Source organism: Guptibacillus hwajinpoensis (genome assembly GCF_020171785.1).
Classification (GTDB): domain Bacteria; phylum Bacillota; class Bacilli; order Bacillales; family Guptibacillaceae; genus Guptibacillus; species Guptibacillus sedimenti.
This window is the reverse complement of record NZ_JAIVAE010000008.1, coordinates 170,820-228,490: the sequence shown is the minus strand read 5'-3', so window position 1 is coordinate 228,490 and position 57,671 is coordinate 170,820. Positions and strand designations below refer to the sequence as shown.

Sequence of the window (57,671 nt, the reverse complement as noted above, 5' to 3'; positions counted from 1 at the left end):
CTGGAGGGCTCGTAGAATGAAACAAAAGTGGTTGTTCGTAGGAGATAGCATCACCGATTCAGGTAGAAACCAGGACTCAGAAGGACTTGGGTATGGATATGTGAGAATGATTCGAGATGGGATGATAAAAAAATACGATGTTGAAATGATAAATAAAGGGGTGAGCGGTGATCGCATTACAGATCTTGAAGAAAGATGGAATCAAGATGTTCTCGCGCTTCAACCTAATGTTGTGTCGATTTCAATTGGCATCAATGATGTATGGAGACAGCTTGATCACCCTGAAATGGATCAGGTGACGCCAGAGGATTTTAAAAAGATCTATGATGAGTTAGTAGAGAAAGTTAACTCATTAGGAGCAAAATGTATTCTAATGGAGCCAACAATTATAGAAGAAAGAATTGATTCGATCGGCAATCAGAAACTTCTCCCATATGTAAAGATCGTTCGTCAGTTAGCTGAAAAATATGATGCGGTATTGGTGCCAACTCATACTGCTTTTTTAGAAGCACTCCAAAAAGGGAAGAAGACATTCACAACGGATGGTGTGCATATGACTGAGGCGGGCAATCAGCTAATGGCGAAAACCTGGCTAGATACGTGTGTAGATAGGTTGCTTTAACAGCTAAATTAAAATTCCAGGAATTTCAAAAGGCTCTGTTTAAAATGAACAGAGCCTTTTTGAGAAAAATCATAAAGTTAATCAAAAACAGGACCGTGCGCTGGATCGTTATGTAACGCAAAAAGCATTTCGATTTGTGATTCTGTGATTCTCCCTGTTGATAAAGGAGGAAGTTCATGTTGAGCAAAAAAACCACAATCACTTGTTTCGTTGCTTTCAGCTGCGCTTCCACCGATCAGGTCACACGCAATCATCACCTTATAAATATGATAAGGCGATGGGGGATGAGGGTGTTGCTTATGGTCAAGGACAGCTAGAAGCCTTCTAGCTTCTACTTCATAACCTGACTCTTCCTGAACTTCTTTCACCGCTACTTCGCCAGGTGTGAAGCCGACGTCACCCCACCCGCCTGGAAGAGACCACTTACCATCAGCTTTCTCCTTTACAAACAGCAGTTTTCCTTCATGAAAAACGACCGCTCGCACGTCTACTTTAGGCGTTTGATAGCCCGTCTCATTTGTGAAAAGCTGCTGAATGGTTTTCATATCGTATTCTGTATATGTTTCCATCATTTCAGCACTTAGCTGCCGAAGCTCAAGGTAGCGTTCATAATCATAGTGATCCTGCGTATAAGTTAATCCAGCTTGAGCGATGGATTGTATTTGCTTCGCCCAAGTAAGCCATTTCTCTTCCATATACTTTACATCCTTTCAACCATAACCTCAGTTCATTCTATCAAATGGTAGAACGGACTGTCAGAAAAATTATTCAAAACGTGGCTCTGGATAGCGGCCGAACCATTCATAGCGGTTTTTTGAAAACCAAATGTAGAAAGGTGAGCCAAGCTTATCAATAAAAGGTAAATAAAGTAGTAGGGCAAGCGGTGCTGTAACAGGAAGCGCCATTAACAGGCGTCTTACGCTATAAAATCCGGCATGAAGGTTTCCAGATGATGTTAACATATGAATCTCATCATACATCCGTTTATGACGAAATTGCATATACGGATAGTCTCCTGGATGTTTTTCAATTTCCTGAACCGGTATCCAATCAATCTTATTAAACCAGTCTAATTTACGAAGTGATTTTTTGACGTAAAAACAAAATGGACATTCAGCATCATAAAAAACGAGATGTTTCATCGCGATAGCCTCCAATATAAAAATTCATTCTTCTATTCTTTTCACTTATTATCACTGTTTTAAACAGGATGGAAACAGTTGACAGAAAATTTTAATATTATTATAGTCTAATTAGATTAAAAAGAAAACGCTTACGGGAGTGGTGATTGGTGAAAAGACTTGAAGGAAGAGTGGCATACATAACAGGTGGAAGTAAGGGGATTGGTGCAAGTATCGCAGAAACATTCGCAAGTGAAGGGGCAAAGGTTTACCTTGCCGATGTAAATGAAGAAGCGTTATCCATAACGGGTAAGGATTTAGAAGAGAAAGGTTATTCAGTCATGACAGGCATTGTTGACGTTACGGACCGGGACCAGGTAGAAACTAGCATGAAAGAAGCGGCGGAAGCTTATGGCTCAATTGATATTCTTGTAAATAACGCCGGAGTTATTCGCGATAATTTATTATTTAAGATGACCGATGAAGACTGGATGACGGTCATGCAGGTACACCTTACTGGAAGTTTCTATGCATCTAGGGCTGCCCAAAAATATATGGTCGATCAAGGATATGGGCGGATTATTAGTCTTTCCTCAACGTCGGCGCTCGGAAATCGGGGTCAAACAAATTATGCAGCCGCTAAGGCAGGTATTCAGGGGTTAACCAAAACGCTCTCACTTGAGCTCGGTAAATATGGCATTACGGCTAATGCCATTGCACCAGGGTTCATTGAAACTGATATGACAAAAGCAACGGCCGAGCGTCTCGGGGTTGAGTTTGACCAGTTTATTGAATACAACAAAAAGCAGATTCCGGTAGCTAGAACGGGAAGGCCTGAAGATATTGCGAATGCTGCCCTCTTTTTTGCAGATGAGAACTCGTCCTTTGTTAGTGGACAGGTTCTTTACGTAGCGGGTGGACCAAGAGCATAGCACAACCTAATCTACCGCTTTATTTTTTCCTGCTGACGTTTCACCGATTCTATAGAGGGGTACTTTCCCATTATGGATAAGGAAACAGAGGAGGAGTCATGATGTTTGATAAAAATGCTGGTGAGATACTATTAAATACACTATCTGAATGGGGAGTAGACCATGTGTATGGTTTGCCGGGAGATTCCATTAACCATTTTGTAGAGAATTTACGTAATGCTCAAGATCGTATGAAGTTCATTCAGGTGCGTCATGAAGAGGTAGGTGCACTTGCAGCAGCGTCGTATGCGAAAATAACTGGTAAAATTGGTGTCTGTCTTTCCATTGCAGGACCAGGAGCTGTTCATTTGATGAATGGTCTTTATGATGCAAAAGCTGACGGTGCTCCTGTGCTTGTGATTGCTGGACAGGTTGCAAGCGATCAGCTTGGAATGGATCAATTCCAGGAAATTAACCTTGAACGCATGTTTGATGATGTATCGGTGTTTAATAGACGGGTAGAAACAGCAGCATCACTACCTGACCTTACGCATCAAGCGATACGAACAGCAGTTGAGAAAAAAGGTGTAGCCATCCTTACAATCCCAGATGATCTTGCTGCTGAAAAGGTGAAACAAAAAGTAGAGAATACGTCTCTCATTCGTTCAAAAGCTGTCGTTCATCCTCATGACTCCAATTTAAATGAAGCTGTTGCTCTTTTAAACGAAGCAAAGAGACCGGTCATTCTAGCCGGAAAAGGTTCGAAGCATGCAAGGGAAGAACTGCTAGGTTTTGCCGAAAAAGCAGGCGCTCCGGTTATTTTAAGTTTGCCTGGTAAAGGTGCTATTCCGGATGTTCATCCGTATAACCTGGGGCAGCTTGGCCAGATTGGTACGAAGCCTGCATATGAAGCAATGGAAGAAACCGATTTGCTTATTATGGTGGGAACGTCATTCCCATATCGTGATTATCTACCAGATAAAGCGAAAGCCATTCAAATTGATATTGATCCGACGCAAATCGGGAAACGCTACCCTGTTACAGTCGGGTTAATTGGTGATGCGAAATGGACGCTATCCTATTTAACGCAGCATACAAGCTACCAGGATGACCGTGATTTTATTGAGAAATGCCAGGAAAATATGAAAAACTGGTGGTCTCATCTTGAAAAAATTGAAGGTGAGCAGTCCACACCGATTAAGCCACAACAAGTGATGCCTCAGCTACAAAAAGTATTGGATGATGATGCCGTTCTTTCTATTGACGTAGGGAACGTGACGGTATGGTCAGCAAGGCATTTACGCGTGACGAATCAGAAGTTTATCATTTCCTCATGGATGGCAACGATGGGGTGCGGACTCCCAGGAGCGATTGCTGGTAAACTTGCTCATCCAGATCGTCAAGCCGTTGCGATTTGTGGGGACGGCGGATTTACAATGGTGATGCAAGATTTCTTAACCGCTGTAAAGTATAAGCTACCGATGATTGTTGTCGTTTTAAACAATGAGCGTCTAGGTATGATTAAGTATGAACAGCAGGAAATTGGAAACATTGATTATGAAACGGAATTGAAAGACTTTAACTTTGCCGCATTTGCTGAAACGGCTGGTGGTGAAGGTTATCGTGTTGAGAAGTATGAAGAATTATTGCCTGCCTTTGAACGAGCGGCAAAATCGACAAAGCCAGTTATTGTGGATGTGGTGATTGAAGAGCAGCCGCCACTTCCTGGTAAAATTACTTACGAACAAGCAGCAAGTTATTCAAAATACATGTTGAAAAAAGCATTTGAAGAACAGGAAATTGATATGCCACCGTTGAAAAAAGCATTAAAGCGAATTTTTTAATGAGAAAATACTAGAAAGCCCGCTGATTGGCGGGCTTTTTGTGATAGATAAAAGGAGTGAGAATGATGTATCTCGTCTTTTGCTATGGAACCTTACGATCAGGCGAAAGCAATCATGCGGTTATAAAAGAGGCGACTTTAATAGAAAGTTTCAGCTGGACAAATGGACAACTGTATGACACAAGGGATGGTTATCCTGCTTTGATACAGAACGAGGATGGTACTGTATATGGAGAAGTCTATGAAGTGGATGATCAGTTACTAGAGAAAATCAATCTACTTGAAGGTTATCAGGAAGGGCGAGATTACAATTTGTATGAGCAGGTGATGCAGATAATTGAAAGTAATCAGGGAAGTTATGAGGCGATTACGTATATGATGAGGAAGCCTGAGAGGCGATTTATGGAAATCCCAGGTGGGGACTGGGTAACGTATCGCAATAGGAAAGGGTGATCTCTTGCAACCAAAAAAAGCACACCTCCAAAACTGGAGCGTATGCTTTCGAAAGAGTTAATCGGTCAATATCATATATTCTTCTGGAATGTGAAGCGTTGTTTCATAATAGAACTGATCAGAATAACGTTCTGAAATCGGTTTTTCGATCATTTTGTAGGTAAGGTAGGCTTGTTGAATTGGTTCTTTCACAATCGTTGATTCGACGATTTTTTGCTGTTTTTCGCCTGTATCTGTAATCGTATCTAGCTTTATCCAAATAGAATGATGATCATCGCTTACATAGTGAGATTCAATGCCTTCTTTTTCCTCAGGTGTTTGCAAAAGCTGTGAAAAGTCTTCTACCTTTTCGTTATGCTCTTCGAGGGAATTCAGATAAGGGGATAGGGTGTTTTCTTTCCAATGAGCTTTATCCGCTGAAAAATCATAGCTGTTGATGGTAAAAGATAAGTAGCCTATGATGATCAAAATAAGGGCAAGTGAGGCTCCTTGATAGATAGCATTTAAACGCGATAGTGATTTTTGATTTTGTATAAGATGAACCATGAATATTAACCCCACAATGATCCACAATACATCAGATATGATCGTGAGGGGTGCATCTGATAATTTTTCGACTTCGTTGTATTTTTCAATGACTTGGTTGATCGTAGGCATATTCATTTTCCTCCATGATATCAAATAGCTAATCGATGAGAACACTTTGTCGCTTCAATGACGACTTGCTCATTGTAACAATAAATGGGAGGGTTCATCCATATAAATTGAGAAATATCGTATAGTAGGAGGAGGCTTACTATCTTGAACACAAATTCGTATATAAGCATCATCAGCTCCAATCTTATACGAGTTTCCCACTAGTAGATCGTGCGTCTATTTGTTAATAGGTGAAGAATTGCAAAAAGAGCGCTAAACACATGGAGACGTTTAGCGCTCTTTTTAATGACTTCATTAATGAGATGTTTGCAGGTCTCTCTTTTTAAGCTTTTTTGCCTCATGGTTGTTACGTAGAAACATATAAAATGAGGCTGAGAAAATAATGATATAGCCAATAATACTCCATGCATCAGGAATTTGTCCGAATAGAACGATACTGATTAAAGCAGAGTAAACGACTGTTGAGTAGAAGAAAATCGAAATCTCACGAGCTGGCGCAAACTTATAGGCAACGGTAAGGCCGAATTGGCCAAGCGTAGCGAACACACCTGCTAGTAGAAGATAGATCAGCTGCTTCGTTTCCATTGGTTCATAGAACATAATCACGAAAGGTAACAAAACAACGGTTGAGAAGAATGAGAAATAGAAGACAACCGTATAGAATTTCTCACGTTGTCCAAGCACCCTTAGAACGGTATAGGCGCCGGCAGCGAAAATAGCAGAAAGTAGTCCAGAAATATACGGGATCGTTTCCACCGAGAATTGAGGCTTGATAATCAATAGCGTACCGATGAAAGCAATGATGATGGCAACGATCTGGAAACGTCTCGCTTTTTCTTTTAAGAAAAGAGCAGAGAAGATAATTAATAAGAAAGGACTTAGCTTATTGAGCATGTCGGCATCAGATAGAACGAGATGATCGATCGCGTAAAAATAGAAGATGATTCCTAGCGTTCCAAGAGCGGAGCGCAGTAAAAGAAACTTCTGGTTTTCTTTTTTACCGAATAGCCTTTCTTTGTAGTACATCACAAAACCAAATGAAATGATGGCAGAGACACCATTTCGAAACATCGTTTTTTGAATCGTTGGTACGTCACCTGATAGCTTTACAAACGCAGCCATCATGGCAAAACCAAAAGATGATATTAGTAATAGGATAATTCCTTTATTTCGATCACTCATCTAATTCCTCCAGTGTGTGTAAATCACTTCTATCACTTTACTGCAAACCAATCGTCTATTTCAACTGCCAGGCTTTAATTAAGAAATGTCACAAAATTGATTCATCCTTTTCGGAAGGAGATGTGGCATAGTAAATGATAGCGAACATTTTTCTGCGAAATAGAAGAACGTTCGGTTAACAAAAGGTGAGATTTGGGTAAAGTAGGAACGAGACAGATAGCAAAAGGAGAAACGTGAACATGTTTGTTTGGCGAAATATTTATCGAGGTTTATTAATGGGTGTTAGTGATCTGATCCCTGGTGTTAGTGGTGGAACGATCGCGATGGTGCTTGGCATTTATCGTAGGTTAATTAGTGGGATCAATGGGTTAATGAGTAAGAATTGGAAAAAAGAACTCGGCTTTTTTATTCCCCTTCTATTAGGAGTAGGACTCGCGTTACTGCTCGTAAGCCAGCTTATGGAAAAGCTTCTTGAACATTATCCTCAGCCAACGTTCTTTTTCTTTATCGGCCTAATTATTGGGGTAGTGCCTTTTCTATTAAGAAAAGTGGATTATAAGAAAAATTTCGAGTCTTTCCATTATGGATTGTTACTTGTGGCGGCAATTCTAATTGCTTCCACGCTCTTTCTAAAGGGCGATGGATCAGGAGAGATAATGAAATCATTAGACATGGTCGATTATATCATTCTGTTCTTCTCAGGATGGTTAGCTAGTACAGCGATGATTCTCCCTGGAGTAAGCGGCTCTTTTGTTCTTTTATTATTAGGATCGTATCAAACCGTTATACATGGTCTTTCTTCGTTCAATATTCCTCTTCTATTAACAGTGGGTGCTGGAATCATTATTGGATTGAGCTTAACGGGGAAAGTAATTGCTCATTTACTCTCCAAATATACCGTCTCCACTTATGCGGTTATGATTGGATTAGTCATCGGATCGGTTGTCGTCTTATACCCAGGTTTTCAGTCTGATGTAGGACTTGCCATGGTAAGTATAGCAACGTTACTCCTAGGATTAGGGGCAGCTATGGCTCTTGGAAAAATTGAGCATAAGGAAGCATAATAAAAACCGCAGGAGTTTCCTGCGGTTTTTTGTGAAGCTCATTGTTTCTCTTGCTTTGGCTTTGTACGTGGAAACACGAGATGTTTCATCATAAAGAAGCTTGAAGCAGAAGAGAGCAGCATAGCGAGTCCCTTTGAAATGTTGCGTTCAATGTAGCGGGGAAGTGAAATCCATTCAAAAATGAGAAGCGCTCCATAAAAGACCAGGTTACTAATCCCAAGAGCGATCACGGCCTGGGCGAGAAACAGAAGCACTTGTTTCCGATCATGAATTGCTTTGGAGGGAAACGTTAGCTTCGCATTCCAAAAATAGCTGTTGATGATCGCAAGGACATATGAAATTGTGTTATACATAATCAGTTGGATTCGATCATCTGTAGGAAAGAACAGCATGAGCAGATTTAAAGCCCCAATGTCAACAAGTGCATTCATAACACCAATTGCACTAAAGCTCATTACCTGTTTTGAACCCCTTCCAATTCGCCTCTGCTTCATAGACTCAACCTTCTATCATTTCTATTGGATCGCTTGTTGCTGCTTTTCTTGTTTCAGTTCAATAGCAGACTCATAGAAATCAAGTAGCTGCTGGGCAGGCCCACGCCATCCGTAATCTCTAGAATGCTCGTACGCTTCTTTCGACATTTTTTCTAATAACCCTGACTCTTGAAGGCGATTAATGACTTCAGTCAGGTTACCGTTAGCACCGGAACGATAGAGCAGACCAGTTGAACCATCTTCAACTTGTTCGTTCGTAGGACCTGATTCTGCGGCTATGACGGGAAGACCGCTTGCCATCGCTTCAAGAATAACAAGTCCTAATGTTTCCGTTGTTGAAGGAAACATAAAGGCGTCTGCAGAAGCATAAGCCTTTGCAAGCTCTTCTCCGTGTAGAAAACCAGTGAAGGTCACGTTATCTAGATGACCAAAATTCTTTTCAAGTTCACTTCGATAAGGTCCATCCCCAACAATCGCGAGATGAGCATCTGGCTTTTGCTCAAGCATCGGTACAAGTGAATCGATTTCTTTTTCGAACGCTAATCTTCCGACAAAAAGAAGAAGGGTTTTATCTGGATGATCATTTGATAAACGGCGTCGCATGTCGCTGTCACGCAGTTCAGGATTAAATCGCTCGGTATCTACGCCACGCTTCCATAAATGCATATTATAGAAATTTTGATCATTTAACTCTTCTAAGATAGCTTGTGATGTACAAAGGTTAATATCCGCTTTATTGTGCATTCTTCTGAAGTGCCACCAGAGGAGAGGTTCCGACCATGACATATTGTAGTAATCGGCGTATTTTGGCACGTGAGTATGGTAAGAGGCGATAAGGGGGACGCCAAGTTTCTTACCATACTTAATACCTGAATATCCCATAAAAGCGGGGTTAACGACGTGAACGAGATCAGGATCAAACTCTTCTAGATACGTTTTAATCGTACGAGTAGGCATGCCAAATTTCCGATGTTTATAGAGAAAGAATGTACGAGGCTGAACTCCATCAAAGCGAATATTCCGATAGCTACGCACTCCTAAATCTGGCGCAATGACTTGGATTTCGTGTCCTTGATCAATTAAATAATCAATCGATGCACGAAGTCTCGTCACGACACCATCTGTTGAAGGTAGGAATGTCTCGGTTACGATGGATATTTTCATAAGAACACCTCAATTAGTAATTTGCATCCCCTTACTTCCACGTAATATTCGGAAGAACGTTTTCTTTCAGGACGCGATCTTTGTATTTAAGTGCTGTATCAAGTGTTCTCGAAATGTGTTCATCTGTTAGAAGAGATGGCTCAAGCCCAAGGTCAATTAAGCTCGTGTTCACTGCATGATAGTAGTGCTCTTCTTTCTCCACGCGCGGATTTTCAAGGTGATCAATGCTCACTTTAAGCCCTTTTGCTTCCGCAACACGCTGAACTTTCTCTGCAAGCTCGAGAACAGAAAATTCTTCTGTAAACTGATTGAAAACGCGGAATTCCCCTTTGTCAGCTGGGTTTTCTGCTGCGATTTCCACACAGCGGATCGTATCTTTAATGTTTAAGAACGCACGTGTTTGCTTACCAGATCCATACACGGTTAAGTTATGACCGATCGCAGCCTGGATAATGAAGCGATTGAGCGCTGTACCGAATACACCGTCATAATCAAGGCGGTTGATGAGGTCTTCGTCGTGCTCATCTTCGTCCGTATGAAGTCCATAAACAATTCCTTGATTTAAGTCTGTAGCGCGAATGCCCCAAATTTTGCAGGCAAACTGAATGTTATGGCTATCATGAACTTTTGATAAATGGTAGAACGATCCCGGTTGTTTCGGGAATGGAAGAACATCTTCTCGTCCTTTATGCTCGATTTTTATGTATCCTTCTTCAATATCTATGTTAGGCTGTCCGTATTCACCCATTGTGCCCAATTTAATCAGGTGACAATCAGGTGTTACTTCTTTAATCGCATAGAGAACGTTTAAGTTACCAACAACGTTGTTCGTTTGTGTAAACACGGCATGTTCACGATCGATCATCGAATAGGGTGCTGAGCGTTGTTCCGCAAAGTGAACAAAAGCTTCTGGCTGCACTTGTTTGAAGATCTCTTTTAAGAAATCATAGTGCATTAAATCACAATCATATACGGAGATATGCTTGCCTGTTTTTTCTTCCCATCGTTTCACACGATCTTCTAGCGGTAAGATCGGTGTTAATGAATTGGAACGTAGTTCGTCATCCCACTTTCGTCGAACCATGTTATCAACGATTGTTACATCATGGCCCTGTTTTGATAAGTAAAGTGCGGTTGGCCAACCACAGAAACCATCTCCGCCTGCTACAATAATTCTCATAGATTTTACCTCCATCACAATGGTCGATTTAGTTGTGAAATCCTTGCTTTATCAAGTATTTACGATAGCATTCATCAAGATTGCATTCAACTTAGGACATTCTAATTTACGAAAACTTTAAATGAATCTGTGAACGTATACCTCTTTCATTCCCTAAACAAAGTGCGGGTACACCTTTAAGTTTGCCTGAAACGCTTTATAAAAACAATTAATTAATTTAGAAAATTAAAAAGAATAAAATTGGAATATGTTAGAATGAAATAAAAAATGTGTAAATTACGTATTAATCTCATCATAACCCCTATACAAATAGTGCTCATACATATTGATTACGGTTTCATAATTTTGTGAATAACTTGGAGAAATGGAGTGATCGTTCCAATGTAAACTGACTACCCTTACTTTGTGGAAGAACAAAAATAAAAAGGGGTAGTTATGATGAGATTTCGTTCATTTCGTTTTCTATGGGTTGGGCAGGGGTTTGCCAACATAGGGGACGTTCTCTATATTGTGGCGCTTATTGCCGTTCTTTACCAGGCAACGGGTTCTGCACTTTATCTTTCGTTGTTACCGTTCACGATTACAATGGCTCGTTTTGTGAGCGGCATGTTTGCACCGCTCGTATTAAACCGTGTGTCGTTAAAAGGATTGCTCGTCGGTTCACAAAGTTTAAAGACGGTGTTGCTAGGATGGCTTGGTCTGTCTTTATGGATTTTCACTCCTTCTGTGCTGTTCATAGTAATGATTGCTTTTCTAATTGCATTTTTGGATGGGTGGGCCGCGCCTGCTCGGAATGCCATGCTGCCTCAACTCGTTACGGAAAATGAACTTGCGAAAGCGAATAGTTTCGTAGCGGTCGTTGATCAATCGATTCAATTTGGAGGTTGGGCGATTGGCGGTATAATGGTTGCGGCTACGTCTGGCTTTATTGTGATTTGGATTACTTTTTTGATGTATGTCATTTCTACGTTCATGATGGGTTTCATCGTCGTAAAAGGTTATCAAGATCGGCAAACGAAAATTCAAATGATGAGCGGTTGGAAAATCATTTGGAAACATCCAGTTCTACGTGTTGTTCATATGATGGTCGTTATTGAAGCTATCGCAAATGTCGTCTGGATTGCTGCGATTCTTTATATCTTTGTGGAAGAAGTGCTTATGAAGTCAGAAGCATGGTGGGGATATTTAAATGCAAGCTTTTTCATCGGTTTGATTGTTGGTGGTATGGCAGTATCGAGGTATACGCGTTGGTTTGAACAGTATATGAAGGAAACGCTACTCATGACGTGCTTTTCGATTAGTATTCTCACGTTTATCTTTGGCATAACAAGTGTCCCTGTTGTAGCTCTTCTGTTAACTGTACTTTCTGGAGTAGTTGAACAAATCAAATCCATCGCGATGGTAACGATGATTCAAAAAAGATGTCCGAATGAGTCTCTTCCTGAGGTATTTAGTGCACAGAGTGCTCTGATCTCAATTACGTTTGGTCTTGGATCTTTGTTTTATGGCTTTCTTGCTGAGCTTGTTAATGTGCCATTTGTTTTTGGTTTATCAGGAGTCTTATTGTTAGGATCAGCACTTTATTTACGAAAGAACATTCACGTCTTTAATGAATAATAAGAAACAGCCCTCATGCTAGCCTAGCAAGGGGCTGTTTCTTGTGTTTATCGATTTTGATCTTTATTTCCTGTTACATCGATAGCGGGCGTATTGTTGCCGAGATAGCTAGTAGGGTGAGTTGGTTCCTCGCCATAGAAATCTTCATTGATTTTTTCGTCAACATTTACAGGAGCTTTCCCTTTGTAAAAGGAATCGTTGATCTTTTTGTTGGCGCGCACGGATTCGCTCGGATCTTGTTTCATATTCGACCTCCTTATTTCGTCTGTACCTATTTAGCATGTGTAGTTTAGTGGGAGATCATGTTTTGTAAAGTTAACTTTACGTAAAGTGTGCTTTACGTTAAAATGATGGTGAAGAAGTTAGGAGGCCTTTTAATTGAAAAATGTACTACGTGAAAAAAGAAGAGAAAAAGGCTTTTCACAAGATCGTCTAGCAGAAATACTGGGCGTATCAAGACAAACGATTATTTCAATAGAAAAAGGAAAATACAATCCGTCTTTACCGCTAGCACTCGAAATGGCGAAATTGTTTGGAACGATTGTCGAGGAGATTTTTTATTTAGATTCAGAGGGGGAGTAGGTGTGGGAATTAATAAAGCGTATGTTGTTTTTGGCGTCTTTTTTGCTTTAAATGCTTTGTTATTACTGAGCGTTGGGATTGGTACAGGTAATGAACCGATTCCTGCGAGTTATATGCTGATATCGATGTCCATTATGGGTTTTTGCTTAAGTTACCTTCAGCCGCAATTTAAGGCGAAAGATGAGCGAAGTCGCATGATTCGAGAGAAAGGGATGTTTTATTCCTATTTTGCTGTGCTTGGGTACATCGTGGTATTTCTTTCTCTTCTTCAATTCAACATTGTAGAGATCAGTGCAGTAACGGTGCTGAGTGTGTTAGCTGCCATGCTGATTAGTACCGTTTTTGTTTCAATGGTGATCGTCGCTAAGCAGCATTAAATGCCATCACGATGATTAGAACGGATGAGATTCGGGAAACCCTTTTTATGAGATCATCAAAAAGGAGTTGGATTGACATGAGTAAATCATTACAAGCCTATTTTACAACAGAGAACGATGCAGAAAGTGCAAAAGCTGATTTGCAGACTTATTCGGTAAGTCAATTGTCAGTTGAACATATACCTGAAGATAAAAAGCTTAACATTGATGCACCTATTCCAGGACAAGGAACAGCTACACCGGCTGGAGCGAACAACGATTTGTTCTTCTCGAACGAAACGCCTACAGGAAAACAAGAAGAAAATGCAGATCCTTCTGGAAAGGCAGATCGAGAGTTTCGCTATTTGTTAGCATTTGAAACAGATGAATCAGATGATACGGATTTACGTGAAGTGGTTTCAAAACATAATGGTGCTATGGAGAAATAAGGACAAGAGCTGCGCGAATGTGCGCAGCTTTTTCTTATGAGTGGCGGTAGGGGGTCAGGTACGTACCTGACCCCCGCTTCACTACCGCGCTACTTCACAGCAGTATGAAAACAATCGTTGGTGGGCAGGCTTGAGATTGAAGTAGAAGAAGAAAAAGACAGAACGCAAGATGTCCGCTATACTAGTGAAGGAAGCGCATCGGATGTGGCAATCTACATAAAGATTTGGTTCAATGAGTATGACACAAAACGTTGCGAATTTAAGTTCGGTTTCCTTTGATTCAGGAGAGAAAAAAAGGTATACTGATAGCTAGATGATAATAATTACAAAAAGATAGTTTGTTTAATTAATTATTGGACGAGAGGGGAACACATTCATGGCTAAAAAAACAATGGGATTACTCGTAATGGCGTATGGAACGCCGTATAAAGAAGAGGACATTGAAAGGTATTACACACATATACGACGTGGTCGTAAGCCGTCTGATGAACAATTAAAAGACCTCCAAGATCGTTACAAAGCCATTGGTGGTATTTCGCCACTTGCGAAAATAACAGAAGACCAGGCGAAAGGGCTAGAAGCTCATCTTAATAAGGTTCAAGACGAAATTGAATTCAAGCTATATATCGGATTAAAGCATATTGAACCTTTCGTTGAAGATGCTGTTCAAGAGATGCATAATGATGGAATTGAAGAAGCGGTTAGCATCGTCCTTGCTCCTCATTTCTCCACATTTAGCATCAAATCATACAATGGACGAGCTAAACAAGAAGCGGAGAAAATCGGAGGGCCAGTTATTCATTCTGTAGAAAGCTGGTATGATGAGCCTAAGTTTATCTCCTACTGGGCAAAGCGAATAAAAGCGATCTTTGACGACATGTCTGACCAAGAGCGTGAAAAAGCAGTACTAATTGTTTCAGCCCATAGTTTACCTGAGAAAATCATTGCAAATGGAGACCCTTATCCTGATCAATTGAAAGAAACAGCCAACCTCATTGTTGAAGAGTCTGGCGTGAAAAATGTGGCAATCGGTTGGCAAAGTGAAGGAAACACACCTGATCCATGGATCGGTCCTGACGTACAGGACTTAACGAGAGATCTTCACGAAAAGCAAGGTTTTACTTCGTTCGTTTATGCGCCAGTTGGTTTTGTCGCTGATCATCTAGAAGTCTTATTCGATAATGACTACGAATGTAAAGTTGTGACCGATGAAATTGGCGCAAACTATTATCGACCAGAAATGCCAAATGCCCAGGATGAATTTATTGAGATTCTTTCAACAGTCGTTTTGAAGGAACTGAATCATAAGTAATAAAAAAGCAGCCTGTCTTTTTCGCAGGCTGCTTTTTTATTACTGGCAGATTGAAGTATGAAAGATCAATTGACAACCAAAGTAAAAAAAGATAAAGTAATGAGAAATTCATGTATCGGAATAATCAAAAGCTGTGAAGAGGAAGCAGTAGCGCGTTATGATCAGTAGTGGCAGAGAACCAGTGGGTGGTGTGAACTGGTACAGCATAGCCGTGAATTACCCCTCAGAGCTTTCTTGACGAACGGAGTGATCCTACTAGTCAGGAACGGGAGAACCGTTATCCAAATCGAGCCGGAAGAATTTATTTCTTCAATCAGGGTGGTATCGCGTGTTAAGCCACGTCCCTATTTATTAGAGGGGCGTGGCTTTTTATATGATCAAATTTTACTTATTAGGAGGTCGACAGGAATGAACAGGAGCATGGATCAGTTATCAGCAGAACAAAGAAAGGAAATGGAAAGGCAATATGCGGTCTATACCCATGGAACGAGTCAAGTCATTCCTGGAGAGGAGCTTAAGGAGAAAATCGCTACTTCACTTCTGAAAAATAAGCCGCTTAAAGTTAAATTGGGTCTTGATCCTTCAGCACCCGATGTTCATATTGGACACACCGTTGTGTTAAATAAATTAAGACAGTTTCAAGAAAATGGTCACATGATTCAACTGATTATTGGAGATTTCACCGGAAAAATTGGTGACCCGACAGGAAAGTCTACAGCAAGAGTGCAGCTTACTGACGAAGAAGTGGAACGAAATGCAAAGACTTACCTTGAGCAGTTTGGAAAAGTTCTGGATCAAAGCAAGGTAGAGCTTCACTATAATTCAAAGTGGCTTTCTGAATTAAAATTTGAAGATGTCATTGAACTCGCCGGAAAAATTACAGTTGCTCGTCTACTTGAACGTGACGACTTTGAAAATCGAATGAAGGCGAATAAACCTGTTTCTCTTCATGAATTCTTTTACCCACTCATGCAGGGCTATGACTCTGTTCATTTAGAAAGTGATATTGAACTTGGTGGGAACGATCAATATTTCAACGTTCTCATGGGGCGTCACCTACAGGAACAGTTTGGGAAAGAGAAGCAAGTCGTGTTAATGATGCCGCTGCTTGAAGGGTTAGATGGAATTGAGAAAATGTCTAAATCAAAAGGGAACTACATCGGAATAACTGAGAAGCCATCCGAAATGTATGGCAAAGCGATGTCGATTCCGGATGAGCTGGTCATAAAATACACGGAACTCATTACCGATTTATCGCTTGATGAAAAGCTAGCGGTTCGACAGGAAATCGAACAAGGACGCATTCACCCAAGAACGGCTAAAATGAATCTCGCCAAAACCATTGTACGCATGTTTCATGGTGTAGCAGCTTCTCAAGATGCGGAAGCGCAATTTCAGCAAGTGTTTCAACAAAAGCAGCTTCCAACCGATATTGAAGAAGTTCTATGGGAAGGTGAGCGCTCGATCTCAGTGCCGAATCTAGTCGTTTCTCTCGACATGTTACCGTCAACGAGTGAAGCAAGACGAATGGTGAAAAATGGTGGCATAAAACTGAATGAGACGAAAGTCACCAATGTAAACGAAGAAGTGGCAGTAGAAGATGGACTCGTGGTTCAAGTAGGGAAACGAAAATTTAAGAAGATCAAATTAAACTAATAAAAGGCTCTCCCTTCAAAGTGAAAGGGAGAGCCTTTGCGTTATTCTGTGATTGTTAGGTTTTCTTCTGTATGTTCATGAAGCCCTTCGTCATTCTCGACATGAATGGTAACGGTGTAATCACCAGCATCTTTAAATGAAGTGGTGGCTTCGTATTCGCCGTCTTTCTTTTCTTCAGCGTCAACCCACTCAGCTTTTTCTTCATCCACTTTCGAAATTTCATAACGAACGTCAGCACCTGTTAAAGCGGCATCGTCTTTTTGGAGGTGTGCCATTAACATAACCTCTTCATTGGCTTTCATTTCTTCAGGCTTCATGAGATGAATGGATACGGCGCTTTCATGTTCATGCTCGTGTTCATGACTTTCAGAAGCGGCTTCTTCTTCAGAACCTACCATGATTTCATTTTTCGGCATCGTATGTAGATCTCGAGCCGTTACATGAGATTGAACAAAATATTTTCCGGCTTCATCAAGTTGCTGTTCAGCCGAATACACGCCATCGCCATCGTGAGAAGCTTCGATCATTTCACTCTCTTCTTTAGCGCCCTCTTTCCACACTTCGAACATCACTTCATCTGCATCGTCTACCTTTTCTTCTCCTTGTGTAACCGTGACAGAGAATGTAACCTTTTCACCTTTTTCTACTTTTTCAGGAGTATCTAGAGCAACTTCAAGCGTCTCAACTTGCGTCTCTTCAGCTGTTGAATTATTATCAGATTCATTTGCATTATCCTGTCCGCATGCCGCGAGAACAATCGCCATACTAAGAATAGAAACTAACGATCCTAATTTTTTCATTTCATTCTTCCTTCCATTATCCAATAAACGATTTACTAAGTTTACAGTATGACCAAAAATCGAATCTTGTAAACTTGAGCAACACTTTAATAGTAAGAAAGTTAAGCTGTGATCTCAAGTGGATATTAGATTGACATGTGACTAGCTCATGACAAAATCGTATAACTCCTAACTTGTCTAAAGGAATAAAGTAGTTGAAGAGATGTTGAATTAATTCCAGACGTGAAGAAAACGATCCGTAAAGAGAGGGATCGTTTCCTTCACGTCATAGGTGTTTCTGTTTCAAAACGGATCATCATCCATTTTTCAATATCCTGAAATCCGATCCGCTTATATATCGCACCTGCATCAGGATTATCATAGAAAAGACAAAGCACTTTCCCTTCTTGGAGAACGTCGAAGCATAATTTACTCGTACATGTTGTAGCATAACCGTTTCGTTTATAGTCTGGTAAAGTGCACACGCCCACAACCATGGCGGATTGAGAGTTTTCTGCTGCTGTAGAGGCGGCTGATACAGGCTGGCTGTCCCTTTCAATATAGTAGGTTCTCGATACGCCTTTCTCTTGATTACGTTGTTTTTCCTCTACGGTTTCGGTGGCATCAAACTCATCAATCTTATTATGTAGAGAATGAATTTTACTCAGATCATTTAAATCTGCTTTTTTCACTTCTTCTATGTTCTTTAGGGAAAGCTGCTCCACGCTTTCACACTTTGCATAGAACAGTTCCCGACTTGAATGAGGGGGATGGGAGATGTTTGGCTGAATTTGATTGGTTACTCTCTTCAAACCCGACATCATTAGGAAGTTTGTATCATTTGAAATCACCTTTGCAAACCCTTCCGCATCAAATTCGGCAGGAGCAAAGGGGATATAGTTTCTTTCATATTTTAATAGAACAGCTCGTAATGTTCCGTCTTCAGAGAAATCTCCCCAAAGCTTTTGGAATGGTTGATCATAACCGAAGGCTTCAATGTCACCTAGTATAAACAAATTTTCAGCTGCATGCGGCGTTAGCAAGGAAAGGCATTGGTGATGGTCTTTTTCTGTTAATCGTCTAATCAATTGGTTTTTCCCCCCTTTTTGGATGCTAACTTTCAATTTTACATAAGGAATTCAAAAAGTAAATAGATTCGGAAAATTTATCCTAATTTTACAATTTAAAAACAAGCCATTAATAGTTTAACTCTACTATAAGAGAGGGGGTCCACAATGAACGAATGAGGGGGATGAAATGAAAAGGAATAAAGGTTTTAAATTAGTCAGTGTAGGAATGATTGCATGCCTGTTATGTTCGATGCTGTTTTCAACAAATCTAGAAAACTCAGCACAAGCGGAGGAAGTTGGGTTTTATCCGCTTCTTATTACAGAAATATCACCCAATATTAAAGGAGCGGAAGATTATGAGTATGTCGAGGTCTACAACAATACAAATCAGCCGCTCTATTTAAATGATTATGAATTCCTTTACCGGTATACAGATGGGAGCGCTGAAGATAAAAAATTTACTGTAGAACCAGCTGTCATCGATCCAGGTGAAACGAAGGTATTATGGTATAACAAAAGTGGAAAAACCATTGTTGATTTTGAAAATCACTATGGAGTGACGAAGCTTCAAGATCAAGTGATTAGTCTTGGCGGAGAAGAATTTAGTGGTTTTTCAAACGGCGGAAATCGAGGGGTTGTTCTCCTTGATCGCCAAGGAAATGAAATGCTTCGTGCTTCTTATGCTGGTGATCAGGCAGCTGAGGATTTGAGCGTCCATTATCAATATCCTATTAGGGATAAAGAGATGATGATTTATCAAGCAAAACAAGCGCCAACACCAGGAAGTGTTGAGGAGTCCCAGGTTCCACTTAGTCCGCAACCGTTATCGAATGTTGCTATCACTCATGATGCACTGACAACGCAAAGTGCTAATGAAGATATGACAATTAGGGCTGGAATTACAGCGGAAACTGAATTGCAACACGTTTCGCTTGTTTATCAGCCATCTCAATTAGAAGAACCTGTTGAAGTTCAAATGAAGAAAGTAGAAGATTCTTCAGAACCTTATGGAGGGGTATACGAAGCCGTTATATCCAAAGAAAATTTTGCTTTTTCAAAGGAAATGACTTATTACATAAAAGTAGAAACAGCTCAATATACAAAGAACCATCCTGCTCATGCCGGTGAGCCGTTTACAGTAAAAATAGAAGAAGCGTTAAAAAATGAGCCGCCGGTAATCACGCATGAAGTTCCAGTACCGATTGAAAATCAAGATCTGACAATTTCCGCGGAAATAAAAGATGATACCGGTGTTCAATCGGCTGTTTTATCCTATCGTTTAGATGAAAAAATGGAGCCTGTCACCATTCCTATGGAGCTGGGAGAAGGTGATATTTACTCGGCTGTTATTCCTTCTAATAAGCTTTGGTCCGACACACTTTACTATACAATTAAAGCAAATGATGGAAAGCATGAGGTTACATCGGAAGAGCATAACGTACATGTTGATCGTCCAGAAATTGATCAAACGAAATTACCAGAGTTATTCATTACTGAAGTAGTTCCTGATTCAACGAATGTCAATGGTGCGGATGGTTATGAATTCATTGAAGTATACAATACGACAGATCAAGCAATTAACTTCCAGGATTATAAAATCCAGTATCGGTATCCGATGGATGGTCCAGAAGCAGATTTGATTTGGTCACCTCAAAAAGAAGATGTCACCATTCCTTCAGGTGAATCAATGGTTTTTTGGATTATCAATTCAGCTAATCAAAATGAAACGGTTGTTGATTTTAACAAGAATTACGGATCAGAGCTAGTTGAAAATGAATCTATTGTAAAGATAGAGTCAAATGGCATGTCCAATAGCAGTGCCCGAGGAATTCTTGTTGCAACGAATACGGGTAAAGAGATTTCGATTGGTAATTATAACGATCAGGTTGGCATAGATGATACCGCTGCAAATAAAGGGATACTTTACACGTATCCAACAGATGGTACACAAATTCTAAGGAAAATCAGCAGTGCTACTGAGCCAGCTTCTCCAGGAAATGTGTTACCAGGTCAGGTACCAACTGATTTAATTAAGGTAGAAGAAGATAGCGAACCGCCTTCTATTGAAGCGCTACATGATTTTGAGAAAGTGAAGCAAACGGAAAATATCGAACTAATCTTTGATGCAAAGGATAATCACCTTGTGAAGACAGTAGTACTTTTCTATAAGCATGAGAGTGAAGAGAACTTCCGAAAAGTGTATTTAAAAGAAGACTTTGACGATACATTCTATCATCACACCATTTATTCACCTGATTTAATTGGTAGAAATGGAATTGAGTATTATACGGAAGTATCTGATGGAACGAACCGTATCAAAAGTGAGGTAAAAAAGATTGAGATTGAACAGCCAGTGAAGGAGGCCGTTCGATTAAATGTAGAAGATGGTGATATTCTCTCTGGAAAGGAAATCTTAAAAGGCGCGGCAGATGGAGCAACACCAGATGATCTCCTTCTAAAAATCGATGGGGAAGAGCCAACAAACACGTTTAAAGCACTAGAAAACGAAGCGTATTTTGCATTTGATGTGAAGAAAACAAATCTCTTTTTCCAAAATGGTGTAACGATGGGAGAAGAAGCGCTTCTTATTTTTGATGATACAATCAATCGCTACATGACGGTATCGGTTCCGATCCAATCCAGTCAGCTTGAAATAGGGAACCAAAATACGATTAGCATACGTTCTGGAACGAAAGTATCACCATTTGACGACAATTCAGAAGAAAACCGTGATGATTTCTATGTGAAGAATATTCGACTTGTCATGAGTGATGGCACAATAATTCAAGACGAGGCTTATATGAACTTAGAACAGGAACTTACAATTGGAGATGGGGGCGGAGCTACTCCTGTAGTTGATTTTAACTTTACTCTTTCTGAAGACCTCTTTTCTTCTCTTGCTTACCAGTGGGATACAAGGAAGTCTAGGGACGGTTTGCATACCATTCAGGTTTACGGTCCAAAGAAAGGGAGCGTAGAAAAAACAGTTCTTGTCGATAATACAGCTCCAACGATCCTTCCGACGATTAAAACAAAAGAATATAAAGGGAAGTTTACGATTGATGCAGAGCTTGTTGATAAAACATCTGGGATGGAAAAGCTAACTGCCACACTTGATGGAGAAACAGTCGAATTGCCTTATGAGACATCTTCTGTTGACCTTGAGGCTGGTGAGCACGTTGCTGTGTTTACAGGATATGATGTAGCTGGAAACAAAGCAGAAGAAAAGGTTCCATTTACAGTAGTAGAAGAACAGCCTGAAAAACCTGAAGTCATTTCGCCAGAGAATGGGGAAGGAAATGTAACTGGAAATCCTAAGCTAAAAGTGCTTGTGGAAGATCCTACTAATGACGAGTTAGACGTTGATTTTTATAAAGGCTATCAATATTCCGCTGGAGATAATAATATTAGCGTCCATGCGAACACAGTGGATACAGAACCACCTGGCGTTTTTAAACCTGAAGGGGAGAAAGCAATCACTGACAACGAGGTTCAGCTTATTACGAAAGAAGATCAACAGTATATGACCACTGATTCGACGACTCAATTCCCTTATCACCGTTTTGATGTTGAGGTAGAAGAGTCGGTTCAGGATCGTGATCGTATTGCTCTTCATTGGAAAGGGAAGTCATTAGAAGGAAGAAAAGTATCGATGTATGCCTGGAACCATAATCAAGAAAACTGGGAGCCGATAGTGCAACAGATCGCTCCAGAAGGAGATTTCACGCTTGAAGGGTCTGTCACAGCTAAAGATTATGTAAAAGACCAAAAAGTGACGGTCCTTGTTCAAGATGAAATTCCAGAAAATCGTGATCAGTATGATTATACGTTTGTTTGGATGAGCGATACGCAATATTATTCTGAAAGCTATCCGTATATTTATCAAAAGCAAACCGAGTGGATTAAAGATCAGCAAGAAGAAATGAAAATTAAATATGTTTTCCATACGGGAGATTTAGTGGATGAAGCGGATAAAGTCTACCAGTGGAACAATGCAGATGCAAGTATGAAAGTGCTTGATGATGCCGGCATTCGTTACGGGGTTTTAGCAGGTAATCATGATGTTGATAATAAAACCGGTGACTATACAGCCTTTTCGAAGTATTTTGGAGAGTCGCGCTTTAACGGTCGAGATTATTATGGAGAGTCTTATCAAGATAACAAAGGACACTATGATCTTATCTCTGAAAATGGCAATGACTATCTGATGCTTTATATGGGCTGGGGAATTGAGCAGGAAGAAATTGATTGGATGAATGCTGTTTTAGATCAGTATCCTGATCGAATGGCCATTCTTTCTTTCCATGAATATTTGCTTGTTTCAGGAAACCGAAGCCCTCTTGCGGATAAAATCTATGAAAAGGTCGTTGTGCCAAATAAGAACGTTGTTGCAACGTTATCAGGCCATTACCATGACAGTGAGTTATTAGTAGATGAAATTGACGACGATGGTGATGGGACAGCAGATCGAAACGTGTATCAAATTCTTGCAGACTACCAGGGAGGACCAGAAGGCGGGCAGGGTTATTTACGTTTGTTACACGTCGATGTTGCGAATAATCGAATCTATATGAACACGTATTCTCCTTACTTAGATGATTATAACTTCTATGATAATGAGCAATACCCAGGAAAAGATGAATTTACGATTGATCTTAATCTAGAGCCACAAGTGAAACGTGTAGCGACTGATTATTTTGAAGTAAATGTTTATACGGAAGAAAAAATCGGTTCAGATCAAAGGGTAAGGAGTGGAGGCATTGCTGAAGCAAAATGGAAGAAACTTGCTAAAGGTGAAACGTATTACTGGTATGCCACTGCATCTGATCAGTTTGGGGGGAAAACAACGTCTGACATTTGGCACTTTACAATGAAGGGGTCAAAAAATGAGAGAGTGGAAAAAGAGAAAGAAAAAGAACCTGCTCAAAAAGAGGATAATGAAGTAAAAGAAGATAAAAAAGAGGAGAATGGGATTAAGAAAGTTCAAACCAAGGATGAACAAAAACCTAAACCGAACGATGAGCTTGTAGATGAAGAGAATTCAAGCAGTGAGCAAGTAAACGAAGAAGATGCTGAGAATAAATAATTTTATGGAGATCGTGAGTCTGACTCACGATCTCTTTGTTTTGGAAGGAAATACACGCTCTATAACAGAAGTGAAGAGAGAAGTGTGAGCAAACAATGAAAGGAATTAAGAAGGATGATAAAAGGAATTCTCTTTGACCTAGATGAAACACTTTTAAATCGAAAAAAATCAGTAGAATCTTTTATTCGCGACCAATATAATCGCTACGAACCTTATTTGGCAAGAGTAGAAGGAGATACTTATTGCTCTCGCTTCATTGAACTTGATAACAACGGATACACGTGGAAAGATCGCGTCTATGAGAGGTTAGTAGATGAATATCAATTCCCGTTATCTTCTGCAGAGCTTTTAGATGATTATCTTCTTTATTTTAAACAGCATTGTCACCCTTTTCCAGGCATGTTTGAAATGCTTGAGGCGTTGAAAAAACGGGGCTACAAACTTGGCATCATTACAAATGGAAGAACGGAATTTCAATTAAGCAATATTCGAGCTCTTGGAATTGAAGCGTATTTTGATACCATTGTTATTTCAGAGGAAGAAGAAGTGAAAAAACCGGAGAGTACAATCTTTCAACGTGCACTTGAGCGCATGAATATAAAAGCTCATGAAGCGATTTTTGTTGGTGATCATCTCATCAATGATGTGAAAGGTGCAAAGGAAGTAGGAATGAGAGCAGTATGGAAAAAACGTGAAGAAGAAACCGAAGAGACAGAGGAAGTCTCCATCTATTCGTTGCTTGACCTCTTATCAGTTGTAGAGGAGTGGACCGAAAAAACAAACATAACCCGATATTAAATCTTAGCGTATTCTTTCTACAAATTGATCAGTTGAGATTGTGTTGGCAAACCATTGAAGCGTTTGATTATGATGTTGAATAATTTGTGAAGCCTTTAAAATAGGCGTATCCCAAGTACTGTGTGCATCTCCAATTAGACTAGTAGAAAAACCTCTGCTTTGAGCACTGCGACACGTAGTATCGATGCAGACTTCTGTTTGAATGCCGGCGAGCAGTAAGTGTTGGATTCCTTTACAATATAGCTGTTCTTCAAGCGGCGTTTCGTAAAAAGAATCAGGGGTTGTTTTCTGAATGACGATATCATCTTTTTCAACGGTTAGAAAAGGGTGTAACTCCCAGGCGTCACTATGACGTTGTAAATGTTTTCCGATTGTTTCATGTTGTATATAGAAAATGGGCATGCGTTCTGATTTCGCAGAAGCAATGAGTTTTTTTAAATTATAAAGAAGTTTTGCATCATTATAAACGGATGATCCGCGTTGAAACATACGGTTTTGAACATCGATAATGAGAAGTGCAGTTGCTTGCAAAAATATCTCCCCCTCCAAAATAAGAACAAATGTTCTATTATAAATAATACACTTATCAAAAGAAAAATTCAATCTGTATTTGAAAAAACATTCATTGGCACTATGAATGTTTAAAACAGGTAAAAAAAGGGGACATTTCAGTTGTATGCAAATTAGAAGGAGCTGATATTCAATGAGTAATGTAATGTTTACTTCACAAGCAACTGCAGAAGGCGGACGTAATGGACAAGTTAAATCTTCCGACGGTTTAATTGATTTAAATCTTGTTATGCCAACAGAGAAATCAAGCGAAACAGGCTCAAACCCTGAGCAACTGTTTGCTGCTGCTTATGCCGCTTGCTATGATGGTGCATTAAACCTTGTGGCATCGAAGAAAAAAATGGACATTGATTCAAAAATCACAGCAGACGTTAGCTTGTTGAAAGATGAAGCAGATAATGGCTTCAAAATTGGCGCAGCCCTTACTGTAGAAATTAAAGGTGTTAGCCAGGAAGACGCAGAAATGTTAGCAGAAGAAGCTCACAAAGTATGTCCTTACTCTAAGGCAACACGAGGCAATATTGACGTAGAAATTAACGCAAAAGCTGTTTAATAGCTAAAAGCCGTTCTCCAACTAGTTGGAGAACGGCTTTTTTCATTAGGCTCTTTTCTAATAGATAGTGGCTTTTGAATCAATTATTGAATAAAAAACCACACTTCGCTAATTGTAGCGGAAGGATGCTCGACTCCTGCGGGACTAGCGGGACAGGTGAGACCCCACAGGAGCGAAAGCGACGAGGAGGCTCACCGCCCGCCCCGCGGAAAGCGAGCATCCTGGAGCGGAAATTAACCACTTATCTAAAAGCAACAATATCTAAGAAAGGAGCGGTTAAGTTATTTCTCGAATTCAATATCTTCCGGAAGTTCTGTTACATCTGCATCGTTAAAGAATTTCTTTGAGAGGTCGCGGATTGTGCCGTCTTCGAGCATTTCTTCAATAACGCCATTCACCTTTGAAATGAGTTCTTCGTTTTCTTTATTCATCAATAGTCCACCTTCACTCGGCATGTACTGAATATCAGGGTGAATGGTAAGGTCAAGTTCAGGAAAGGCTGCTAAAGCCAATCGCTGCAAGTAGACATCATTTAAAATAACATCCGTTCTGCCGTTATCAACGTCACGAAGGTACTGTTCATTTGTAGCGTTATCGTAGATGACTTCTTCAGCGCCTTTTTCTTTTGCAAGCTTCATAAAGTTTGTTGTCGCAGCCCCAGCTGCTTTTTTGCCTTCCAAATCGTTAATGGAGTCAATCCCAGAAAGGTCATCAGCCCTTACGATCGCTGTTCCGTAAGAATGTTTGTATGGGGTAGACAGGGCGAATTTCTCTTTACGTTCTTCTGTAATGCCAATATCGTTAGCGGCCAAGTCAACTTTTCCCGTTTGTACAGCCGTCAACATTCCATCAAAGCCCATTTCAACAAATTCAACTTCTAAATCCAGACGGTTTGCCATTTCTTTCACGATTTCAACGTCGAACCCGGTTAAGTCATTTGTTTCTTGCTCGTGATATGAAGTAGGGTAAAGGGTGCCAGATGTCGCCACTTCAATTGTTCCCTTATCCTGAATTTCTCCCCATGTCGTTTGTTCCTCTTCTTTCGCATTATTGTTGCCACATGCTGCTAGTACTCCAAGTAAGGCTAGCAATAAAAGCATTTGCTTTAATTTCATCTAGTATTTCCCCCTTTTTAGTCAGAACTTTACCATAGCAAATCTTCCCGTATTCTAGCAAACCATTTAGACTAAATTTTGTTAAGGAGATTGGAGGCGAGTGTCGATTCGTACGCGTCCTAGCACAAACTAATAATGATAAATAGACTAGATAAAAAATGTGCAAGCAACGGCCATAAGACCTAGTTTAGTTTATGAATGAGAGGGTAACAGGACCATATCGAACCCCCTGAGATTTCTGTGGGTTATACAATAATGGAAGGGGTATGAGGCTTTGAAACAATCGATCGGAAGTTGTACCCACCGATACTCAGTGGTGCAACACCAAACAAAAATGGCGATTGAACATTCCAAGCGCTTGTCTAAAAAGAAAGTGGATGTTCGGAGAATATCTCAAATGACTGGATTTTCAGAAGAACAAATTCTTGAATCGATGGAATTTGGTGATCCCAATTTTAAAGTTGAACGTCTTACGCTTCCAAAACAACATATCCATCTGGACATATAATGTAAACGTCCAGCAAATGAGTGAGCCTGCTTAAAGCAGGCTTTTTTTTGTGATGCCTAATAAAAGGGAAAAGTTGGTTAGTTTCGTAGCTAGTTGGGTACAAGATAGACATAGAAAAATGAATTATTCTTGATTGAGAGTTGATGAAATATGACTTTCAATCTGAAAGGAGAGGTGTATGAAAGAAAAGAAACATCAAAAAGGAAATTCAGTATTTTGGATATCGGGCTTAGTCATATTCGTGCTCGTCATATGGGGAGCTCTTGTTCCTCAATCCTTCTCATCTGTCGCAAGTTCAGTCTATTCATTTACAACAAATGCATTTGGCTGGTTTTATTTATTGGCCGTTATTTTCTTTGTGCTGTTTTGTTTCTATCTTGCGATTAGTAAGTATGGAAAAATTCGCTTAGGTGATGATGGGGAGAAACCAGAATATCCCTTTTTTACGTGGGTTGGTATGTTGTTTAGTGCAGGTTTTGGGGTTGGTCTTGTCTTCTGGGGTATCGCAGAACCGATGACGCATTTCGCAAACCCTCCAACTGGTTTTGGGGTAGAAGGTGAGACGGAGCAAGCAGCAAAGCTTGCGATGCGGTATTCATTTTTCCATTGGGGCATTCACCAGTGGTCTGTATTTACAGTTGTCGGTCTTGTGATGGCTTATTTCCAGTATCGAAAAGGTCGCAGAAGTTTGATCAGTGAAACAATTTCAAGTGGCTCGAATGCGAATAAAAAATCATCATGGAAAAAAGTGATCAATATCCTTGCTGTTATTGCAACCGTAATGGGTGTAGCCACATCGCTTGGCTTTGGCATCTTGCAGATTAACGGCGGATTAGATTATATGTATGGACTTCCTCAAAATGGTATGGTTCAAATCGCTATTACTGCCATTCTTTTTCTCTTATATATGGCTTCTTCGACAACGGGATTAAACAAAGGCATCAAGTATTTGAGTAATTTAAACCTGGCACTTGCCCTTCTACTGATGCTGTTTATTCTATTTCTTGGGCCAACGGTATTTATTCTTGAAAGCTTTACGCTTGCGCTAGGAGGATACATTCAGAAGTTTATTGAGATGAGCTTCTTTATGACGCCATATCAAGGAGGGTCATGGGTAAAGGAATGGACCGTTTTCTATTGGGCGTGGGTCATTGCGTGGTCACCTTTTATTGGCGCTTTCGTTGCTCGCGTTTCAAAAGGACGAACCATTCGTGAGATGATTTTTGGCGTATTGATTGTTCCTCCATTCATTGCGATGGTATGGATAGCCGTATTTGGTGGAGCGGCTTTTCATTTGGACTTGTTTCAAGGGACAGCCATTGCAGACGCTGTAAATAATGATGTAACCAGTGCTTTATTTGTGACATTAGAGCAATTTCCACTCACTCAAGTGCTATCCATCTTGTCACTGTTTCTAATCTGTGTTTTTCTTGTTACTTCCGCTGATTCAGCTACGTTTGTTCTCGGGATGATGACCTCAGATGGTGACTTAAATCCTTCTCTTTTCTCAAAGCTTGTATGGGGCACGTTGATTGCCGCCATTACCGCGGTCTTAATTATTAGTAGCGGTCTACAGGGGCTTCAGACGGCTTCCCTTGTGGCAGCTTTACCATTTACGGTGATCTTACTCATCATGTGCGTGAACCTTTTTAAATCGCTACGAAAAGAAGTAAGAGTAGCAAATAGGAAGCGAGAGCAAACATTATTGAAAAAAGTAGCTGAAGCAACGAAAGAGAAGAAAGAACATCGAAAAAAACAATCTTCTTAACAAGTTATTCAATAGAAAAGTTTTTTTCATGTATCTATCTTGTCTCTTATTCTTGTAGACTAGTAGTAAGGGTATGCTTGAAAATAGTGAGATAGAGTTAATTTCACGAAGTTGTGAAAGAAAGAGGATTGAGAATGTCAGACATATTATGGATTACGTATCTTGGAATACTAGGAGCCCCAGCGATAGGGTTTTTATTAAAAGGGAAATATAAAACAATAGCGATGAAAGTTGATTTTGTCGTCTCATGTATGACATGGACTGGTTTATTTGGATATGTAACGAGTATAAGCATCGGACCAACTCTACTATGGAAAATTGTTTTCGTCGTCGGAATCGTGTGGGATCTCCTATTTGTGATTTATATCGACCAAAGTGATGAAGCAATTGAGGGATTGAGTGAGAAAACAGTGAAAGCGACAACAGTTGTATTCTCGATTTTGATGCTCCTACCACTATATTACGGGCTCTTTCGCTATGCTTTTTAAAACGAATCTTAATTGTGTGTAGAATGAAAAAGGCGCGTCCCGCTGGGAACGCGCCTTTCGTATGCGGGCTAGCCAAGTGCTACATCGAGAACCATCATGACGGAAAAACCGATCATAAGTGACATGGAAGCAATTTGAACATTCCCTTTCTCTTGAGAACCAGGAATGATTTCTTTTGCTACTACAAAAATCATCGCACCAGCTGCAAAGCTCAGCGCATACGGTAAGAGGGGTTGAATGTAAATGACAGCAAGTGCCCCAACAACAGCTGAAATAGGCTCAACCACTCCTGATAGCTGTCCGTAGAAAAAGCTTTTCGCTTTAGACATACCGTCACCTCGAAGTGGTACAGAGACGGCGGTACCTTCAGGAATGTTTTGAATTCCAATTCCGATCGCAAGTGCAATTGCACCGGCAAGTGTTGAGCTCGAAAACTCTGCAGCTACGGCACCGAATGCGACACCAATTGCAAGACCTTCAGGAATGTTGTGCATCGTAATGGAGAAAACAAGCATGGCGGTACGGTGTTTTGCTTTTTTATCTTTAATGTCTTTAAAATACAAATCTTCATTAATATGTGGCAAGATACGATCAACGAGAAGAAGGAAAAACCCTCCTAATAGAAAACCAACAACTGCCGGAATATACCCCGGTACTCCCTGTTGTTCAGCCATCTCTATCCCAGGGCTAAGCAGGGACCAAAAGCTTGCTGCGATCATAACGCCTCCCGCAAATGCAAGCATGCCATCAAAGACTTTTTGATTAACAGTTCTTGTGAAAAATACAAATGATGCCCCAAGTGCAGTGGCGCCCCATGTAAACATCGTAAAAAGGAATGCCTGTGAGACAGGGCTTAATCCAACAATCCAATCACCCATGAGTAAACTCTCCTTCTAAGAATCCATCTATACTTTCCTATCATCATATTTTTTGCCTTTAGGAAAAATCTATACACTCAAGTCTAATCCGACTGTTGGTAACTGTCAACATTCGTGAATCATAGGAAGTGTTTTATAATCAATTTAAAAAGCCCGGCAAATGTGCCGGGCTTTGTACATTATTTAGTAACGGTAACCGATTGACTTAGCATAGCTAGCATGTCGTCCTTGATGTGCTTCCACATGTCATGATCCGTTGTAAATCGTTCAGTGGTTTCACTAATAAATGAGAGGAATGCCTTCTTAAAATTTGGATCGCCCTTTGGTGGAAGAGATTGTTTTGCGCGATCCACATACGCTTGTACTTCTGGAGCACGAGGCCCCCACTTTCCAACTTCGCGTCCTTCTGAATCAACCAATACAATAATCGGAATCGATCTCGCTGTTCCATTTGTTAAATATTGATCCATCAGTTCAAGGTGATTGTCACGAATAAAATAGGCACTTTCAATTAAGGCTTCATTAGCCATACGCATAAAAATAGGGAGGTTAACCATTGCATCACCGCACCAGTCTGCTGTTAGGACAAGAGCACGGAGCTTTTCAGATTGAAGAGAATGAAGAAATTCAAGGTCATCTTTTTCGAGAGTAACATGATTATAAATGGTTAATAAATCTTCTCGATGTTCGTCCATACTATGAATGTATTGTTGCATGGACATGCCCCTATCAAACCAATTTGTTAGTTCCATTAATGGCCCTCCTTTATTCGAATTCTTCCATAATTAATTATACTACGAAAAAGCCTGGAAATCCTTTTTATCATAGAATAGCCTTTACGTGTGAATGCATAACAATAGTGACATAACCTAGTCTATGATATAATTGAGTCACATAAAGGACGTGATAAGAGTGAATTCTGTTGGAGCGATTCAAAGTACAAAACAGATTGAGATATTAAAGAAAGCCTTAATAAAGCGATCAAAGCGCGATTATTTACTGTTTATTTTCAGTATTAATACGGGACTTCGTTTAACCCCACTGTTGCACCTCACTCTCAATCATGTGATGAAGGATGGATCGTACAATGAATTCTTAGAATCTTCTATTACCGAAACAACAGATATCTACCTCAATTCAGAAGTGAAACGCGCTCTTAAGCTTTATGTGAATGAGCATTCTTCAAATGATAACTTCTACCTTTTTCATACGAAAAAAGATCCTTCTCATCCAATTACAAGACAGCAGGTTCATCGCATTTTATCTCAAGCGGGAAAAGATGTCGGACTTGAGCATCCAATCAGCTTTCATAGTTTAAGAAAAACGTTTGGTTATCATGCGTTTCAACAGGGAGTAGCTGTGTCTCTCATACAGAAAATTTATGGACATGCGACGAGAAGTGAAACACTAAAATATATCGGTATAAATTCTGAGCAAATTCCGAAACTGAAGATTGATGTACATTTATAGAAGGGAGGAAGATCAATGGATACGAATGCAGTAATCTTATTTAGCGCCATCTTTTTAATTGGTGGAGTCCTGATGGCCAAATTTTCTTCCCGGTTAGGTGTCCCCGCACTTGTCTTGTTTATTATCGTGGGAATGATTACAGGAAGCGATGGACTCGGATATATTTATTTTGATAATGCTTCACTTACACAGTCACTTGGTATATTAGCTCTCGTGCTGATCTTGTTTGATGGTGGCTTACAAACAGAATGGCGTCGTACGAAAGCCGTTCTTCCTATTTCATTATCTCTCGCAACAGTAGGCGTTCTTATTACTTCAGGGTTATTTGGTGTTGCTGCCAAAATGATTTTGGATGTGAATTGGAATGAAGCGCTACTCTTAGGTGCGATTGTAGGTTCAACAGATGCAGCGGCGGTCTTTGCAGTTTTGAAAGGGAAGAACATTAAGCGGAAGTTGCAATCGACTCTTGAAGCAGAGTCAGGCTCGAATGATCCGATGGCTATGTTTTTAACGCTTACGTTATTACAGCTTGCTATTGGCGAGACTGCCTTTGGTGCATCCGTCATCCTGTCGTTCTTCTGGCAAATGGGCGCTGGACTGTTGCTAGGTGTCTTGTTTGGCTACGCGGCCTCATGGGCGATGAAGAATATCGAGTTAGGTTCAAACGGGTTATACCCTGTCTTTTCCATTGCGATTGCCTTAATTACATATAGCGCAACAGATTTAGTCAATGCAAGCGGACTGCTTGCTGTGTATGCTGCTGCCCTTGTACTTGGTAATACGAAAAGTCTTCCATATGGTCAAACGATTTTTCGCTTCCATGATGGGATCGCCTGGATGATGCAAATCTTAATGTTTATTATGCTAGGTCTCCTTGTTAATCCTTCTGAACTATTCTCAACCTGGATTGTCTTAAAAGGGCTAGCTCTCTCGTTTATTTTGATTGTGATCGCACGTCCAATTGCTGTTTTTCTCTCAAGTATCCCGTTTAAGTTCACACTTAAAGAAAAAACTTTTCTTTCTTGGGCCGGATTACGAGGGGCGGTGCCAATTGTGTTAGCGACTTTCCCGCTGTTAGAAGGACTAGAAAATAGCCAGCTTTTCTTTAACCTCATTTTCTTTATTGTTCTCACTTCTGCCCTTGTACAAGGAGCTACTATTCCTTTTATAGGGAAAAAATTAGGGCTAACTGGCCCTGAAGTTCATGTGCCTTCTCATTCATTAGAACTCGTATCATCCACTACGGTTAACGCCGAGATGATTCCTTACACCATTAGGCCATCTTCTAAATTAATTGGCAAAGAGTTATCCGATATATCATTTCCAGATAAAGTGCTCGTTAGTGCAATTATTCGTCGAGATGAATTGATCGCACCTTCTGGAGATACGAAAATAAAAGTGCATGATGTACTCTATATTCTTGTTGAAAATCAAAAGAAATCAGAGCTTGAAAAGGTACTCGGGATCCGAAAGACAATCGGTGGATAACCAAAAAGTTTTGAAAGAGGGGCTCTGCACTGCAGAGCCCCTTCGTTTGTCTTCGTTTGTTTCATTCACATGAAGTTAGGGAAAATCCCCCTAAATCATTAGTATCATTTATGCAACTAAACGATTATCTAACAATGAAGAAAGAAGGTCATCAATCATGCCTGAAGGTCCTGAAATTAGAAGAGCTGCAGACAATGTAGAAAAAGCATTACAAAAAGGACGCGTGATGGACGTTTTCTTTGCTTTTGAACAGCTAAAAGGATATGAATCTCTCTTAAGCGGGGCAGAGGTAACAAGGGTAGATACGAAAGGAAAGGCGATGCTGATTCGATTTGATAATGGGTATACGATCTACTCGCATAATCAGCTCTATGGGAAATGGGTGATACGGAACGCATACAATTATCCAAAAACAAATCGTCAGCTACGTCTAGCCCTTCATAATGAGAAGAAGTCTGCCCTTTTATATAGCGCCTCTGATATTGAAGTGCTTCGCGATGAAGAAGTGCCTCTCCACCCTTTTATTGCGAAAGTGGGACCTGATTTACTGAGTGAAGAAGTAAGTGCGGAACAATTGAAGGAGCGCTTTGAATCAAAAGCTTTCCATAAGAAAAAGTGGACGTCCCTTTTGCTAGATCAGTCTTTTATTGGTGGTATTGGTAACTATTTAAGAAGTGAAATTCTCTTTCTAGCAGGTATTCATCCGGATTTACGTCCAATTGATTGCTCAGAGCGGCAGTTAACGAAAGCGGCTGAAGCTACCGTGAAACTCGTTCATCAATCCTATGAACATAACGGAATTACAAATGATCTTGAGTTAGCGATGAAGCTTAAGGAGAAAGGACAAAAACGCCCTCAATATAGACATTGGGTTTTTAACCGAGAAGGGGAAGCGTGCCGAATCGATGGGACAGAAATTCAAAAAATGAAAGCTGGATCAAGAAGGTTGTATTTTTGTCCAACGTGTCAGGCGAGGTAAGAAAAAAACTTGAAAACGCATTCAAAGGTGTGGTAAGTTATCTGTAACCGGTTACACAAAGGCGAAGGAGTGAAGCACATGGCTACAATTCGAGACGTAGCAGAACAAGCGGGAGTATCTGTTGCGACCGTTTCTCGTGTTCTAAATGATAATGGTTATGTAGGTGTCGAAACGAGAAAACGCGTGATGGGTGCGATCAAAAGTTTGAACTACAGTCCAAATGAAGTAGCGCGCTCACTCTATAAGCGAGAATCAAGGTTAATCGGACTTCTTCTTCCTGATATCACGAATCCTTTTTTTCCTCAGTTAGCTCGTGGTATTGAGGATGAGGTTAACCGTGCTGGATTCAGGTTGTTACTTGGGAACAGTGATGAAGAGGCAACGAAAGAATTAGAGTACATTCAAACCTTTTTACAAAATCAAGTTGTTGGCCTTATTTCAGCAACAAATAATACAGATAACGAGAATTATACAAATCTTGATTTGCCCGTTGTCTTTCTAGATCGTGTGTCAAAACAACATCCTTCTGTTTATGCTGATGGAATTGAAGGCGGACGACTGGCAGCGAAAGCGTTAGTTGAGAGAGGGTCAAAAAGAATTACACTGATTAAAGGACCTGGACATGTAAAGCCAGCGATGGATCGATTCCAAGGAGCACTCGCTGAATTAAGTGCAGCGGAAGTTGATTTTTCGGTTCTCTCCACTTCCTCTTATGCATTTGATGATGCACGCAAAAGGGCTGAAGAGCTTTTTGAAAAGCATTCTGATACGGATGGAGTGATTGCAAGTAACGATATTGTAGCAATCGCCATTTTACATGAGGCACTTCGTCTGGGAAGAAGGATTCCGGAGGACTTACAGCTGATTGGTTACGATGATATCCCGTTTAGTAGTTTGTCCTATCCTTCTTTATCAACGATCAGGCAACCTGCTTATGAAATGGGGAAGGAAGCAGCAAAGTTACTCATTCGAATGATTCGAAAAGAAAAAGAAATTGATCAGACGATTCAATTGCCAGTTACGCTAATTGAACGAAATACGACAAGAAAGGTTGATCCTAATGCGTAAAGCGAAAATAGCTGTTATCGGAAGCTCCTCAATGGACCTTGTAGTAACTTCCAAGAAACGTCCAGGAGCTGGAGAAACGGTACTAGGAGAATCATTTAAAACCGTCCCTGGCGGCAAAGGGGCAAATCAAGCAGTTGCAGCGGCAAGGCTTGGTGCAGAAGTGCATATGATTGGCTGTGTCGGTGACGATCATTACGGCGAGGCGATCCTACGAAACTTTAAAAACAATGGTGTTAAAACCGACCATGTGGAACCGGTTACAGGAGTTGAAAGCGGAACAGCTCACATCATTCTTGCAGAGGGCGATAACAGTATTGTGGTTGTTAAAGGAGCGAATGATTACATCACGCCTTCTTATATTAAAAAGAAGGCTGAACTCATTGAAAGTTGCGACCTAGTCATGATTCAGCAAGAAATACCGGAAGAAACGGTAGCGTTTGTAGCTGAGTTATGTCAGAAAGTGAATGTGCCATTGTTACTTAACCCGGCGCCGGCAAGACCCATCTCACAACAGGTGATTGATTTCGCTACGTATATGACCCCTAATGAACATGAGGCAGACGTTTTATTTAATGGGCAATCAATGGCTGAGTCATTAAGAATGTATCCTGAAAAGGTATTTATTACGGAAGGCGCAGCAGGTGTACGTTATTTCAATGGGCAGGAGGAAGTGTTGATTCCCTCATTTAAAGTAGAAGCCATTGATACAACCGGGGCAGGAGATACGTTTAATGCTGCATTTGGTACAGCAATTGCCGAAGGAAAAACGCTAGCGGATAGCATAACTTTTGGTAATCGCGCTGCTTCGCTTTCTGTTACTGGTTTTGGGGCACAGGGTGGCATGCCGACTCGTGAAGAAGTGGAAAGGATGCTAGCAGAATGAAAAGAAGAGGAATGTTAAATAGCCATATTTCTAAAGTTCTTGCAGATCTCGGGCACACCGATCAGATTGTTATCGCAGATGCTGGTCTCCCCGTTCCAGCTGGTGTCCCGAAAATTGATCTCGCTTTACGTCCGGGGCTACCAGCATTTCGTGATGTGGTGAGTGAACTTCTTCAAGAGATGGTTGTTGAGCGTGTGACGCTTGCGTATGAAATTGAAGGTAACCAAAAGGTGCATGATTGGCTAAAGCAGGAGCTTCAAGAAACGGAACGGAATTATGTCGACCATGAAGCATTTAAAGAGCAAACGAGGCAGGCGAAAGTTGTCATCCGTACAGGTGAAACGACGCCCTATGCCAATTGCATTCTTCATTCAGGAGTAATCTTTTAAACGAGGTGAACAGCATGCAAATTAGCATGAGAGACATTCATAAAGCATTTGGAGCGAACAAAGTGCTTGAAGGCGTGAACATCGACATTCAAGATGCCGAAGTTCATGCCCTTATGGGAGAAAATGGGGCGGGAAAGTCAACGCTCATGAACATTCTAACTGGTCTTCATAAGAAAGATAATGGCACAATTGTGATTGATGGAAAGGAACGGGTTTTTGATAATCCGAAAGAAGCCGAAGAAAATGGTGTCGCTTTTATTCATCAAGAGCTAAATATCTGGCCTGAGTTAACGGTATTAGAGAATTTATTCATCAATAAGGAACCGGTTACATCTTTTGGTCTTATTCATACGAAAAAAATGAAAGCGATTGCGAATGAGCAGTTTAAGAAACTAGCCATCTCCATTCCTCTTCATCAGGAAGCAGGAAAATGCTCCGTTGGACAGCAGCAGATGATTGAAATTGCAAAGGCATTAATGACTGATGCGAAAGTGATTATTATGGATGAGCCCACGGCAGCGCTGACGGAACGTGAGATTCAAACTCTGTTCCAGGTGATTCGCTCGTTAAAGAAAAGCGGCGTTTCCATTGTCTACATTTCGCATCGTATGGAAGAGATCTTCACGATCTGTGACAGCATTACCGTCATGCGAGATGGAAAAACAGTTGATACAAAGGCGATTCCAGAGACGGATTTTGATGAAGTTGTTCGAAAAATGGTTGGTCGAGAATTAACTGATCGCTTTCCTGAACGTTCTCCAAAGCCTGGTGAAACGATGTTAGAAGTCAAAGGCCTCGCTAGAAAAGGCGTGTTTGAGAATGTCAATTTCTCAGTAAGGTCCGGTGAAGTCGTTGGGGTTTCAGGGTTAATGGGCGCTGGTCGAACAGAAGTCATGCGGACGATTTTTGGGCTGGATGGAAAATATACAGGCGATATATTTATTAATGGCAAAAAAGTAGTCATTAAAAATCCTTCTCAGGCTGTCCAACTAGGGCTTGGTTTTATTACAGAAGATCGAAAAGAAGAGGGACTTGTGCTCGATTTCTCACTGAAAGATAATATCGCGTTACCGAGTCTTTATAGCTTTGCTCCGAAAGGCTTAATCAATGAAAAAAGCGAGATGGACTTTGTTGAGCTCCTCATAAAACGGCTAACGATTAAAACCGAGTCTGCTCGAACAAGTGCTAAAAACCTTTCTGGAGGTAATCAACAAAAGGTGGTTATCGCTAAATGGATTGGGATTGGACCGAAAGTCTTGATTTTAGATGAACCTACACGCGGTGTTGACGTGGGGGCGAAACGTGAAATTTATCAATTAATGAATGAGTTAACGGATCGCGGGGTTGCAATTATCATGGTTTCCTCAGAGCTACCGGAAGTACTTGGCATGAGTGATCGAATTCTAGTTTTCCGTGAAGGTCATTTGACCGGTGAGGTATCCAAGAAGGAAGCAACGCAAGAGAAAATAATGACGCTGGCAACAGGAGGTCAAGAAGATGAATAATGCGATGAAAACAAATCATGTTGGGAATGTGATGCAAAAGCTAGGGCCACTATTAGGTTTACTCGTTCTTGTTGCAACCGTTTCCATTTTAAATCCAAGTTTTTTAGAACCACTTAATTTATTGAATTTACTTCGACAAGTGGCAATTAATGCGCTTATTGCTTACGGAATGACATTTGTTATTTTAACAGGCGGAATTGATTTATCGGTTGGTTCGATTTTAGCACTCTCAAGTGCATTAATGGCTGGCATGATGGTTTCAGGAATTGACCCGATTCTAGCGATACTCATAGGTTCTTTGCTAGGAGCTGTCATGGGTATGGTGAATGGCCTGTTGATTACGAAAGGAAAAATGGCTCCGTTTATCGCAACGCTTGCAACGATGACGTTATTCCGAGGGTTAACGCTCGTCTATACAGATGGGAATCCGATTACAGGGCTTGGCGATAGCTATGCTTTTCAGCTTTTCGGAAGAGGCTATTTCCTTGGTATTCCAGTTCCGGCGATCACGATGTTACTATCATTCGCTGTTCTCTGGGTGATTCTGCATAAAACACCGTTCGGTCGTAAAACGTATGCCATCGGTGGAAATGAGAAAGCGGCACTTATTTCTGGTATTAAAGTGAATCGCATGAAAGTGATGATTTATTCGCTAGCTGGACTACTTTCAGCTTTAGCAGGAGCAATTCTAACGTCAAGATTGAATTCAGCACAACCCACTGCAGGAACATCGTACGAGCTAGATGCAATCGCGGCAGTTGTTCTTGGCGGAACAAGCCTTTCCGGAGGTCGAGGTTTAATTATTGGAACATTAATCGGTGCACTGATTATTGGTACGTTAAATAACGGTTTAAATCTGCTCGGCGTATCTTCTTTCTTCCAGATGGTCGTCAAAGGTGTTGTTATTATCATTGCCGTGTTGATTGACCGTAAAAAAGCAGCTTAGGAGGATTTCTATGAAAAAGTTATTGCCATTCCTGCTCAGTTTGTCACTGCTTGTGCTTGGAGCGTGTTCGCTTCAGCCGCCTGAATGGGCAAAGCCGAGTCAGGAGACAGATATAGAGGATATTAAAATTGGTTTATCCGTTTCAACGTTAAATAATCCCTTTTTCGTATCGATGAAAGATGGGGTAGAAGCTGAAGCGAAAGAAAAAGGCATGGACATTGTTGTCGTAGATGCGCAAAATGATGCGGCAAAACAAATTAGCGATGTTGAAGACCTGATTCAGCAGGGTGTTGATGTATTATTGATCAATCCAACTGATTCAGCAGCGATTTCGACGGCGGTTCAATCAGCGAATAGCCTGGGTATTCCAGTCGTTACGCTTGACCGCTCTGCAGAGAAAGGTGATGTAGCCACTCTTGTTTCTTCGGATAATGAAAAAGGCGGAGAAATGGCTGGCGAGTTTTTAGTTGAGCAGTTAGGAGAAGGGGCAAAAATAGCTGAGCTTGAAGGAGTACCAGGTGCATCGGCTACTCGTGAACGCGGGAAAGGGTTCCACAACATTGCCGATGAAAAGCTCGATGTTGTTGCAAAACAGACGGCGAATTTCGATCGTACAGAAGGCTTAAACACGATGGAAAACTTGCTTCAAGGTAATCCGGATATCGAAGCGGTATTTGCCCACAATGACGAGATGGCGCTTGGAGCTCTCCAGGCTATTCAAAGTTCGGGGAAAGACATTCTCGTTGTTGGATTCGATGGAAATGAAGATGCGATTAATAGTATTCAAGATGGAAAGCTATCAGCGACTGTTGCACAGCAACCTGAACAAATCGGTTCACTCGCTGTTCAGGCAGGTGTTGATGTATTAAAAGGAAACGAAGTTGATGAAACAATTCCGGTTCCATTAAAGCTAGTCACAGAAGAAACAAAGTAAGATAAAACGCTCCCACTTCTGGGAGTGTTTTTTCGTTTAAAAGGAAATGAAAGAGATAAGTCGAATTTAATGGTAGTAGAAAAGAAGGAAGAAGGAGGATGTGGAGATGGAACCCTGGATTGAAGCAATGTTCTCCGAAACGTATGTGGATGAAGCGATTGATCGATTTGGTATTCAAGTATCGAATATAAGAAAGCTAGGCGACTTTGAAAACTATGTTTATGAAGTTAAAGAAAATGAAAGGACATGGATCCTTCGTTTCACACATAGCTCTCACCGTGCTCTTGAAGAAATAAAATCCGAACTCCTGTGGGTCAATCAATTAAGCGGTGAAGGCGTTCATGTGGCACGCGCCTATCCTTCTATAAAGAATGAAATGGTAGAACTACTTTTAACAGAGAAGGGGACGTTTTATGCTTGTTTATTTGAAAGGGTGCCTGGAAATGCGATTAAAGTAAATGACGACTTGTTTGGACCTGCTTTATTCGAAGCATGGGGAAAAGAGATTGGGAAGATGCACCGTTTTTCGATGAAGAACAAGGTTTCATTCATGCGAGCGAGATGGGATGAAGGTGACTTGCTTCAGTTCGACCGGTATCTCTCCAAACCTGAAGATGCAAGAATCATAATTGAAGGGAAAAGACTGATCGAAGAAATCCAGACGTTTCATGAAACAGGAAATACGTTTGGTCTCATTCACTCCGATGTCCATCACGGAAACTTTCATTATGATGGTAATGCGATACATCTATTTGATTTCGACGATGCGATGTATCATTATTATGTAAGTGATATTGCGATTCCTGTCTATTATGCGGTTTGGCAAAAATGTGGAACCGCCTCTTTTACAGAACGCTCAAGCTTTGCTACAGCGTTTTTGCGTTCCTTTTTGAAAGGGTATCGAGAAGAAGTAAATGTCTCTTATGAGTGGCTTAAAACGCTTCCTTATTTTATTCGATTAAGAGATTTTGAACTCTATACTGTATTTCATAAAAAATACGATGTGACTAAGATGAATCCAAAAGAGAAAGCCATGTTAAACGCCATCCGTGAACGATTGATTCACTCTGAATTAATTGCAGAGCCTGCATTAGAGGATCGAGAGAAGTGGATTGAAAGCACGTAACGATGTTTTCCAATTACTAAGAAGTGGTAATGTACTTTGTGTAGCTTTTAACAGAAAGGATGATTGAAAGTGGCAAAAGTACAAATTGGAAAATCTGGTTTACAGGCAAACCCAATCGGTTTAGGTACAAACGCCGTGGGTGGACATAACATTTATCCGAATTTAAATGAAGAAACAGGGAAAGATCTTGTAAGAGCAGCAATAGATAATGGTATTCATTTATTGGATACAGCTTATATATACGGACCTGAGCGCTCTGAAGAACTTGTTGGAGAAGTGATCAAAGAACGGGGAAGCCGAGACGATATCGTTCTGGCAACAAAAGGCGCTCATGAATTTAAAGGAGAAGAAGTTGTTTATAACAATTCACCTTCGTTCCTAAAACAATCGGTGGAGAATAGCTTAAAGCGACTTCAAACAGATTACATCGATCTATTCTATATTCATTTTCCAGATGAACATACGAACAAAGCTGAAGCAGTAGGTGCTCTTAAAGAATTGAAAGATCAAGGGAAAATTAAATCGATTGGTGTTTCTAATTTTGATTTAGAGCAGTTAAAAGAAGCAAACAAGGATGGCTATGTGGATGTGCTTCAAAGTCATTACAACTTGTTTCATCGCGATGCTGAGGAAGATCTTCTTCCTTATACTGCGGAACAGGGGATTTCCTTTATCCCATACTTCCCACTTGCTTCTGGACTTCTAGCAGGTAAATATGATGAGAACACCACGTTCGATGATATTCGCTCGAAGGATCCTCTTTTCCAGGGAGAAGCTTTTAAAGCAAACCTAAAGAAAGTTGATCAGGTCCGAAATATTGCTAACGCAAAAGGCGTTGAGGTTACACACCTTATCCTTGCTTGGTATTTAACGCGTGACAGCATTGATGTGCTTATCCCAGGGGCTAAGCGTCAAGAACAGGTTGTTGATAACTTGAAAACACTTGATGTGAAGTTAACAAGTGAAGAAATCCAGCGTATCGATCAGATTTTCAAGTAAGAGATGTACAAACCAGAGGATGTTATGTCCTCTGGTTTTTTGTAGGAAATTCTATCTGTTTTGTCCAAGATTATGAAGATATGTCCAGTCATACATAAAAGGAGGCCTCCCACTTGAAAAAGAGCGTGCTTTTTATTCTTACACTTTCTCTTGTGCTCATTGCCATTCTTCTCATTTTCCTTTTCGAGGATGACCGTGCAGTACGGCCAGGTATGATCATGTCACTCGGTGCGCTTGCGGTCGTTTTTCAGCGGGTCGTCTTGTTACTGGTGAGACGAAAAAAGAAGAAACACAAAAGGAGGTAGTGAATGATAAAAGTAAAAGCACTTGGGCTCCTTTTTAGAGAACAAGAGATGTTAGTTGAATCTTATTATGGAAAGCATTCAAAAGGATTTGGAAGTTATTATCGTCCGCTTGGAGGGAATATAGAGGTAGGGGAGCATTCGAAAGAAACGGTAGTAAGAGAATTTCAAGAAGAGCTTGGAGTGGATGTACATGTAAATCAATACATAACTTGCCTTGAAAATCGATTTCAAATCGAACAGGAATGGTCGCATGAACTCATTCAGCTTTATACAGTTTCATTTTGTGAAGCAGAATATTATGAAAGAGAGACATATTCATTTCTGGAACATGATGCGGTCGCAAAGTGGATCTTCGTGAAAGATGTAGTCAATGGGGATAAACACTGTTATCCCAATGGATTAGGAGCAGTGTTGAAGCAGCTAACAAAACAAGATAATTAATGATTGCCCTTTCAAGACATTCCTGTCACCTAAATGAAATATCAAATTCAATCCATATTCTTTTAATAAAGTGGAAATACTACTATAATGAATACTGGATAGGAAATACGATGTTCCTATCTTAGAATAAAGGGTGAACCTAATGGAACGTAAGTCAAATGAAGCTGAAATTGCGAGTTATGTCGGCAAACTGTTAAGAGATAACTTTGGGAAAGGCCCATCATCAGTTTACGTATCGATACAGGAACCGTATATGACAATATATTTTCGCGATTTTCTTGCACCGATGGAACGAGTACTAGTGGATCAGAAAGAAGATATGCGTGTTGAAGAAACGCGTGATTTGCTGATTCAAGGCTTGTTACCTGAAATTAAAGCATCCATTCGAGTGATGACAGGTATTGAAATTCAGTCATTTTATCATGATTGGTCTCTTCAAAATCGCTCAGGAGTTATTGTTGGTGTCATGAATAACATCAATGAAATGGAAGGTAAAGCACTTCCTGAATATGATAAAAAAGAACGGGTTCATGAGGAAATTATCCGAGTCAGTATGCTTGCGGAAAAAGCACCAGAGAAAGTAGATTCCTGCATGCTAAATGACCGAACGCTCGTTGTGCTTCGGGACGGTATTCTCGTTCGCATAGAGAAAGAGTTAATTCGCGATGGTTTTGAAGAACAACTAAAATTATCGAAAAGACGGCTTGAGAAAAGCTTGCTTCATGATCAACAATTTGAATCAATCCTTTCTACAAAAGTAGAAGATATTTTTGTAGACTGGGATTTTAATCTAGATAAAAGCTATATTACATTAATTCTTAAACCAAACAGATACTAGGTGGAAATAAACTGGGCGATAGAACCAGTTATAAGCCAAAAAGAACCAGACTTCTGGTTCTTTTTGGCTTTTTTATATTTTCTTATCCTTCCAATGCAGCAGAAAACACACTATGAATATAGAATCAGACAAGGAGGAAGATAATGAAATACCTAATCGATCATTCAAAACGCATTATTCATCGCACACCATTTGCTGGTGATCAATGTGAATTTCATACAACACCTATTACAAAGAGAGAGGGCACGCACGATCACCTCTATCTTCAAAAGCTGATTGATAAAGAGTTATATGAAGTGTGTAGTTATTGTAAAGGAAGTATTCAATAATCCCCCGTAAAAAAGAAGGAAGTCCTCACTATCGTTGCGAATGTCTTAATGATGTTAGGCGATAGGAGGTACGTGATGGATCGAAACAGAGCGGGAGTGGTCATCATTCAAGGTGATCAAATCGCTTTAATAAAGCGAAATCGAAATGATGAAACGTATTATGTTATTCCAGGTGGTGGAATCGAAGAATATGAAACACCCAAACAAGCTGCCAAAAGAGAAGCCCTTGAAGAATTAGGTGTAAACGTACGTGTAAAAGCGTTATATACTTCTTTTCAATTGAATGGAGAACATTTTTACTATACAGCTGAAATTCTCAGTGGCGAATTTGGAAACGGAACCGGTAGCGAGTATCGATCTTCTCCTCATAAACGAGGCGCATATAATGCGGTTTGGGTACCGGTTTCTGAACTAAACGGGTTACGTATCTATCCCGAAGAGGTGATTTCAGTATTGGTGTCTGACAGGAGTGTTAAACTTACTGAAACTGGTTCTAAAATAGGAAAAAGTTATCAATTAAGCTGGGTAGGAAGTATGTATCCTTATTTAGATGAACCTACCTGTACTGAGGTTGGGAACGTCTCGGTCGGTCGTTTCGGAGGGAACACTTCAGCAGGACAGAATAAGAATGAAGATGGTTGTCTCGTCTGGACTGGAGTAGATTGGGAGTTTGCAGTGCTATTAGATGCACATAAAACGGCGAGTAGTGCAGCGCTTATTTTAGATGAAGTTGAGCGATATCACTCGATGTTTACGAACATTCTTATAAAAACGACGCAAGAAGTAGTCAGTGAATTGCGCGAAGCTATAGTTGGCCTTTTTCAAAACGAAACATTTAAACAAAAGTGCCGGGAAGTGGAAGGGGAGACGGCCTGTTTAATTGTCGTTCGAAAAGATAAATATCTATGGTGGTTCTCCGTTGGTGATTGCTTATTGATTTTAATTCATCCAGAGCTAGAAGCGCTTGGAGAGTCGGCGCAAAATCATCGAAGTTTCTACGAGTGGATTGGAGAAGTGAACACATTTGATTCAATTGTCCCATGCTATAGCACCGGCACAAAAGAGTTAAGAAAAGGGGATAACCTCATCTTTTTAACGACGGATGGATTACTTGAGTGTCCTCACACAAATTTTCATTTGCCAGATCAAGTCGTGGCTCGAATGAAAAATCAGTCGGTGCAAGATGGTGTCCAACAATTATTAGCAGAGATAGAGGTTAAAGGTGTCAGAGATAGCACCACAATTGTCGCATGGAAAATTAACATAGTAGAGGATGGAGTAGTGCCGAGTGACTTATAATGAAAGAAGACGTCGCATGAGTGCGACGTCTTCTTTTAGAATGAACTGATGATTTGAATGAGATATCCGCCGATGATGCCTATACCAACGATCATCCAGGCTGGGAACTTCCATATTGAGAGTAAAGCGAATAAAATCGCGGCAAGGGCAAAATCTTCTCCTGAATTAATTGCGCTTTTAATAACAGGGTCATAAAAGGCGGCTAATAAAATACCTACCACACTAGCGTTCACGCCAATTAAAACTTTTTGAAATGAAGCCCGCTTTCGTAATTCATTTAGAAATGGGAGGGCAGCTGTAATCAGTAGAAAGGACGGTAAGAATATCGCTATGGTGACGACGATTGCTCCCGTAATGCCTCCTAGCATCGTACCGAGGTAGCTTGCGAACGTAAACAGTGGACCTGGAACTGCTTGGGCCATTCCATAACCTGCAAGGAATTGATCGCTTGAGAGAAGACCCTGGGGAACGATTTCTCGTTCAATCATCGGTAGGACAACATGTCCTCCTCCGAATACAAGCGCACCTACTCGAAAGAACGTGTCGAATAAATTGAGAAGCGCATGATCCGTTAAACGGTTAAGGATTGGTAGAACGATTAAGAGCGTACCTAACAGGGCTAGCGAGCCAACCCCAACTTTTTTAGATATGGAAACAGGAAAGGGTTTAACGGTTGTTTCTGTTTTGTCGTTAAACAAACGTAATCCTAGTAGGCCAGCTCCTATAATAACAAGAAGCTGCATCCAAGCAGACGGATAGAGTAGCATGATGAAAGCTGCGGCTAAGGCGATTGCAATTCTCGTTCGATCGGGTGTTAATTTCTTACCTAATCCAATAATGGCATGAAGCACGACTGCTGCCGCAACAATTTTTAAGCTATGAATGAATGTCCCATCACCAAGCGAAAAGGTTTGATAAAGCAGGGCAAAGATGACAAGAATGATGATAGAAGGTACTGTGAAGCCAAACCATGATAGAAAGCCACCAAACATCCCACCCCGCATCATACCGATTGCTATTCCAACTTGACTGCTAGCAGGTCCGGGCAAAAATTGACATAGTGCAATGATGTCAGCATACATTTTGTCATCAAGCCATTTCCTTCGATCAACATATTCATCCTTAAAATAAGCAAGATGCGCAACAGGACCTCCAAATGAAGTTAAACCTAGTCGCGTTGATACGAGAAGAATTTCAATAAAGGTTTTGAAAGAGTGTTTACCAGGCATGTTGACCCTCCATTAGTCTTTAATTTCTTTAAATAGTTCGTACGCTTTCGATTGGGCTTCTAACAATATTCGATTGCCTTTTTCGGTGGTACGGTAATATTTTCGTATCTTTCCATTCACATTGTTTTCTTCTTTCGAAAGTAAACCATCATTTTCCATGTTGTGAAGGATTGGATATAAGGTACCTGAGCTCATTTCATATCCATGTTCACGAAGTTCTTCTAGCATCCATGAGCCGTAGATCGCTTCTTCCTTAGCATGGTGAAGAATATGAATTTGAATAAATCCTAGAAAGAGTTTCCTTAATATTTTATTATCCAAATGCTACCACCTCTTATTATCTGATTTCGATATCGGTTTTCGATATTGATGATAAGCAAATTTTAACGGGTAAATGATTGATCCACAAGGGGATAGGCACGTTTTTTACAAATCCTTAACATGATCGAAGTTTCACCTTTCAGTGATTTAACCAACCGTTAAGGGAACAAGTTCATAAGCTTTATTCCTTTTAATAGTCCTTTAGGTATAGTAAGATATTGTCTGTTGTTTAAAACGTTTTTGAACGGTAAACCCTAAGTGAAATCAAGATTTAGGGCACAATTGCTAAGGAGAAAAGGAGGGGAATCCATGGAGGAAAAGGAAACGTATGAATTCCTAGCTGATGATCCCAATTTTAATGTTAAACCAGTCATGATCTCGCTTATCATCGGAGCTTTTTTTGCGATCTTAAATGAAACACTATTAAATATTGCATTAACAACGTTAATGGAGAAGTTTAGCGTAACACCTGCCACTGTCCAATGGATGGCAACCGGCTTCTTGCTGGTAATGGGAATCTTAACACCGGTTTCCGCACTTCTGCTACAGTCTTATACGACAAGACAGATGTTTCTTGGTACAATGACGATTTTTACAATCGGAACCGTTATATGTGCAATCGCGCCGACTTTCGCTATACTTTTAACCGGTAGATTGTTACAAGCAGTAGGTACGGGGTTATTAATTCCAATCATTTTTAACACATTTTTACTCATTTTCCCTCCAGAACGCCGGGGAAGTGTGATGGGGACGATCGGTCTCGTGATTATGTTTGCGCCGGCCATTGGACCAACCCTTTCAGGCGTGATCGTGGACAATCTTGGTTGGAGATATTTGTTTATTACCGTTATTCCTTTCGCGCTGTTTTCGATTGGTTTTGGCTACAAGTTCCTTCGCAATGTTGGTGAGGTAACGAAGCCTAAAGTTGATATTCTTTCGATACTCTTCTCCACATTAGGATTTGGAGGCGTTGTACTTGGATTTAGTTTTGCGGGTGAGGGTGAAGTTGGCTACTTAGCTCCGCAAGTCTTTTTACCTCTTGTAATTGGGGTTGTTTCCCTGATTATCTTTGTACTTCGTCAGTTGAAATTAAAAGAGCCAATGCTTGATGTGCGAGTCTTTAAATATCCGATGTTTACAGTTGCCGTCTTGCTTTTTATTATCATTATCATGGCGATGTTCTCATCTGAAATTATTTTACCGATGTACATGCAGGGGCCGCTTGGATTATCGCCACAAACAGCCGGATTGATTCTACTGCCTGGTGCGCTGTTAAATGGCTTAATGTCACCAGTAATGGGGAAGTTATTCGATAAGTTTGGACCAAGGAAATTAATTATTCCTGCTGCTCTTGTATTGACCGGTGTGATGTTCGTGTTTAGTACAGTGAAGGTTGATACATCCATTGTGTTAATTGTTACGACTTATATTTTGCTCATGCTTTCGATTTCAGCAATTATGATGCCAGCTCAAACGAATGGATTAAATGGACTTCCTAAAAACCTTTATCCACACGGAACGGCTATTATGAATACGCTGCAACCAGTTTCAGGAGCCATCGGCGTTTCTGTTTTCATTAGTATTATGACAACACGCCAACAGACTTATCTCGATAATGCGGCTAACCCAGCAGACCCAACAACAATTAGTCAGTCCCTCGTGTCGGGAGTGGAACTTGTCTATCTTGTTGCATTCGGTTTTGCTGCAGCTGGCTTTCTTATTTCATTATTTATTCGAAAAGCAATGCCTGAAGATCGAGCAGGTCAAACGGAATCAAAAGCGGTCAATGACTAACGAAAAAAGCGTCTCGCAGCGAGGCGCTTTTTTGTTGTCACAATTTCGTAAATGAAATCATGACTTTATGCTTTTATAAAAAGATGATAATTGTAATATACTTGAAACGATTGGAACAGAAACTGGGAATAAACGAAATATAAAGAAACAAATGGTAGTACCTTTCTAATTACTGTTATTTTTTTACCGTAATTTCACTGCTCTTTAACAGAAGAGTTACGAATCAGATGGGTACGTTACTGCTGTATTAAAAGAACGTTCTCATCGGAGAAAAATGAACTGAAAGCAATTGTAATGGAATTTGACATTAAATTTTTTAGGGAGTATTATACTCAAGTATTAGGATTTAAAAAAAATTAACATTTTTACATTTAAAATATATTCAACACAATATTTAATTCTATAAGGAGGTCTTCAACTGGCATGCGAAATAAATTAAGCAGTCAGATTAATAAGCCATGGACGTTATTCTTTGGTGTGATTCTATTATTCTGGTTAAAAACGTATGCTGTCTATCAAACTGAATTTGATCTTGGGATTCAAAATGGTATGCAGTCGTTTCTATTAGTCTTAAACCCGATTAGTTCTTTGTTGCTCTTCTTTGGATTTGCGCTATTCTTCAAAGGACGTAAACGAGCATGGGCGATTCTAATTATTGATTTTGTCCTATCCTTTATTCTTTATGCAAATGTCGTGTACTACCGTTTCTTTAATGACTTTATTACACTTCCAACAGTCATGCATACAAATGATGCTGGAGAGCTGAAAGACAGTGCCTTTGCGTTAATGCAGTTCTCGGATGCGTTTTATTTCATTGATACGTTGCTTATTCTTGGATTAATCTTATTTAAAGTTATAAAGCCACAAGTCGCGATGAAAAAGAAGAAAATTGCACTTGTATTTGCCTCAGCAGCTGTCTTCTTCACAGTGAATCTTGGACTTGCTGAAGCTGATCGTCCAGAGCTTTTAACGCGTGCTTTTGATCGCACGTACCTTGTGAAATATCTTGGTCAGTTTAACTATCAAATTTTTGACGTCGTTACAACCGTGAAGTCTAGCTCTCAAAGCGCGTTTGCAAGCAGTGATGATTTAACAGATGTTCGAAACTTTGTTGAAGCAAATCGAACAGAGCCAAATCCGGAGTACTTCGGTAAGGCTGAGGGAATGAACGTCATTTATATTTCCCTTGAATCGATGCAAAGCTTTGTCATTGGAAAAGAGATCGATGGTCAGGAAGTAACGCCGTTCTTAAACAGTCTTGTTGAAGATCAGAACACATTCTATTTCGATAATATTTTCCATCAAGTTGGACAGGGAAAAACGTCGGACGCTGAGTTTATGATGGCAAACTCTCTCTATCCACTACCAAGTGGATCAGTAGCGATGGAAAAAGCGCGGAACACATATCAGGCGCAGCCAGCCATTTTGGAGCAAAAAGGCTACACTACGTCTTCCCTCCACGGTAATGGTAAAACGTTCTGGAATCGTGATGAGATGTATAAGTCATTTGGTATTCAGAAATTCTTTGATTCAAGCTATTACGATATGAACGAACAAGATGTTCATAACTATGGTCTAAAAGATAAGCCATTCTTTGAACAATCCATGCCATATCTTGAAAGTCTCGAACAACCGTTTCACGCGAAAATGCTAACGTTATCGAACCATTTTCCGTTTACAATGGATGAAGGGGATGTCGATTTCCCAACACCTGAAACGAATGATGCAGTTGTAAATGGTTACTTCCAAACAGCGAAGTATATGGATGAATCCATTGAACAATTCTTTAACGATTTGAAAGAATCTGGACTTTATGACAACACCGTGATTGTAATGTATGGCGATCACTATGGTATTTCGAATAACCATAATAAGGCGATGTCTGAAGTAATGGGTGAGGAAGTAGGCGCATATGAAAATGCGCAGCTACAGCGTGTGCCTCTTTTCATTACTGCACCTGGTGTAGAAGGTAAGCAGGTTCATGAATATGGTGGGCATATGGACATTCGCGATACCGTTCTTCATCTACTAGGCGTTGAAACAGATGAATATATTTCGTTTGGATCTGATCTCCTTTCAGAAGATCATCGTGAAATCGTACCATTCCGTAATGGTGATTTCGTAACGCCAGAAGTAACGTCTGTTAATGAGAAGTGTTATGCGAATCCATCAGGTGAAAAAGTAGATGCTGAACAATGTGAGCAGCCAGGACAGTTTGTCGAAGAGTCACTTGAACTCTCAGATAAAGTAGTCTACGGCGATTTACTGCGCTTCTATGAGCCTGAAGGCTTCACTCCTGTTGATCGTAGTGATTACGACTACAATGTTGATCAAACAGAACCAGTACAAGAAGATCCTGCACAAGAAAAAGAACAGAAATAATGTGAAAGCATCCCGTTTAACGGGATGCTTTTTTTAGTGCTCAGAGAATGTTCTCCTTCTAAAGATGTAGAAAAAAATAAGTCATTAGCTACGGTGGGTAATTAGGTTATAATTTCCATGAGGATGAAAAAGAGGGAGAGATGATTATGAAACGACCGATTTGCATCACGTGCGGCACGCAATACTGTGATATGGAGGTTGATCCTGAAACGTGCCCTATTTGTAAAGAAGAAAGACAGTATGTTAATCCAGATGGGCAGGAATGGACAACGCTTATCGACATGCAGAAAAAACAGTTTCAAAATCAAATTATTGAAGAAGAAAAAGGCTTATATAGCATCACAACGGCTCCGACTTTTGCTATTGGTCAAACAGCATATCTGGTGCGGAGTAATGGATTTAATGTGCTATGGGATTGCGTTTCTTATCTGGATGAAGCGACAATTCAAGCGGTTAAAGACCTCGGCGGCATTGATGCCATTGCGCTGTCACATCCACATTATTACTCTTCTCAGGTAGAATGGGCAGAAGCTTTTCAAGTTCCGATCTATATTCATCAAGATGATGCCAAATGGGTGATGAGAGAGAATGAGAGGATTGTGTTCTGGAATGGAGAGTCATTGAAACTTATGCCTCACTTAACCATTCATCGCCTTGGCGGACACTTCCTTGGTGGTGCAGTGCTTCATGTGAAGGATTTGAGTGGAGGGAAAGGGCTACTGCTGACGGGTGACATTATACAAGTTGTCGCTGATCAAGAATGGGTTAGTTTCATGTATAGCTATCCTAATTTAATTCCGTTACCGGCGAACAAGGTGAAAGAAATGGCTCAGAAGGTTAAGCCACTAAAGTTTGATCGCCTTTACAACGCCTTTCATCGCATCGTTGAATCTGGTGCAGATGAGGCGGTTCAACGGTCGGCAACTCGATATCTTCAAGCTCTTGAAGGAGAGCTTTTTCATACGTAAAAGCAAAACCTCCTTAATAGAAGGAGGTTTTACTATTAGGGGTAAGGAAAAGGGAAAACTTTAGATAGAGCGAATATAGTTTAGAAGGGGAGTGGTTGGAGTAGTAAAGCGGGTGTTGAATGGCTAGGCAAAGGTTTGGAAATAAGGAGAAGTGGAAAAACCATTACACATAGTGAAAATAGTAGGAAAAGGTTAGGAAGAAAAGGTGTTTAAGCATCGATTAGTTTTTACGGAGGAGGAGTAGGGATGAAAATTTATAATTTTAGTCGGTCGGCAGGAAAAGAAATTACAAAATTCGGATCGCAATTTATGATGTCTCGCATTACTCAGACAGATTCTAGTGTACATATAGGTGCCATGTATCTGGACAAAGAAGGACTGATTGGCTTTCATCAGGCCGTGACGCCGCAATTATTATTAATTATCAGTGGTGAAGGGTTGGTAAGAGGGGAAGATAATGAGTTAATGAAGGTAAAAGAAGGGGATGCTGTCTTCTGGAATAAAGATGAATGGCACGAGACGACTACGGAAAAGGGATTAACCGCCATTGCCATCGAAGGTGAATTTGATCCGGAGTTGTTTTTAAAAGAAAAAGAAGAAAAAGAAGAAAAAGAAGAAACAGAAGCATAAGTGAAATGCTGATACAACATGATTGATCTGACTACGAGAAAGCAACTAGATAAACATAAACAAAAAAAGCTCTTCCGCCAGGGAAGAGCTTTTTTATATATGATTTATGCTTTAACTACGTTAGTAGCTTGTGGTCCGCGGTTACCTTGCTCTGTGTCAAAAGTAACTGTTTGACCTTCTTCAAGAGTTTTGAAACCTTCGCCTTGAATAGCTGAGAAATGTACGAATACGTCGTCTCCGCCTTCAACTTCGATGAAGCCAAAACCTTTTTCTGCGTTAAACCATTTTACTGTACCTTTGTTCATGTGTGTATCCTCCAAGTGCATTTTGCACAAATATTACTATTCCTGCTCTACATAATCATTTGAGATGTAAGTACTTCCTAAAGTAGCCTGCTCTTTAATAATCAGTACCGAACAACAATAATTAACCTTAGTATAACACGTCTCCCAAAAAAAGCAAACCTCTTCTGGAAATTCCCGCAATATCATTGTAGAAAGGGCACAGGGAATGAAGGTGTTTGGCATCGTAACCATTGATATATTAGGTTTTATAGGTATGGATAGGAATATAAATAAGGCAGTGAGAAAGTTTTTAATGTAAAATGAAGTGTGTTCCTCTATGATAGGGTAGAGAATCGATTTATCAGCGGAGGTAGTAGAAATGCCAATTCAGAAATCGATCATTGATCAGGAAGTTCAATTAATCGGAAAACAGCTAGAAGCAAGAAAGTTAGATATTGCAAAAAGCTTACTCAAACCAGGTGCGGACAATGCAGAAGCACTGAGGTTACATACAGAGCTTGTTCAACTGTGTGCCGAAACCATTTTAATTGGTATAGAAGAAACGATGCCTAACGTTACAAAGTGGGGAAGAGAGACAGGAGAGCTGGCGGTTAGTTATGGCTCAGAACTAGATGAGTCACTGAAAACCACGTCAGAATTTAGACAAGCAATATGGGATGTCATTGAATTAATAACAGTCGAAGCAAACCATACGGTTCAAAGTGTTTTTGCAGCCGGGAAATTGGTTGATCGTATGCTTGACCATGCTGTTTATGCGTACAGCACAGCCTATGTTACCTCATATAAGAATAATCTCAGCCATGCACAAGAAGTATTTCTAGAGCTTTCTGTTCCCGTTGTACCAATTCTTGAGGGCGTCGCTGTTTTGCCGATTATCGGTGATGTTGACACGCATCGGGCTAGTCTTCTTATGGAAACAGCACTAAAAGAATCAACTGAAAAACGCTTAACGCATTTATTTATCGATCTTTCTGGTGTCACTATCGTTGATACAATGGTTGCTAACAACATTTTTAATATTATTTATTCTTTAGAGCTGCTAGGTGTTAAGGGGATCCTATCAGGAATTAGGCCTGAAGTGGCACAAACGATGATTCATCTCGGGATCGATTTCTCTTCCATTCAAACTCACAGTACGCTAAAACAAGCATTAGGCAGGCATATTTTATAATCTGCTCAATCATTTTTGAGAAAAAGCTGTCCAAAACAGGCAGCTTTTTTTGTGAGGAAAAAACGAAAAAATGAGAATGTTTTTTAAAAGCGAAATCCATTGACGGTGAAGACAATGACTAATAAAATGGTCTCGAAAAATCTTAGTAAGATCCTCTCTTCCACAAGCAAGAACGTTACCATCTTAAGCGAAAAGACGGTTTGTCTTCAAAGGTCTAACTGACTAGCAGATGGAATCAGGATACTCAGGTTTTCTTTATTTTTTAGGAAGGGAGGATGTCGTAATGTTTTATCGAATTACGGTTTATCTTCTTGGTATGTTTATTAACTTTTTTGGTGTCGCGCTTGTCATTCATGCGACGCTTGGTGCCGGATTTTGGACTTCTTTTTTTATTGGGCTATCAGATTTAGCAGGGCTTACCGTTGGGTTTTGGTATGGCTTGTTTCAAATCCTTGTCATTTTCTTGAATGGAAGCTTAATGAAAAAGAAGCCGGAATACGGGGCAGTTCTGCCGATTATTCTAGAAAGCTTTATCCTCGACTTTTGGTTAGAAATCGTGTTTTCTTCCGTTCAGTTAACAGCAGCCCCATTACTAGCAAAAGTTGCGATACTGATCGCTGGTATGGTTGCAATTGGTTTAGGCGTAGCTATATACATTTTGCCACAGTTCCCAAGAGCCCCGTTCGATCAGCTATTTCTTGTCATTAGCGCAAGATTCAACCTTAGTTTGCAAATGGGACAGACGATTGTTGCAGTTGTGATGGCGACTCTTGCTTTACTAATTGGTGGTCCAGTTGGTGTAGGAACAATTGCGCTCGTATTTTTACTCGGACCAATTATACAGTTCTGGTATGAAAGAGCGTATCCGATGTATTATATGCTTTATCCAACGCAAGCACCGCACGAGGAGTATTTATAAATGTGTGTGATGAGACGCTTTTGTGCAAATGCAAAAGCGTCTTTTTTGTTGAAATTGGATTTTATAAGAAAAAGGCATTCTCTCTTCATTAAGGGTGCTTAAAGTACCGATTGTAACGTCAGCAGTTCTTGTGAAAAAAAGAAGAATAAAAAAGACAGCGAACCAATTAAAGTTCGCTGTCTTCTTCCGTATTAAGCGCCAGCCCATACATCTTTCGCATATCGGCCGTCTCGCTCAAGTTCTTCAAGCCATTGAATTGCTTCTTGCTCAGTTGTTTTATACATTGATTGATAGCTTGTGATCATCGTTTGCTCAACTTCAGGAGCCATGTAGCTACCGTCGCCGCAAACGTATAAGCGTCCACCGTCTTTTAGAAGTGGGATGACATCTAAAGCATTCTCGGATACAAGATGTTGGACATACGTTTTTTTCTGGCCAGGGCAACGTGAAAATGCTGTGTGAAGGGTAACAAGTCCATCTTTTTCAGCTTGCTCTAGCTCTTCCTGGTATAAATAATCATGTTCAGGATTACGACAGCCGAAGTAAAGATGAGCTGCACCAAGTTCGTTGCCTTGCTTACTTAATTCCCGGCGGGCTTGGATGAATCCTCTAAATGGCGCAATACCTGTTCCAGGTCCAATTAAGACCATTGGTGTTTCTGGATCTTCAGGAAGCTGGAAGTTGGACTGTGGCGTGTTGATAAAGCAGGCCACTTTGTCACCAAATTCACGCGTTGCCAGGTAGTTCGAAGCAACACCCTTGTATTCTCCCTTACCATTCCAAGCAGTGTCACGAACGACACTAACCGTCATGCTCGCTTCTCGTTCTTTATAAAGCGGAGAACTTGAAATCGAGTAGTAGCGAGCTTTCAATGGCGGAAGTAGTGCAATGAACCGCTCGAATGGAATCTCGCAAGCTAGGTAGTGTTCAACAAGTTCTAGCATCGTAACGCGCTTCTCAAGAACTTCCTTTTTATAGGTGTCGTCTTCAAGTAATTGCTCGAGCTCAACCACATGAGGTGGGCAAACTGTGTGCGAAGCTAGCGCCCGTATTTGAGAACGTGTTGCTGGTTCTTGAAGTTCTACATAAGAAGAAAGAAGCTCCTGGAGTTTCACTGGTTTGTCAGTAGGAAGGTGAGCCGCTTTACCAGAATCTCCAGTCAGTAGCACGTGATCATGCCCATTTAACGAGAAGCGTTCAAGAACCCGATTGACCATTTCATCACTATTTTGTGGAAGGATGCCGACATGATCCCCTTCTTGATAGGTCACACCGTCAGGTAACATCAATTCAATGTGGCGCGTGCTTCTTCCACTCTCTGTATGCTGTAATTCAACATTTCGATTAATAATTGCAGTGAATGCGTGGTGCGTTCTAGCGAGAGGCGTATCACTTACGCCACTTACGAAACTCATTGAAATAGCGCTGTTTTCTGAGCTGTTTTCATTTAGTTCGATATTCATCGCTTCTGCGAGATTTGGCCATAATGTTGCTTCCCATTTCTCATAATCTCCCTCAAAGTCATCGCTAGCGTCGCCGAATCCAGTTTCTGCGATTCGCTTTGCTCCTTTTGTAGACAATTGATTGTCAATGAAAGAAGGGATCCGCTGATACGTGTTGGCCCAGTTGCGGTCACCGCAACCAAAGACGGCATACTGCACACCGTTTGCTGCTCCATCTTCCATCTCCTCTAGCCATTGTACAAATTCATTCGCATTGTCTGGAGGATTTCCGTTATAGGAAGCAGAAACAATCAGAACAGCTCCATCTTGAGGAAGTTCATTCACATAATCGTTCAGAGGAGCAACTTCAGAGTGAAAGCCCTGTTGTCGACCTGTCTCAGCTAGGTCACGTGCAATCCCTTCAGCGGTCCCAAGATTTGAACCATATAAAATGAGAAGAGGAGTACCGTGTGCATTTTCTACAGGTGTCGCTTCTGCTTTCTTTTCTTTTTTATCCGATTCAGTAACTTGTGCTACAAAAGAAATCGATTCTTTTCTTGGCTTTACTTTCATTTTAAATGCATCAGGCTTAAGCGTTAATGTTTCTTTTACCTCTAACTGATAGTTCGAATGATCAATGAGGTCGAAATTCTGAATGATCATACCTAACAATAGGGTAGATTCATGAAGTGAAAATTGTTGTCCAATACAAGCGCGCTGACCATTTCCGAACGGTTTAAAAGCATGGTTTGGAATGGAGGAAGGGTCTTCAAATCGCTCTGGAATAAAAGATTCAACATCTTCACCCCAAACAGATGTATCTCGATGAAGTTCTGGTAAAAGTAGAGTGAAATCATCTCCTTTTTTAACCTCATATTCACCGTTTAATGTTGTGTCTTCTTTCGCATATAACGTAAACGCAGGAGCAGTCGGCCATAATCGAAGTGTTTCATTTAAGACCATTCGAACATATTTGAGCTGTTTTACTTGCTTGTAGTCAGGAATGCCATCACCGACAACGCGATCGACTTCTTCTTGAGCTTTTGCTAGTTTATCAGGATTGTTCATTAAATAGTAAAGTGTAAATGAGAGAAGACCGCTTGTTGTTTCATGACCTGCAATTAAGAAGGTAATGATTTGGAAACGAATATTCTCATCGTCAAGAGGTTCCCCAGTTTCTGGATCTTTTCCTTTAAGCATATGGGAAAGAAGATCACCTTCACCTTGATCCCCAT

58 protein-coding genes and 1 other annotated feature (2 of these 59 cut by a window edge) are annotated in these 57,671 nt (G+C 40.5%); of the genes, 40 read left to right on the top strand and 18 right to left on the bottom strand.

The window, feature by feature from the left end; all coding sequences use genetic code 11:
* A protein-coding gene (locus LCL91_RS13575; protein WP_224883129.1) for a DUF4937 domain-containing protein crosses the window boundary here: on the top strand, positions 1-15 show its end. It extends 360 nt beyond the left edge of the window; only the last 15 of its 375 coding nucleotides appear in the window; its start codon lies beyond the left edge, outside the window; its stop codon occupies positions 13-15.
* 1 nt (position 16) lies between these two features.
* Complete coding sequence (locus LCL91_RS13570) at positions 17-622, top strand: SGNH/GDSL hydrolase family protein (RefSeq protein ID WP_224883127.1); 606 nt, start codon at positions 17-19, stop codon at positions 620-622.
* Between the two features lie 77 nt (positions 623-699).
* Here LCL91_RS13570 and LCL91_RS13565 read toward each other — a convergent pair whose 3' ends face one another.
* Both LCL91_RS13565 and LCL91_RS13560 read right to left on the bottom strand, forming a co-directional pair.
* On the bottom strand, positions 700-1,317 hold the full coding sequence (locus tag LCL91_RS13565; protein ID WP_224883125.1) for an NUDIX hydrolase: 618 nt from the start codon (positions 1,315-1,317) through the stop codon (positions 700-702).
* 69 nt (positions 1,318-1,386) lie between these two features.
* Positions 1,387-1,764, bottom strand: coding sequence for a thiol-disulfide oxidoreductase DCC family protein (locus LCL91_RS13560; protein ID WP_224883122.1), 378 nt, complete (start codon positions 1,762-1,764; stop codon positions 1,387-1,389).
* A 146-nt stretch (positions 1,765-1,910) separates the two neighbouring features.
* Between LCL91_RS13560 and fabG the strand changes: the two genes are divergently transcribed.
* The 3 genes from fabG to LCL91_RS13545 all read left to right on the top strand — a co-directional run bounded on the left by fabG (position 1,911) and on the right by LCL91_RS13545 (position 4,950).
* Positions 1,911-2,675 carry a 3-oxoacyl-ACP reductase FabG gene (gene fabG, locus LCL91_RS13555; RefSeq protein WP_224883120.1) on the top strand — a complete coding sequence of 255 codons (765 nt, stop codon included), beginning with the start codon at positions 1,911-1,913 and terminating at the stop codon, positions 2,673-2,675.
* A 101-nt stretch (positions 2,676-2,776) separates the two neighbouring features.
* The gene (locus LCL91_RS13550; protein ID WP_224883118.1) at positions 2,777-4,498 is read left to right on the top strand and encodes a pyruvate oxidase; all 1,722 of its coding nucleotides are present in this window, start codon (positions 2,777-2,779) and stop codon (positions 4,496-4,498) included.
* Positions 4,499-4,563: 65 nt separating this feature from the next.
* Complete coding sequence (locus LCL91_RS13545; protein WP_224883116.1) at positions 4,564-4,950, top strand: gamma-glutamylcyclotransferase family protein; 387 nt, start codon at positions 4,564-4,566, stop codon at positions 4,948-4,950.
* 57 nt (positions 4,951-5,007) lie between these two features.
* Here the strand turns inward: LCL91_RS13545 and LCL91_RS13540 are convergent, their stop codons facing one another.
* Together LCL91_RS13540 and LCL91_RS13535 are read right to left on the bottom strand one after the other, a co-directional pair.
* The gene (locus LCL91_RS13540; protein WP_224883114.1) at positions 5,008-5,607 is read right to left on the bottom strand and encodes a hypothetical protein; all 600 of its coding nucleotides are present in this window, start codon (positions 5,605-5,607) and stop codon (positions 5,008-5,010) included.
* Positions 5,608-5,901: 294 nt separating this feature from the next.
* Positions 5,902-6,789: a DMT family transporter gene (locus tag LCL91_RS13535; RefSeq protein ID WP_224883112.1), complete on the bottom strand. Its 888-nt coding sequence runs from the start codon at positions 6,787-6,789 to the stop codon at positions 5,902-5,904.
* A gap of 239 nt (positions 6,790-7,028) precedes the next feature.
* Here LCL91_RS13535 and LCL91_RS13530 point away from each other — a divergent pair, with 239 nt between their 5' ends.
* Positions 7,029-7,853: a DUF368 domain-containing protein gene (locus tag LCL91_RS13530; RefSeq protein WP_224883110.1), complete on the top strand. Its 825-nt coding sequence runs from the start codon at positions 7,029-7,031 to the stop codon at positions 7,851-7,853.
* Positions 7,854-7,891: 38 nt separating this feature from the next.
* Here LCL91_RS13530 and LCL91_RS13525 read toward each other — a convergent pair whose 3' ends face one another.
* Genes LCL91_RS13525 through LCL91_RS13515 form a run of 3 tightly spaced genes read right to left on the bottom strand, consistent with a single transcriptional unit; the run spans position 7,892 to position 10,691 of the window.
* Positions 7,892-8,347, bottom strand: coding sequence for a GtrA family protein (locus LCL91_RS13525; RefSeq protein WP_224883107.1), 456 nt, complete (start codon positions 8,345-8,347; stop codon positions 7,892-7,894).
* A 21-nt stretch (positions 8,348-8,368) separates the two neighbouring features.
* The gene (locus tag LCL91_RS13520) at positions 8,369-9,511 is read right to left on the bottom strand and encodes a glycosyltransferase family 4 protein (protein ID WP_224883105.1); all 1,143 of its coding nucleotides are present in this window, start codon (positions 9,509-9,511) and stop codon (positions 8,369-8,371) included.
* Between the two features lie 31 nt (positions 9,512-9,542).
* Positions 9,543-10,691, bottom strand: coding sequence for an NAD-dependent epimerase/dehydratase family protein (locus LCL91_RS13515; protein ID WP_224883103.1), 1,149 nt, complete (start codon positions 10,689-10,691; stop codon positions 9,543-9,545).
* Positions 10,692-11,129: 438 nt separating this feature from the next.
* On the opposite strand from LCL91_RS13515, the gene LCL91_RS13510 reads away from it, so the two are divergent.
* Entirely contained in the window at positions 11,130-12,308 is a 1,179-nt protein-coding gene (locus tag LCL91_RS13510; RefSeq protein WP_224883101.1) for an MFS transporter, read from the top strand.
* Between the two features lie 47 nt (positions 12,309-12,355).
* Here LCL91_RS13510 and LCL91_RS13505 read toward each other — a convergent pair whose 3' ends face one another.
* Positions 12,356-12,553: a hypothetical protein gene (locus LCL91_RS13505; protein ID WP_224883099.1), complete on the bottom strand. Its 198-nt coding sequence runs from the start codon at positions 12,551-12,553 to the stop codon at positions 12,356-12,358.
* A 133-nt stretch (positions 12,554-12,686) separates the two neighbouring features.
* Here LCL91_RS13505 and LCL91_RS13500 point away from each other — a divergent pair, with 133 nt between their 5' ends.
* From LCL91_RS13500 to tyrS, 5 genes are all read left to right on the top strand, one after another.
* The gene (locus LCL91_RS13500; protein WP_159781344.1) at positions 12,687-12,890 is read left to right on the top strand and encodes a helix-turn-helix transcriptional regulator; all 204 of its coding nucleotides are present in this window, start codon (positions 12,687-12,689) and stop codon (positions 12,888-12,890) included.
* A gap of 2 nt (positions 12,891-12,892) precedes the next feature.
* A complete protein-coding gene (locus LCL91_RS13495) occupies positions 12,893-13,267 on the top strand; it encodes a permease (protein WP_224883097.1) in 375 nt (124 codons plus the stop codon).
* Positions 13,268-13,344: 77 nt separating this feature from the next.
* Entirely contained in the window at positions 13,345-13,695 is a 351-nt protein-coding gene (locus LCL91_RS13490; protein ID WP_098442406.1) for a hypothetical protein, read from the top strand.
* A 376-nt stretch (positions 13,696-14,071) separates the two neighbouring features.
* On the top strand, positions 14,072-15,007 hold the full coding sequence (hemH, locus tag LCL91_RS13485) for a ferrochelatase (protein ID WP_224883096.1): 936 nt from the start codon (positions 14,072-14,074) through the stop codon (positions 15,005-15,007).
* Between the two features lie 124 nt (positions 15,008-15,131).
* Positions 15,132-15,356 (top strand) — a binding site (T-box leader).
* A 59-nt stretch (positions 15,357-15,415) separates the two neighbouring features.
* Positions 15,416-16,663 (top strand): tyrosine--tRNA ligase, encoded by a 1,248-nt coding sequence (gene tyrS, locus LCL91_RS13480; protein WP_224883095.1) that lies wholly within the window; start codon positions 15,416-15,418, stop codon positions 16,661-16,663.
* Between the two features lie 41 nt (positions 16,664-16,704).
* Here tyrS and LCL91_RS13475 read toward each other — a convergent pair whose 3' ends face one another.
* Together LCL91_RS13475 and LCL91_RS13470 are read right to left on the bottom strand one after the other, a co-directional pair.
* Positions 16,705-17,463 carry a FixH family protein gene (locus LCL91_RS13475; RefSeq protein WP_224883094.1) on the bottom strand — a complete coding sequence of 253 codons (759 nt, stop codon included), beginning with the start codon at positions 17,461-17,463 and terminating at the stop codon, positions 16,705-16,707.
* 260 nt (positions 17,464-17,723) lie between these two features.
* A complete protein-coding gene (locus tag LCL91_RS13470) occupies positions 17,724-18,530 on the bottom strand; it encodes a GNAT family N-acetyltransferase (protein WP_224883093.1) in 807 nt (268 codons plus the stop codon).
* Between the two features lie 169 nt (positions 18,531-18,699).
* Here LCL91_RS13470 and LCL91_RS13465 point away from each other — a divergent pair, with 169 nt between their 5' ends.
* Positions 18,700-23,598, top strand: coding sequence for a lamin tail domain-containing protein (locus LCL91_RS13465; RefSeq protein WP_224883092.1), 4,899 nt, complete (start codon positions 18,700-18,702; stop codon positions 23,596-23,598).
* A 114-nt stretch (positions 23,599-23,712) separates the two neighbouring features.
* Positions 23,713-24,396: an HAD family hydrolase gene (locus LCL91_RS13460; RefSeq protein WP_224883091.1), complete on the top strand. Its 684-nt coding sequence runs from the start codon at positions 23,713-23,715 to the stop codon at positions 24,394-24,396.
* A gap of 3 nt (positions 24,397-24,399) precedes the next feature.
* On the opposite strand, the gene LCL91_RS13455 is transcribed toward LCL91_RS13460, so the two are convergent.
* Positions 24,400-24,927: a cysteine hydrolase family protein gene (locus LCL91_RS13455; protein WP_224883090.1), complete on the bottom strand. Its 528-nt coding sequence runs from the start codon at positions 24,925-24,927 to the stop codon at positions 24,400-24,402.
* Positions 24,928-25,099: 172 nt separating this feature from the next.
* On the opposite strand from LCL91_RS13455, the gene LCL91_RS13450 reads away from it, so the two are divergent.
* A complete protein-coding gene (locus LCL91_RS13450) occupies positions 25,100-25,519 on the top strand; it encodes an organic hydroperoxide resistance protein (RefSeq protein WP_224883089.1) in 420 nt (139 codons plus the stop codon).
* A 281-nt stretch (positions 25,520-25,800) separates the two neighbouring features.
* Here LCL91_RS13450 and LCL91_RS13440 read toward each other — a convergent pair whose 3' ends face one another.
* Positions 25,801-26,634 carry a transporter substrate-binding domain-containing protein gene (locus tag LCL91_RS13440; RefSeq protein ID WP_224883088.1) on the bottom strand — a complete coding sequence of 278 codons (834 nt, stop codon included), beginning with the start codon at positions 26,632-26,634 and terminating at the stop codon, positions 25,801-25,803.
* A gap of 274 nt (positions 26,635-26,908) precedes the next feature.
* Here LCL91_RS13440 and LCL91_RS13435 point away from each other — a divergent pair, with 274 nt between their 5' ends.
* The 3 genes from LCL91_RS13435 to LCL91_RS13425 all read left to right on the top strand — a co-directional run bounded on the left by LCL91_RS13435 (position 26,909) and on the right by LCL91_RS13425 (position 29,398).
* A complete protein-coding gene (locus LCL91_RS13435) occupies positions 26,909-27,142 on the top strand; it encodes a hypothetical protein (RefSeq protein ID WP_224883087.1) in 234 nt (77 codons plus the stop codon).
* 178 nt (positions 27,143-27,320) lie between these two features.
* Complete coding sequence (locus tag LCL91_RS13430) at positions 27,321-28,910, top strand: BCCT family transporter (protein ID WP_224883086.1); 1,590 nt, start codon at positions 27,321-27,323, stop codon at positions 28,908-28,910.
* A 134-nt stretch (positions 28,911-29,044) separates the two neighbouring features.
* On the top strand, positions 29,045-29,398 hold the full coding sequence (locus tag LCL91_RS13425) for a hypothetical protein (RefSeq protein WP_224883085.1): 354 nt from the start codon (positions 29,045-29,047) through the stop codon (positions 29,396-29,398).
* 68 nt (positions 29,399-29,466) lie between these two features.
* On the opposite strand, the gene LCL91_RS13420 is transcribed toward LCL91_RS13425, so the two are convergent.
* Together LCL91_RS13420 and LCL91_RS13415 are read right to left on the bottom strand one after the other, a co-directional pair.
* The gene (locus LCL91_RS13420; protein ID WP_098442420.1) at positions 29,467-30,276 is read right to left on the bottom strand and encodes a ZIP family metal transporter; all 810 of its coding nucleotides are present in this window, start codon (positions 30,274-30,276) and stop codon (positions 29,467-29,469) included.
* A gap of 179 nt (positions 30,277-30,455) precedes the next feature.
* Positions 30,456-31,028 (bottom strand): thioredoxin family protein, encoded by a 573-nt coding sequence (locus tag LCL91_RS13415; protein ID WP_224883084.1) that lies wholly within the window; start codon positions 31,026-31,028, stop codon positions 30,456-30,458.
* A gap of 160 nt (positions 31,029-31,188) precedes the next feature.
* Here LCL91_RS13415 and LCL91_RS13410 point away from each other — a divergent pair, with 160 nt between their 5' ends.
* The 16 genes from LCL91_RS13410 (at position 31,189) to LCL91_RS13335 (ending at position 45,275) form a co-directional block, all read left to right on the top strand.
* Positions 31,189-31,746 carry a tyrosine-type recombinase/integrase gene (locus tag LCL91_RS13410; RefSeq protein WP_224883083.1) on the top strand — a complete coding sequence of 186 codons (558 nt, stop codon included), beginning with the start codon at positions 31,189-31,191 and terminating at the stop codon, positions 31,744-31,746.
* A gap of 15 nt (positions 31,747-31,761) precedes the next feature.
* On the top strand, positions 31,762-33,234 hold the full coding sequence (locus LCL91_RS13405; RefSeq protein ID WP_224883082.1) for a potassium/proton antiporter: 1,473 nt from the start codon (positions 31,762-31,764) through the stop codon (positions 33,232-33,234).
* 157 nt (positions 33,235-33,391) lie between these two features.
* Entirely contained in the window at positions 33,392-34,213 is an 822-nt protein-coding gene (gene nei / locus LCL91_RS13400; RefSeq protein ID WP_224883080.1) for an endonuclease VIII, read from the top strand.
* Between the two features lie 78 nt (positions 34,214-34,291).
* Entirely contained in the window at positions 34,292-35,281 is a 990-nt protein-coding gene (locus LCL91_RS13395; protein WP_160920263.1) for a LacI family DNA-binding transcriptional regulator, read from the top strand.
* Entirely contained in the window at positions 35,274-36,164 is an 891-nt protein-coding gene (gene rbsK / locus LCL91_RS13390; protein WP_224883078.1) for a ribokinase, read from the top strand. Before LCL91_RS13395 ends, rbsK begins: the two co-directional genes overlap by 8 nt.
* Positions 36,161-36,553, top strand: coding sequence for a D-ribose pyranase (gene rbsD / locus LCL91_RS13385; RefSeq protein WP_224883075.1), 393 nt, complete (start codon positions 36,161-36,163; stop codon positions 36,551-36,553). Before rbsK ends, rbsD begins: the two co-directional genes overlap by 4 nt.
* Before the next feature lie 14 nt (positions 36,554-36,567).
* The gene (locus LCL91_RS13380) at positions 36,568-38,058 is read left to right on the top strand and encodes a sugar ABC transporter ATP-binding protein (RefSeq protein ID WP_224883073.1); all 1,491 of its coding nucleotides are present in this window, start codon (positions 36,568-36,570) and stop codon (positions 38,056-38,058) included.
* The gene (gene rbsC, locus LCL91_RS13375) at positions 38,051-39,004 is read left to right on the top strand and encodes a ribose ABC transporter permease RbsC (protein WP_159781366.1); all 954 of its coding nucleotides are present in this window, start codon (positions 38,051-38,053) and stop codon (positions 39,002-39,004) included. The genes LCL91_RS13380 and rbsC overlap by 8 nt, the downstream gene beginning before the upstream one ends.
* Positions 39,005-39,014: 10 nt before the next feature.
* Positions 39,015-39,938 carry a ribose ABC transporter substrate-binding protein RbsB gene (gene rbsB, locus LCL91_RS13370; RefSeq protein WP_224883071.1) on the top strand — a complete coding sequence of 308 codons (924 nt, stop codon included), beginning with the start codon at positions 39,015-39,017 and terminating at the stop codon, positions 39,936-39,938.
* 106 nt (positions 39,939-40,044) lie between these two features.
* Entirely contained in the window at positions 40,045-41,064 is a 1,020-nt protein-coding gene (locus tag LCL91_RS13365; RefSeq protein WP_224883070.1) for a phosphotransferase enzyme family protein, read from the top strand.
* Between the two features lie 69 nt (positions 41,065-41,133).
* The gene (locus LCL91_RS13360) at positions 41,134-42,063 is read left to right on the top strand and encodes an aldo/keto reductase (protein ID WP_224883069.1); all 930 of its coding nucleotides are present in this window, start codon (positions 41,134-41,136) and stop codon (positions 42,061-42,063) included.
* Positions 42,064-42,176: 113 nt separating this feature from the next.
* Positions 42,177-42,368: a hypothetical protein gene (locus tag LCL91_RS13355; RefSeq protein WP_224883068.1), complete on the top strand. Its 192-nt coding sequence runs from the start codon at positions 42,177-42,179 to the stop codon at positions 42,366-42,368.
* 3 nt (positions 42,369-42,371) lie between these two features.
* Positions 42,372-42,809: an NUDIX domain-containing protein gene (locus LCL91_RS13350; protein ID WP_224883067.1), complete on the top strand. Its 438-nt coding sequence runs from the start codon at positions 42,372-42,374 to the stop codon at positions 42,807-42,809.
* Positions 42,810-42,951: 142 nt separating this feature from the next.
* Entirely contained in the window at positions 42,952-43,647 is a 696-nt protein-coding gene (locus LCL91_RS13345) for a Na-translocating system protein MpsC family protein (protein WP_224883066.1), read from the top strand.
* A 143-nt stretch (positions 43,648-43,790) separates the two neighbouring features.
* Positions 43,791-43,976 carry a hypothetical protein gene (locus LCL91_RS13340; RefSeq protein WP_224883065.1) on the top strand — a complete coding sequence of 62 codons (186 nt, stop codon included), beginning with the start codon at positions 43,791-43,793 and terminating at the stop codon, positions 43,974-43,976.
* Between the two features lie 75 nt (positions 43,977-44,051).
* A complete protein-coding gene (locus LCL91_RS13335; protein WP_224883062.1) occupies positions 44,052-45,275 on the top strand; it encodes a protein phosphatase 2C domain-containing protein in 1,224 nt (407 codons plus the stop codon).
* Positions 45,276-45,310: 35 nt separating this feature from the next.
* Here the strand turns inward: LCL91_RS13335 and chrA are convergent, their stop codons facing one another.
* On the bottom strand, positions 45,311-46,504 hold the full coding sequence (gene chrA, locus LCL91_RS13330; RefSeq protein WP_224883060.1) for a chromate efflux transporter: 1,194 nt from the start codon (positions 46,502-46,504) through the stop codon (positions 45,311-45,313).
* A 12-nt stretch (positions 46,505-46,516) separates the two neighbouring features.
* Positions 46,517-46,825: a PadR family transcriptional regulator gene (locus LCL91_RS13325; protein ID WP_224883059.1), complete on the bottom strand. Its 309-nt coding sequence runs from the start codon at positions 46,823-46,825 to the stop codon at positions 46,517-46,519.
* A gap of 309 nt (positions 46,826-47,134) precedes the next feature.
* On the opposite strand from LCL91_RS13325, the gene LCL91_RS13320 reads away from it, so the two are divergent.
* From LCL91_RS13320 to LCL91_RS13305, 4 genes are all read left to right on the top strand, one after another.
* Entirely contained in the window at positions 47,135-48,619 is a 1,485-nt protein-coding gene (locus tag LCL91_RS13320; protein ID WP_224883058.1) for an MDR family MFS transporter, read from the top strand.
* A 423-nt stretch (positions 48,620-49,042) separates the two neighbouring features.
* Positions 49,043-51,001 carry an LTA synthase family protein gene (locus tag LCL91_RS13315; protein WP_224883057.1) on the top strand — a complete coding sequence of 653 codons (1,959 nt, stop codon included), beginning with the start codon at positions 49,043-49,045 and terminating at the stop codon, positions 50,999-51,001.
* Between the two features lie 146 nt (positions 51,002-51,147).
* On the top strand, positions 51,148-51,969 hold the full coding sequence (locus tag LCL91_RS13310) for an MBL fold metallo-hydrolase (protein ID WP_224883056.1): 822 nt from the start codon (positions 51,148-51,150) through the stop codon (positions 51,967-51,969).
* Positions 51,970-52,215: 246 nt separating this feature from the next.
* Positions 52,216-52,599: a cupin domain-containing protein gene (locus LCL91_RS13305; protein ID WP_224883055.1), complete on the top strand. Its 384-nt coding sequence runs from the start codon at positions 52,216-52,218 to the stop codon at positions 52,597-52,599.
* A gap of 104 nt (positions 52,600-52,703) precedes the next feature.
* Here the strand turns inward: LCL91_RS13305 and LCL91_RS13300 are convergent, their stop codons facing one another.
* Positions 52,704-52,904 carry a cold-shock protein gene (locus LCL91_RS13300; RefSeq protein ID WP_098442444.1) on the bottom strand — a complete coding sequence of 67 codons (201 nt, stop codon included), beginning with the start codon at positions 52,902-52,904 and terminating at the stop codon, positions 52,704-52,706.
* Between the two features lie 358 nt (positions 52,905-53,262).
* On the opposite strand from LCL91_RS13300, the gene LCL91_RS13295 reads away from it, so the two are divergent.
* Positions 53,263-54,075, top strand: coding sequence for an STAS domain-containing protein (locus LCL91_RS13295; RefSeq protein ID WP_224883053.1), 813 nt, complete (start codon positions 53,263-53,265; stop codon positions 54,073-54,075).
* Positions 54,076-54,358: 283 nt separating this feature from the next.
* On the top strand, positions 54,359-54,994 hold the full coding sequence (locus tag LCL91_RS13290) for a YczE/YyaS/YitT family protein (protein ID WP_224883051.1): 636 nt from the start codon (positions 54,359-54,361) through the stop codon (positions 54,992-54,994).
* Positions 54,995-55,185: 191 nt separating this feature from the next.
* Here the strand turns inward: LCL91_RS13290 and LCL91_RS13285 are convergent, their stop codons facing one another.
* Positions 55,186-57,671, bottom strand: partial view of a bifunctional cytochrome P450/NADPH--P450 reductase gene (locus LCL91_RS13285; protein ID WP_224883050.1) — the 3' portion only. The gene runs 682 nt beyond the window's last position; the window shows 2,486 of its 3,168 coding nt (coding positions 683-3,168); the start codon falls outside the window, past its right edge; the stop codon is at positions 55,186-55,188.

What these genes read in the sequence shown, in the direction of transcription:
- LCL91_RS13380 (WP_224883073.1), top strand. Translation starts at nt 36,568, where the DNA reads ATGCAAATTAGCATGAGAGACATTCATAAAGCATTTGGAGCGAACAAA.
- rbsB (WP_224883071.1), top strand. Translation starts at nt 39,015, where the DNA reads ATGAAAAAGTTATTGCCATTCCTGCTCAGTTTGTCACTGCTTGTGCTT.
- LCL91_RS13450 (WP_224883089.1), top strand. Translation starts at nt 25,100, where the DNA reads ATGAGTAATGTAATGTTTACTTCACAAGCAACTGCAGAAGGCGGACGT.
- LCL91_RS13570 (WP_224883127.1), top strand. Translation starts at nt 17, where the DNA reads ATGAAACAAAAGTGGTTGTTCGTAGGAGATAGCATCACCGATTCAGGT.
- LCL91_RS13565 (WP_224883125.1), bottom strand. Translation starts at nt 1,317, where the DNA reads ATGGAAGAGAAATGGCTTACTTGGGCGAAGCAAATACAATCCATCGCT.
- LCL91_RS13530 (WP_224883110.1), top strand. Translation starts at nt 7,029, where the DNA reads ATGTTTGTTTGGCGAAATATTTATCGAGGTTTATTAATGGGTGTTAGT.
- rbsC (WP_159781366.1), top strand. Translation starts at nt 38,051, where the DNA reads ATGAATAATGCGATGAAAACAAATCATGTTGGGAATGTGATGCAAAAG.
- LCL91_RS13540 (WP_224883114.1), bottom strand. Translation starts at nt 5,607, where the DNA reads ATGCCTACGATCAACCAAGTCATTGAAAAATACAACGAAGTCGAAAAA.
- LCL91_RS13510 (WP_224883101.1), top strand. Translation starts at nt 11,130, where the DNA reads ATGAGATTTCGTTCATTTCGTTTTCTATGGGTTGGGCAGGGGTTTGCC.
- LCL91_RS13420 (WP_098442420.1), bottom strand. Translation starts at nt 30,276, where the DNA reads ATGGGTGATTGGATTGTTGGATTAAGCCCTGTCTCACAGGCATTCCTT.
- LCL91_RS13295 (WP_224883053.1), top strand. Translation starts at nt 53,263, where the DNA reads ATGCCAATTCAGAAATCGATCATTGATCAGGAAGTTCAATTAATCGGA.
- LCL91_RS13415 (WP_224883084.1), bottom strand. Translation starts at nt 31,028, where the DNA reads ATGGAACTAACAAATTGGTTTGATAGGGGCATGTCCATGCAACAATAC.
- LCL91_RS13290 (WP_224883051.1), top strand. Translation starts at nt 54,359, where the DNA reads ATGTTTTATCGAATTACGGTTTATCTTCTTGGTATGTTTATTAACTTT.
- rbsD (WP_224883075.1), top strand. Translation starts at nt 36,161, where the DNA reads ATGAAAAGAAGAGGAATGTTAAATAGCCATATTTCTAAAGTTCTTGCA.
- LCL91_RS13440 (WP_224883088.1), bottom strand. Translation starts at nt 26,634, where the DNA reads ATGAAATTAAAGCAAATGCTTTTATTGCTAGCCTTACTTGGAGTACTA.
- LCL91_RS13505 (WP_224883099.1), bottom strand. Translation starts at nt 12,553, where the DNA reads ATGAAACAAGATCCGAGCGAATCCGTGCGCGCCAACAAAAAGATCAAC.
- hemH (WP_224883096.1), top strand. Translation starts at nt 14,072, where the DNA reads ATGGCTAAAAAAACAATGGGATTACTCGTAATGGCGTATGGAACGCCG.
- nei (WP_224883080.1), top strand. Translation starts at nt 33,392, where the DNA reads ATGCCTGAAGGTCCTGAAATTAGAAGAGCTGCAGACAATGTAGAAAAA.
- LCL91_RS13335 (WP_224883062.1), top strand. Translation starts at nt 44,052, where the DNA reads ATGGATCGAAACAGAGCGGGAGTGGTCATCATTCAAGGTGATCAAATC.
- LCL91_RS13350 (WP_224883067.1), top strand. Translation starts at nt 42,372, where the DNA reads ATGATAAAAGTAAAAGCACTTGGGCTCCTTTTTAGAGAACAAGAGATG.
- LCL91_RS13340 (WP_224883065.1), top strand. Translation starts at nt 43,791, where the DNA reads ATGAAATACCTAATCGATCATTCAAAACGCATTATTCATCGCACACCA.
- LCL91_RS13315 (WP_224883057.1), top strand. Translation starts at nt 49,043, where the DNA reads ATGCGAAATAAATTAAGCAGTCAGATTAATAAGCCATGGACGTTATTC.
- LCL91_RS13425 (WP_224883085.1), top strand. Translation starts at nt 29,045, where the DNA reads ATGTCAGACATATTATGGATTACGTATCTTGGAATACTAGGAGCCCCA.
- LCL91_RS13545 (WP_224883116.1), top strand. Translation starts at nt 4,564, where the DNA reads ATGTATCTCGTCTTTTGCTATGGAACCTTACGATCAGGCGAAAGCAAT.
- LCL91_RS13475 (WP_224883094.1), bottom strand. Translation starts at nt 17,463, where the DNA reads ATGAAAAAATTAGGATCGTTAGTTTCTATTCTTAGTATGGCGATTGTT.
- LCL91_RS13520 (WP_224883105.1), bottom strand. Translation starts at nt 9,511, where the DNA reads ATGAAAATATCCATCGTAACCGAGACATTCCTACCTTCAACAGATGGT.
- rbsK (WP_224883078.1), top strand. Translation starts at nt 35,274, where the DNA reads ATGCGTAAAGCGAAAATAGCTGTTATCGGAAGCTCCTCAATGGACCTT.
- LCL91_RS13465 (WP_224883092.1), top strand. Translation starts at nt 18,700, where the DNA reads ATGAAAAGGAATAAAGGTTTTAAATTAGTCAGTGTAGGAATGATTGCA.
- LCL91_RS13535 (WP_224883112.1), bottom strand. Translation starts at nt 6,789, where the DNA reads ATGAGTGATCGAAATAAAGGAATTATCCTATTACTAATATCATCTTTT.
- LCL91_RS13460 (WP_224883091.1), top strand. Translation starts at nt 23,713, where the DNA reads ATGATAAAAGGAATTCTCTTTGACCTAGATGAAACACTTTTAAATCGA.
- LCL91_RS13405 (WP_224883082.1), top strand. Translation starts at nt 31,762, where the DNA reads ATGGATACGAATGCAGTAATCTTATTTAGCGCCATCTTTTTAATTGGT.
- LCL91_RS13320 (WP_224883058.1), top strand. Translation starts at nt 47,135, where the DNA reads ATGGAGGAAAAGGAAACGTATGAATTCCTAGCTGATGATCCCAATTTT.
- LCL91_RS13300 (WP_098442444.1), bottom strand. Translation starts at nt 52,904, where the DNA reads ATGAACAAAGGTACAGTAAAATGGTTTAACGCAGAAAAAGGTTTTGGC.
- LCL91_RS13560 (WP_224883122.1), bottom strand. Translation starts at nt 1,764, where the DNA reads ATGAAACATCTCGTTTTTTATGATGCTGAATGTCCATTTTGTTTTTAC.
- LCL91_RS13310 (WP_224883056.1), top strand. Translation starts at nt 51,148, where the DNA reads ATGAAACGACCGATTTGCATCACGTGCGGCACGCAATACTGTGATATG.
- LCL91_RS13525 (WP_224883107.1), bottom strand. Translation starts at nt 8,347, where the DNA reads ATGAAGCAGAGGCGAATTGGAAGGGGTTCAAAACAGGTAATGAGCTTT.
- LCL91_RS13395 (WP_160920263.1), top strand. Translation starts at nt 34,292, where the DNA reads ATGGCTACAATTCGAGACGTAGCAGAACAAGCGGGAGTATCTGTTGCG.
- chrA (WP_224883060.1), bottom strand. Translation starts at nt 46,504, where the DNA reads ATGCCTGGTAAACACTCTTTCAAAACCTTTATTGAAATTCTTCTCGTA.
- LCL91_RS13550 (WP_224883118.1), top strand. Translation starts at nt 2,777, where the DNA reads ATGTTTGATAAAAATGCTGGTGAGATACTATTAAATACACTATCTGAA.
- LCL91_RS13305 (WP_224883055.1), top strand. Translation starts at nt 52,216, where the DNA reads ATGAAAATTTATAATTTTAGTCGGTCGGCAGGAAAAGAAATTACAAAA.
- tyrS (WP_224883095.1), top strand. Translation starts at nt 15,416, where the DNA reads ATGAACAGGAGCATGGATCAGTTATCAGCAGAACAAAGAAAGGAAATG.
- LCL91_RS13515 (WP_224883103.1), bottom strand. Translation starts at nt 10,691, where the DNA reads ATGAGAATTATTGTAGCAGGCGGAGATGGTTTCTGTGGTTGGCCAACC.
- LCL91_RS13490 (WP_098442406.1), top strand. Translation starts at nt 13,345, where the DNA reads ATGAGTAAATCATTACAAGCCTATTTTACAACAGAGAACGATGCAGAA.
- LCL91_RS13365 (WP_224883070.1), top strand. Translation starts at nt 40,045, where the DNA reads ATGGAACCCTGGATTGAAGCAATGTTCTCCGAAACGTATGTGGATGAA.
- LCL91_RS13345 (WP_224883066.1), top strand. Translation starts at nt 42,952, where the DNA reads ATGGAACGTAAGTCAAATGAAGCTGAAATTGCGAGTTATGTCGGCAAA.
- LCL91_RS13430 (WP_224883086.1), top strand. Translation starts at nt 27,321, where the DNA reads ATGAAAGAAAAGAAACATCAAAAAGGAAATTCAGTATTTTGGATATCG.